Origin of the sequence: Shewanella sp. HN-41, from assembly GCF_000217915.1 — a bacterium.
Lineage (GTDB): Bacteria > Pseudomonadota > Gammaproteobacteria > Enterobacterales > Shewanellaceae > Shewanella.
Genome location: NZ_AFOZ01000040.1, coordinates 114,552 through 172,222, shown reverse-complemented (window position 1 = coordinate 172,222; position 57,671 = coordinate 114,552). Strand labels below are relative to the sequence as shown.

Annotated in this window: 46 protein-coding genes and 3 pseudogenes (2 of these 49 cut by a window edge); 27 read left to right on the top strand and 22 right to left on the bottom strand. The window is 47.8% G+C overall.

Annotated elements, in window-relative coordinates; translation table 11 throughout:
* Window positions 1–420 carry the 3' end of a M13-type metalloendopeptidase gene (locus SOHN41_RS20650; RefSeq protein ID WP_420705326.1) on the top strand. 420 nt of this gene lie to the left of the window's left edge, so only the last 420 of its 840 coding nucleotides appear in the window; its start codon lies off the left edge, out of view; its stop codon occupies window positions 418–420.
* Between the two features lie 142 nt (window positions 421–562).
* Here SOHN41_RS20650 and hxpB read toward each other — a convergent pair whose 3' ends face one another.
* On the bottom strand, window positions 563–1,222 hold the full coding sequence (gene hxpB / locus SOHN41_RS15375; RefSeq protein WP_007650732.1) for a hexitol phosphatase HxpB: 660 nt from the start codon (window positions 1,220–1,222) through the stop codon (window positions 563–565).
* A gap of 434 nt (window positions 1,223–1,656) precedes the next feature.
* Here hxpB and acnB point away from each other — a divergent pair, with 434 nt between their 5' ends.
* Window positions 1,657–4,254: a bifunctional aconitate hydratase 2/2-methylisocitrate dehydratase gene (gene acnB / locus SOHN41_RS15370; protein ID WP_007650731.1), complete on the top strand. Its 2,598-nt coding sequence runs from the start codon at window positions 1,657–1,659 to the stop codon at window positions 4,252–4,254.
* A gap of 165 nt (window positions 4,255–4,419) precedes the next feature.
* Here the strand turns inward: acnB and SOHN41_RS15365 are convergent, their stop codons facing one another.
* Window positions 4,420–4,905 (bottom strand): Rsd/AlgQ family anti-sigma factor, encoded by a 486-nt coding sequence (locus SOHN41_RS15365; RefSeq protein WP_007650730.1) that lies wholly within the window; start codon window positions 4,903–4,905, stop codon window positions 4,420–4,422.
* Between the two features lie 459 nt (window positions 4,906–5,364).
* On the opposite strand from SOHN41_RS15365, the gene hemE reads away from it, so the two are divergent.
* The 3 genes and pseudogenes from hemE to SOHN41_RS15350 all read left to right on the top strand — a co-directional run bounded on the left by hemE (window position 5,365) and on the right by SOHN41_RS15350 (window position 10,123).
* Window positions 5,365–6,429 carry a uroporphyrinogen decarboxylase gene (hemE, locus tag SOHN41_RS15360; RefSeq protein WP_007650729.1) on the top strand — a complete coding sequence of 355 codons (1,065 nt, stop codon included), beginning with the start codon at window positions 5,365–5,367 and terminating at the stop codon, window positions 6,427–6,429.
* A 236-nt stretch (window positions 6,430–6,665) separates the two neighbouring features.
* Window positions 6,666–9,244, top strand: a pseudogene (locus SOHN41_RS15355) (putative bifunctional diguanylate cyclase/phosphodiesterase).
* Window positions 9,245–9,319: 75 nt separating this feature from the next.
* Entirely contained in the window at window positions 9,320–10,123 is an 804-nt protein-coding gene (locus tag SOHN41_RS15350; RefSeq protein WP_007650722.1) for an SDR family oxidoreductase, read from the top strand.
* A gap of 45 nt (window positions 10,124–10,168) precedes the next feature.
* On the opposite strand, the gene SOHN41_RS15345 is transcribed toward SOHN41_RS15350, so the two are convergent.
* From SOHN41_RS15345 to purH, 3 genes are all read right to left on the bottom strand, one after another.
* Window positions 10,169–13,387: an ImpA family metalloprotease gene (locus tag SOHN41_RS15345; RefSeq protein ID WP_007650720.1), complete on the bottom strand. Its 3,219-nt coding sequence runs from the start codon at window positions 13,385–13,387 to the stop codon at window positions 10,169–10,171.
* A 178-nt stretch (window positions 13,388–13,565) separates the two neighbouring features.
* On the bottom strand, window positions 13,566–14,864 hold the full coding sequence (gene purD, locus SOHN41_RS15340) for a phosphoribosylamine--glycine ligase (protein ID WP_007650719.1): 1,299 nt from the start codon (window positions 14,862–14,864) through the stop codon (window positions 13,566–13,568).
* Window positions 14,865–14,928: 64 nt separating this feature from the next.
* Window positions 14,929–16,527 carry a bifunctional phosphoribosylaminoimidazolecarboxamide formyltransferase/IMP cyclohydrolase gene (purH, locus tag SOHN41_RS15335; RefSeq protein WP_007650718.1) on the bottom strand — a complete coding sequence of 533 codons (1,599 nt, stop codon included), beginning with the start codon at window positions 16,525–16,527 and terminating at the stop codon, window positions 14,929–14,931.
* Between the two features lie 352 nt (window positions 16,528–16,879).
* On the opposite strand from purH, the gene zntR reads away from it, so the two are divergent.
* Window positions 16,880–17,410 carry a Zn(2+)-responsive transcriptional regulator gene (zntR, locus tag SOHN41_RS15330; RefSeq protein WP_007650716.1) on the top strand — a complete coding sequence of 177 codons (531 nt, stop codon included), beginning with the start codon at window positions 16,880–16,882 and terminating at the stop codon, window positions 17,408–17,410.
* A gap of 2 nt (window positions 17,411–17,412) precedes the next feature.
* Window positions 17,413–18,894, top strand: coding sequence for an SO_0444 family Cu/Zn efflux transporter (locus SOHN41_RS15325; RefSeq protein ID WP_007650713.1), 1,482 nt, complete (start codon window positions 17,413–17,415; stop codon window positions 18,892–18,894).
* 90 nt (window positions 18,895–18,984) lie between these two features.
* Here SOHN41_RS15325 and SOHN41_RS15320 read toward each other — a convergent pair whose 3' ends face one another.
* On the bottom strand, window positions 18,985–19,872 hold the full coding sequence (locus SOHN41_RS15320) for a prohibitin family protein (protein WP_007650708.1): 888 nt from the start codon (window positions 19,870–19,872) through the stop codon (window positions 18,985–18,987).
* Window positions 19,873–20,212: 340 nt separating this feature from the next.
* Between SOHN41_RS15320 and SOHN41_RS15315 the strand changes: the two genes are divergently transcribed.
* The 4 genes and pseudogenes from SOHN41_RS15315 to SOHN41_RS20425 all read left to right on the top strand — a co-directional run.
* A complete protein-coding gene (locus tag SOHN41_RS15315) occupies window positions 20,213–20,467 on the top strand; it encodes a hypothetical protein (RefSeq protein ID WP_007650707.1) in 255 nt (84 codons plus the stop codon).
* 3 nt (window positions 20,468–20,470) lie between these two features.
* The gene (locus tag SOHN41_RS15310; protein ID WP_007650706.1) at window positions 20,471–20,761 is read left to right on the top strand and encodes a hypothetical protein; all 291 of its coding nucleotides are present in this window, start codon (window positions 20,471–20,473) and stop codon (window positions 20,759–20,761) included.
* Window positions 20,762–20,767: 6 nt separating this feature from the next.
* A complete protein-coding gene (locus tag SOHN41_RS15305) occupies window positions 20,768–22,384 on the top strand; it encodes a PepSY-associated TM helix domain-containing protein (RefSeq protein WP_007650704.1) in 1,617 nt (538 codons plus the stop codon).
* Window positions 22,385–22,442: 58 nt separating this feature from the next.
* A pseudogene (locus SOHN41_RS20425) lies at window positions 22,443–22,629 on the top strand (Anion transporter); the annotation flags it as partial.
* A 19-nt stretch (window positions 22,630–22,648) separates the two neighbouring features.
* Here SOHN41_RS20425 and trxC read toward each other — a convergent pair.
* Window positions 22,649–23,071: a thioredoxin TrxC gene (trxC, locus tag SOHN41_RS15300; protein ID WP_007650702.1), complete on the bottom strand. Its 423-nt coding sequence runs from the start codon at window positions 23,069–23,071 to the stop codon at window positions 22,649–22,651.
* A 192-nt stretch (window positions 23,072–23,263) separates the two neighbouring features.
* On the opposite strand from trxC, the gene SOHN41_RS15295 reads away from it, so the two are divergent.
* Window positions 23,264–23,599 carry an FKBP-type peptidyl-prolyl cis-trans isomerase gene (locus SOHN41_RS15295; RefSeq protein WP_007650698.1) on the top strand — a complete coding sequence of 112 codons (336 nt, stop codon included), beginning with the start codon at window positions 23,264–23,266 and terminating at the stop codon, window positions 23,597–23,599.
* Between the two features lie 110 nt (window positions 23,600–23,709).
* Window positions 23,710–24,687 carry a sensor domain-containing diguanylate cyclase gene (locus SOHN41_RS15290; protein WP_007650696.1) on the top strand — a complete coding sequence of 326 codons (978 nt, stop codon included), beginning with the start codon at window positions 23,710–23,712 and terminating at the stop codon, window positions 24,685–24,687.
* A gap of 221 nt (window positions 24,688–24,908) precedes the next feature.
* Here SOHN41_RS15290 and SOHN41_RS15285 read toward each other — a convergent pair whose 3' ends face one another.
* The 4 genes from SOHN41_RS15285 to SOHN41_RS15270 form a co-directional block, all read right to left on the bottom strand.
* Complete coding sequence (locus SOHN41_RS15285; RefSeq protein ID WP_037459337.1) at window positions 24,909–25,253, bottom strand: cytochrome c3 family protein; 345 nt, start codon at window positions 25,251–25,253, stop codon at window positions 24,909–24,911.
* A gap of 69 nt (window positions 25,254–25,322) precedes the next feature.
* Complete coding sequence (locus tag SOHN41_RS15280) at window positions 25,323–26,990, bottom strand: FAD-dependent oxidoreductase (RefSeq protein WP_007650692.1); 1,668 nt, start codon at window positions 26,988–26,990, stop codon at window positions 25,323–25,325.
* 437 nt (window positions 26,991–27,427) lie between these two features.
* On the bottom strand, window positions 27,428–29,164 hold the full coding sequence (locus SOHN41_RS15275) for a tannase/feruloyl esterase family alpha/beta hydrolase (protein WP_007650691.1): 1,737 nt from the start codon (window positions 29,162–29,164) through the stop codon (window positions 27,428–27,430).
* A 140-nt stretch (window positions 29,165–29,304) separates the two neighbouring features.
* Window positions 29,305–30,543 carry an OprD family outer membrane porin gene (locus SOHN41_RS15270; RefSeq protein ID WP_037459335.1) on the bottom strand — a complete coding sequence of 413 codons (1,239 nt, stop codon included), beginning with the start codon at window positions 30,541–30,543 and terminating at the stop codon, window positions 29,305–29,307.
* A gap of 275 nt (window positions 30,544–30,818) precedes the next feature.
* On the opposite strand from SOHN41_RS15270, the gene SOHN41_RS15265 reads away from it, so the two are divergent.
* The gene (locus SOHN41_RS15265) at window positions 30,819–31,538 is read left to right on the top strand and encodes a FadR/GntR family transcriptional regulator (RefSeq protein ID WP_007650688.1); all 720 of its coding nucleotides are present in this window, start codon (window positions 30,819–30,821) and stop codon (window positions 31,536–31,538) included.
* 94 nt (window positions 31,539–31,632) lie between these two features.
* Here the strand turns inward: SOHN41_RS15265 and SOHN41_RS15260 are convergent, their stop codons facing one another.
* The 5 genes from SOHN41_RS15260 to SOHN41_RS15240 form a co-directional block, all read right to left on the bottom strand.
* Window positions 31,633–32,037 (bottom strand): DUF1850 domain-containing protein, encoded by a 405-nt coding sequence (locus SOHN41_RS15260; protein WP_007650687.1) that lies wholly within the window; start codon window positions 32,035–32,037, stop codon window positions 31,633–31,635.
* A 44-nt stretch (window positions 32,038–32,081) separates the two neighbouring features.
* Entirely contained in the window at window positions 32,082–34,115 is a 2,034-nt protein-coding gene (locus SOHN41_RS15255) for a TRAP transporter permease (protein WP_007650685.1), read from the bottom strand.
* Window positions 34,116–34,218: 103 nt separating this feature from the next.
* Entirely contained in the window at window positions 34,219–35,175 is a 957-nt protein-coding gene (locus SOHN41_RS15250; RefSeq protein WP_007650682.1) for a TAXI family TRAP transporter solute-binding subunit, read from the bottom strand.
* Window positions 35,176–35,603: 428 nt separating this feature from the next.
* The gene (locus tag SOHN41_RS20535; RefSeq protein ID WP_007650677.1) at window positions 35,604–35,726 is read right to left on the bottom strand and encodes a hypothetical protein; all 123 of its coding nucleotides are present in this window, start codon (window positions 35,724–35,726) and stop codon (window positions 35,604–35,606) included.
* A gap of 332 nt (window positions 35,727–36,058) precedes the next feature.
* On the bottom strand, window positions 36,059–37,555 hold the full coding sequence (locus tag SOHN41_RS15240; protein ID WP_007650676.1) for a helicase HerA-like domain-containing protein: 1,497 nt from the start codon (window positions 37,553–37,555) through the stop codon (window positions 36,059–36,061).
* Window positions 37,556–37,745: 190 nt separating this feature from the next.
* Between SOHN41_RS15240 and SOHN41_RS15235 the strand changes: the two genes are divergently transcribed.
* Genes SOHN41_RS15235 through SOHN41_RS15220 form a run of 4 tightly spaced genes read left to right on the top strand, consistent with a single transcriptional unit; the run spans window position 37,746 to window position 39,781 of the window.
* Window positions 37,746–37,979: a hypothetical protein gene (locus SOHN41_RS15235; protein ID WP_007650674.1), complete on the top strand. Its 234-nt coding sequence runs from the start codon at window positions 37,746–37,748 to the stop codon at window positions 37,977–37,979.
* A gap of 11 nt (window positions 37,980–37,990) precedes the next feature.
* The gene (locus SOHN41_RS15230) at window positions 37,991–38,416 is read left to right on the top strand and encodes a hypothetical protein (protein ID WP_007650672.1); all 426 of its coding nucleotides are present in this window, start codon (window positions 37,991–37,993) and stop codon (window positions 38,414–38,416) included.
* A gap of 47 nt (window positions 38,417–38,463) precedes the next feature.
* Window positions 38,464–39,342, top strand: a complete 879-nt coding sequence (locus SOHN41_RS15225; RefSeq protein ID WP_007650670.1) for a neutral zinc metallopeptidase — start codon at window positions 38,464–38,466, stop codon at window positions 39,340–39,342.
* A 31-nt stretch (window positions 39,343–39,373) separates the two neighbouring features.
* Window positions 39,374–39,781: an NUDIX hydrolase gene (locus tag SOHN41_RS15220; RefSeq protein WP_007650663.1), complete on the top strand. Its 408-nt coding sequence runs from the start codon at window positions 39,374–39,376 to the stop codon at window positions 39,779–39,781.
* Between the two features lie 343 nt (window positions 39,782–40,124).
* Here the strand turns inward: SOHN41_RS15220 and SOHN41_RS15215 are convergent, their stop codons facing one another.
* The 3 genes from SOHN41_RS15215 to SOHN41_RS15200 all read right to left on the bottom strand — a co-directional run bounded on the left by SOHN41_RS15215 (window position 40,125) and on the right by SOHN41_RS15200 (window position 45,035).
* On the bottom strand, window positions 40,125–41,273 hold the full coding sequence (locus tag SOHN41_RS15215) for a DUF6161 domain-containing protein (protein ID WP_139058389.1): 1,149 nt from the start codon (window positions 41,271–41,273) through the stop codon (window positions 40,125–40,127).
* A 615-nt stretch (window positions 41,274–41,888) separates the two neighbouring features.
* Entirely contained in the window at window positions 41,889–43,859 is a 1,971-nt protein-coding gene (locus SOHN41_RS15205; protein WP_007650651.1) for a hypothetical protein, read from the bottom strand.
* A 258-nt stretch (window positions 43,860–44,117) separates the two neighbouring features.
* Window positions 44,118–45,035, bottom strand: a complete 918-nt coding sequence (locus SOHN41_RS15200; protein ID WP_007650649.1) for a response regulator — start codon at window positions 45,033–45,035, stop codon at window positions 44,118–44,120.
* A 180-nt stretch (window positions 45,036–45,215) separates the two neighbouring features.
* Between SOHN41_RS15200 and uvrD the strand changes: the two are divergent.
* From uvrD to SOHN41_RS15175, 5 genes and pseudogenes are all read left to right on the top strand, one after another.
* Window positions 45,216–47,383 (top strand): annotated as a pseudogene (uvrD, locus tag SOHN41_RS15195) (DNA helicase II).
* Between the two features lie 136 nt (window positions 47,384–47,519).
* On the top strand, window positions 47,520–48,380 hold the full coding sequence (gene ubiA, locus SOHN41_RS15190; protein WP_007650645.1) for a 4-hydroxybenzoate octaprenyltransferase: 861 nt from the start codon (window positions 47,520–47,522) through the stop codon (window positions 48,378–48,380).
* A 219-nt stretch (window positions 48,381–48,599) separates the two neighbouring features.
* Window positions 48,600–48,995, top strand: coding sequence for a VOC family protein (locus tag SOHN41_RS15185; protein WP_007650644.1), 396 nt, complete (start codon window positions 48,600–48,602; stop codon window positions 48,993–48,995).
* 18 nt (window positions 48,996–49,013) lie between these two features.
* Complete coding sequence (locus SOHN41_RS15180) at window positions 49,014–50,084, top strand: NAD(P)H-dependent flavin oxidoreductase (protein WP_007650643.1); 1,071 nt, start codon at window positions 49,014–49,016, stop codon at window positions 50,082–50,084.
* Between the two features lie 138 nt (window positions 50,085–50,222).
* Window positions 50,223–51,353 carry an AI-2E family transporter gene (locus tag SOHN41_RS15175; RefSeq protein WP_007650642.1) on the top strand — a complete coding sequence of 377 codons (1,131 nt, stop codon included), beginning with the start codon at window positions 50,223–50,225 and terminating at the stop codon, window positions 51,351–51,353.
* Here the strand turns inward: SOHN41_RS15175 and SOHN41_RS15170 are convergent.
* Both SOHN41_RS15170 and SOHN41_RS15165 read right to left on the bottom strand, forming a co-directional pair.
* On the bottom strand, window positions 51,350–51,640 hold the full coding sequence (locus tag SOHN41_RS15170; RefSeq protein WP_007650641.1) for a helix-hairpin-helix domain-containing protein: 291 nt from the start codon (window positions 51,638–51,640) through the stop codon (window positions 51,350–51,352). The two genes, SOHN41_RS15175 and SOHN41_RS15170, sit on opposite strands and share 4 nt — an antisense overlap.
* 65 nt (window positions 51,641–51,705) lie before the next feature.
* Entirely contained in the window at window positions 51,706–52,284 is a 579-nt protein-coding gene (locus tag SOHN41_RS15165) for a nucleoside triphosphate pyrophosphohydrolase family protein (protein WP_007650640.1), read from the bottom strand.
* 275 nt (window positions 52,285–52,559) lie between these two features.
* Between SOHN41_RS15165 and SOHN41_RS15160 the strand changes: the two genes are divergently transcribed.
* Window positions 52,560–54,692 (top strand): M13 family metallopeptidase, encoded by a 2,133-nt coding sequence (locus SOHN41_RS15160; protein ID WP_007650639.1) that lies wholly within the window; start codon window positions 52,560–52,562, stop codon window positions 54,690–54,692.
* Between the two features lie 137 nt (window positions 54,693–54,829).
* Entirely contained in the window at window positions 54,830–55,459 is a 630-nt protein-coding gene (locus tag SOHN41_RS15155) for a flavin reductase family protein (RefSeq protein ID WP_007650638.1), read from the top strand.
* A 365-nt stretch (window positions 55,460–55,824) separates the two neighbouring features.
* On the opposite strand, the gene SOHN41_RS20175 is transcribed toward SOHN41_RS15155, so the two are convergent.
* Entirely contained in the window at window positions 55,825–55,971 is a 147-nt protein-coding gene (locus tag SOHN41_RS20175) for a hypothetical protein (protein ID WP_007650637.1), read from the bottom strand.
* Between the two features lie 104 nt (window positions 55,972–56,075).
* Between SOHN41_RS20175 and SOHN41_RS15145 the strand changes: the two genes are divergently transcribed.
* Together SOHN41_RS15145 and SOHN41_RS15140 are read left to right on the top strand one after the other, a co-directional pair.
* Window positions 56,076–56,333 carry a hypothetical protein gene (locus SOHN41_RS15145; protein WP_007650636.1) on the top strand — a complete coding sequence of 86 codons (258 nt, stop codon included), beginning with the start codon at window positions 56,076–56,078 and terminating at the stop codon, window positions 56,331–56,333.
* Window positions 56,334–56,603: 270 nt separating this feature from the next.
* Window positions 56,604–57,671, top strand: partial view of a hypothetical protein gene (locus tag SOHN41_RS15140; protein WP_007650634.1) — the 5' portion only. Its footprint extends 303 nt past the window's final position; the window shows 1,068 of its 1,371 coding nt (coding positions 1–1,068); it begins with the start codon at window positions 56,604–56,606; its stop codon lies beyond the right edge, outside the window.

Sequence of the window (57,671 nt, the reverse complement as noted above, 5' to 3'; positions counted from 1 at the left end):
GATAAAGACAGGGAAGAATTCCAAAAACGTGGCAAACAGCTTTCGGCTCAGTATTCTGGCTATGAAGCATTGCCGGGCAAATTCGTTAATGGTGATTTGACCTTAGGGGAAAACATCGGGGACTTAGGTGGATTAACCGTCGCAGCACGTTCCTATCTGATGAGCTTAGACGGCAAGCCTGCACCCGTGATCGACGGCTTAACCGGCGAGCAGCGTTTCTTTGTGGGTTGGTCACAAGTGTGGCGCCGTAACTACCGCGATGAAGAACTGGGACGTCGTTTGTTGACCGATCCCCATTCACCTAGCCATTACCGCGCAATGGGTACGCCACGTAATCTCGAAGCTTTCTACAAAGCCTTTGATATGAAAGAAGGTGACAAGATGTATTTAGCGCCTGAGGAAAGAGTTAAAATCTGGTAACAGATTGAGTTAATAGTAAAAAGCCAGACAATGTCTGGCTTTTTACTGCGGGGATGCAAAAGGTTGCCATTAGAAATATTCAGGACAAATATGTTATCAAATTATCCTGCCGCAAAAAGAAATCTAAAACCTAGCTCGGCTATTACGCCGTTAATATCTTTGGTAAATCGAGCAAAGTGTCTGCTTGATGGTGTGCTATTACCCATTTAGCTTCACCCCTTTGTTCAGCGGCGGGAATGGCGACAGTTTGCATATTGGCGGCGCGGGCGGCGATCAAGCCATTAAAGGAATCTTCGATGGCGAGGCAATGGCGGGGATCGACGCCTAGGGTCTTAGCGCAGTTTAAATAGACCTCAGGGTGGGGTTTGCCGTAGATAAGGTGTTCGGCCGATTCAATTGCCATAAATTTTTCACTAAGATCTAACCTAGTTAATACCGCTTGGATAATGGTATTTGGGGATGATGTGGCTAAGCCGATTTTGAGCCCCAGAGCTTGGCAATGGGCAATCGCCCCATGGACACCTAACATGGCCTTGCCGCTGATCAGGATTTCACTGGCGACTTTATCCACTATCATCTGGCTGACTTTCATATTGTCGTATTCGGGCCAAGGGGCTTTGTGATACCAATAATCGACACATTGATCGATACGTAGCCCAGTGGTTTGTTGAATCGTTTCTATGGTGACGGGCACGCCGAGGGCGGATAGCACTTCATATTCGACGCGTTGCCATAGGGGTTCTGAATCAATTAAAACGCCATCCATATCAAAAATGACGGCTTGAACGTTAAGGGTTGTCATTGGTACTCCGATGGATAGGGATAATCACTTAGACATGTGATAAATTGCGCTTGAGTGTAAGTTTTTGCCTTGCATCTTAAAAGCTCAAATCCACAAAGTTGAGAAATATTTACGCTTATTTAAGCCACAGTGCTGAAAAATCCTTGTTTGATTTCAAATTTGTGAAAACATGTTAACTATCTGTTCAGTATGGTTTTTTATCTGTTTTCAAACTATTGTCTAATTTCCCTTGTTTTATTCTTCCCGTAAGTTGGGTATCGCCGCCGGATTTGACCCTTATTTCATCTTTCGTCGAGTGTGACCTGATTCATACTTTTGCAAAGCTGTAGTATACTGCAGGCCGGAAATACGGGTCGATCATGTCGGACTGTCAGCTTCAATAAAGAAGACGTGCAGTTTCGTTGTTAGAGCGCCAAACAAAGAGGAATGTTGCCGTGCTAGAAGCATATCGTAAACACGTCGCAGAACGTGCTGCAGAGGGCGTAGTCCCTAAGCCATTAGATGCACATCAAGTGGCTGAACTGGTTAAATTGGTTCAAAATCCACCCGCAGGTGAAGAGGCTTTCGTTCTCGACCTGCTCGAAAATCGAATTCCCCCCGGTGTTGATGAAGCCGCTTATGTTAAAGCTGCTTTCTTAGATGCAGTGGCTAAAGGCACTGTTGCCTCACCTATCCTATCTGCTGAGCGTGCTACCGAGTTATTAGGCACTATGCAAGGCGGCTATAACATTGAACCTCTGATTGCGCAGCTCGACAATCCCGCGCTCGCACCATTGGCCGTTAAAGCCTTGTCTCATACCCTACTGATGTTTGATTCTTTCCACGATGTGGTTGAGAAGATGGAAGCAGGTAATGAGTTTGCTAAGCAAGTCGTTGAAGCTTGGGCGAATGCTGATTGGTACTTAAGCCGTCCAAAACTGGCCGATAAAGTGTCACTCACTGTATTTAAAGTCTCAGGTGAAACCAACACCGACGATTTATCTCCCGCTCCGGATGCTTGGTCGCGTCCCGATATCCCGTTGCACGCATTAGCAATGCTGAAAAATGCCCGCGATGGTATCGAGCCAGATGTTGCTGGTTCAGTCGGCCCAATCAAGAAATTGGCAGAGTTGAAAACCCAAGGCTTCCCATTAGTGTATGTGGGCGACGTTGTGGGTACGGGTTCATCACGTAAATCGGCCACTAACTCAGTGCTGTGGTTTATGGGTGACGATATCCCATTCGTACCTAACAAACGTGCTGGTGGTTTCTGCTTAGGCGGCAAAATTGCGCCGATTTTCTTCAACACTATGGAAGATGCGGGCGCTCTGCCTATCGAGCTTGATGTGAGCAAGATGGAAATGGGCGATGTGATCGACATCTATCCCTACGCAGGCGTTGTTAAACGTCACGGCAGCGATGAAGTGATTTCAGAATTCAGCCTCAAAACTGAAGTACTGTTAGACGAAGTTCGCGCGGGTGGTCGTATTCCTTTGATTATTGGCCGTGGTCTAACCGACAAAGCCCGTGATGTATTGGGTTTGCCCGCATCGGATGTCTTCGTGCGTCCACAGGATGTGGCTGATTCAGGCAAAGGTTATACCCTTGCACAGAAAATGGTGGGTAAAGCATGCGGCGTAGCTGGCGTGCGTCCTGGCCAATACTGCGAACCTAAGATGACGTCTGTTGGTTCACAGGATACTACTGGTCCTATGACCCGTGACGAGTTGAAAGACTTAGCCTGTTTAGGTTTCAGTGCCGATTTGACTATGCAGTCATTCTGCCACACTGCGGCCTATCCAAAACCAGTTGACGTGAACACCCATCACACGCTGCCAGACTTCATTATGAACCGTGGCGGTGTGTCTCTGCGTCCTGGCGACGGTGTTATCCACTCATGGTTAAACCGTATGTTATTACCAGATACCGTTGGTACTGGTGGTGACTCGCATACCCGTTTCCCAATTGGTATTTCATTCCCTGCAGGTTCTGGCTTAGTGGCGTTTGCTGCGGCGACCGGTGTTATGCCACTGGACATGCCTGAGTCAGTATTAGTGCGCTTCAAGGGCAAGATGCAACCCGGTATCACGCTGCGTGATCTGGTGCATGCTATCCCATTAAAGGCCATTGAACTGGGTATGTTGACCGTTGAGAAGAAAGGTAAAGTCAACATCTTCTCTGGTCGCGTACTGGAAATCGAAGGCCTTGAATCACTGAAAGTTGAGCAAGCATTCGAACTGTCTGACGCCTCTGCCGAGCGCTCTGCTGCCGGTTGTACCATCAAGTTAGACAAAGAACCTATCATCGAATACTTGAACTCAAACATCACTATGCTGAAGTGGATGATCGCCGAAGGTTACGGTGATCGTCGTACCATCGAACGTCGTATCAAAGGCATGGAAGAGTGGTTAGCGAATCCTGAACTGATGAGCGCCGATAAAGATGCCGAGTATGCTGCGGTAATCGAAATCGACTTAAACGAAATCAAAGAGCCAATCCTGTGTGCGCCGAACGATCCAGATGATGCGGTACTGCTGTCTTCTGTTGCGCAAACTAAGATTGACGAAGTGTTCGTGGGTTCTTGTATGACTAACATTGGTCACTTCCGTGCGACCGGTAAGATGTTAGACAAGTTTGCTAAGACACTGCCAACCCGTCTGTGGATCGCACCACCGACTAAGATGGACAGAGATCAGCTGACTGAAGAAGGCTACTATGCGATTTTCGGTCGCGTAGGTGCCCGTATCGAGATCCCAGGTTGTTCACTGTGTATGGGTAACCAAGCACGTGTGGCCGAAGGTTCGACTGTGGTATCGACTTCTACCCGTAACTTCCCGAACCGTTTAGGTACAGGTGCTAACGTTTACTTAGCTTCTGCGGAATTAGCGGCAGTTGCAGCGCTATTGGGTCGTCTACCAACGGTTGAAGAATATCAAGAATACGCGAAAGAGTTAGACGCAACTGCGGCTGACACTTACCGTTACTTGAACTTCGACCAAATCGATTCTTACACTAAAAAAGCATCGGAAGTGATCTTCCAATCTGCCGTGTAATCGATTGCCGTAAGGTCACTTGATGTAAAAAAGCCAGCGCAAGCTGGCTTTTTTGTTAGGGCAAGACAATGAATAAACATCGAGTGATTGGAACACAAAAGACGAACGAAAACGATGTTATGCAGCGCACTCACTCTGATGTATGCGCCTTAGCATGGATGGGCGTTATGCCTGTTGGGCTTGCTCTGAATATTTGTTATGCAATACTTCGAGGAGTTCGTCCTCAAGCTCAAAACGAGTTTCCATCGCTTGGGCCAGCTCTGACAGATCTTTATCGAGTTGATACAGCACTTGGTCGTCCTGTGCTTCGGCGTATTTATCGTTGAAATCCAGTGCGATATTGGTTGTTGGGGTAATTTGGGGTAGCACTTGCTGCGCTAAGGTTTTGCTCGATTCACCAAATTTTTCGCAGGCGGTAACGACTCGATCGTACACTTCAAAATGACCTTCCGAGACATAATCGACTAACAGATCGCAGAAGGATTTTACATTTTCAAAGGAGGGAAGGGACTTCTCTGATTTGGTGTAGGGAGGTAAGCCAGCAATTTGACAGTAATGCACTAACAGCTTGCGACGATTTTCTAGCCATTGATCTATAAGCTTATTTGAACCGCCCCACTTCTGTTCTGCTTTTTCGAGTTCTCTCAGCATGATGCATTCCATTTAAGTGCCCGGACATGCTTCTAATGTAGGGGAGAAACCGCTATTTGATCAACACTTTTTATCGGCTTTTGTGAGAATAACCCGATGGACAAACCAGCTGTTTTGTATAAAAAAATACCGAAATAAAAAGCCCAACGATAGAAACCTATCGTTGGGCGAGTAACATATATAGCAGGCTCGATGCGACGAGCTTCTTGATTGTTCTTGCTAGCGCAGACTTTTTATACCAAAGGCGGGGAACCGGTGCAACTTTTTTCTGTCTGAGTGTGACTTCTGGTCTGATAGCTAAACGGTGTGTTATCTGGTTAACATTTTAGCGCTAAGTGGTTAATTGGACACCAATGATGGGGATTAGCTCACATAAATTAGCTCATATTGGTTACATTATTCGCGTAAATGCTAAACTACCGACCCAGCGGATCTCAATAAGTCTAGGAATCAAGCCAAATGGCAGAATTAAAGAATGATCGTTATTTACGCGCCCTACTGAAACAACCTGTCGATATGACCCCCGTTTGGATGATGCGTCAAGCTGGCCGTTATCTCCCTGAATATAAAGCGACTCGTGCACAAGCGGGCGATTTCATGTCTTTATGTAAAAACCATGAGCTAGCCTGTGAAGTGACTCTGCAACCCCTGCGTCGTTATGAGCTGGATGCGGCTATTCTGTTTTCCGATATTTTAACCGTGCCCGATGCTATGGGTTTAGGTCTGTATTTTGAGGCGGGCGAAGGCCCACGTTTTGAGCGCCCAACAGACACTATCGATGCGATTAAAAAGCTATCTATCCCAGATCCAGAAGATGATCTGGGTTATGTGATGAAGGCCGTGAGCACTATTCGTCGTGAGCTAAACGGCCAAGTGCCATTAATCGGTTTTTCGGGTTCGCCTTGGACGCTTGCGACTTATATGGTAGAAGGTGGTTCGAGCAAAACTTTCGAAAAAATCAAGAAGATGGCCTATGCTGAGCCTGCCGCGCTGCATATGCTACTCGATAAGCTAGCCGATTCAGTTACTCTGTATCTGAATGCTCAAGTGGCTAATGGCGCTCAATCGCTGATGATTTTTGACTCTTGGGGCGGCGCGTTATCGCACACGGCTTACCGCGAGTTTTCATTGCGTTATATGCAGAAAATTGTCGACGGTCTGACTCGTTTTGCCGATGGTCGCCAAGTGCCTGTGACCCTATTCACTAAGGGCGGTGGTTTATGGTTAGAAGCCATGGCCGAAACTGGCTGTGATGCCTTAGGTTTAGACTGGACCGTGGATATTGCCGACGCCCGTCGCCGTGTGGGCCACAAAGTAGCGCTACAAGGCAACATGGATCCTTCTATGCTGTACGCACCAATTCCACGTATCGAGGAAGAAGTGGGTCAAATTCTCGCGGGATACGGTGAAGGGTCGGGCCATGTATTTAACTTAGGCCATGGCATTCATCAGCACGTTGACCCTGATCATGCGGGTGCTTTTATTAAGGCGGTTCACGCTCAATCTAAGCAATATCATAAATAAGATAGTGCTAGATAAAATATTAACGGACCTGAGGGTCCGTTTTTTATGTTATTTACAGAATTACTGCGTTAAATCAAAGGGGTGAAAGGCAATTAAATGCATGCTATTGCTTACTTTAGCGACGGATAAAGCTAAGTGATGTTTAATACTATTCGTAAATGAGCTATGTTGCATGGCGCAGCGAAGGATTATGCGAAGCCATTAGTCAATTTAGTCATTAAAAGCCGTGGTAAGAGATGCACATTGGCAAGAAAATATTGGTATTTATTGCGGGTTTTTGTCTTCCTGCGGTTGTGATCGTTTCCTGTAGTCTTGGTTATTGGTATGATCATCGTGTCGAATTATTGCGCCAGGATAGTGCTAACCGTGAGCTGGCAAATATCCAGCAGCAATTCCAAATTGATGTCGACCGTTTAGCCTTTCTAGCTAATATCTACGCTTTGCCTCTATCTCAGCTCGATGAGTCGCAACTTAACACCTTAGAATCCTCATGGCATTCCAGCTCAATGTCGGCCAATCTTAGTTGGTATATTCTTGCTGACGGTGAGTTACGCGCTTTTTTCCCCAATGAACAGTCTTTTACTAGGGATAAGCTGCAAGAAATTGCTAATGCCGTGATGGCCATAGGCAAACCGAGAGTTGCAGGGGCCTATTTAATTGGCAATCAAGCCTTTGTGGTCACGGCCGTCGCCTCTGCACCCAAGGAATATGTGTTGCTAACACGCGAGCTTACACAGAGTGATCTATTAGAATATGCACAGGCTTCCTTAGTGACTAAGGTGACTATGAGCCACTCGGCCATTGCCACATCAAACACTGAATCTACTCACAGTGATATCATTGAAATTCAAAGTCTTTTAAAGCAGGAGCCTATCTATCTACAGGTCTTTTTCTCCGACGGCCTTTTCCAAGCGGTAAAATTTAGGCTCGACTGGGTATCCCTAAGCTTTATTCTGCTGGGCGTGTTTATTGTTGCCCTCGGCTATATTTGGCTTCGCAGGGGCCTACTTAAACCCTTTAAGCACCTTATGCAGCAATTGAGCTTGGTCGATCCTATGGCCAGTGTTTACCGACCCGTAATGGCGGAGGGAAACCAAGAGTTAGAAGTGCTCGCTAGTCGTGTTAATAGCCTGCTAGCAAGAATTTTTCAGCAAAAAGAACGGGCCAAAATTACCTTAGAATCCATTGCCGAAGCCGTCATTTTGACCGATGTCGATGCTAAGGTGCTTTATATGAATCCAAAGGCTGAGTTGCTGCTGAGTGTGGTGAGTGCTGACGCCCTCAATCTGAGTATTGGGAGTCTCTTAAAGGCCAGTGAGCCGCTCAATCAAGCGGTATTCAATTGTATTCGCCTCGGTGATTTGGCTCCCCAGACTGAAAAATTAAGTTATTAACGGCCTCTCCTCGGATTATGGAACGCAGCATCAGCAATGTGCGCAACCATAATCAAGATATAGTCGGTACTGTGGTGGTGCTGCGGGATATTACTCAAGAAGAGTTGCTTCAACGTCAACTGCAGAGAAGGGCAAATATCGATAGCATAACTCAGTTGCTCAATCGGCAAGCCTTTGAGGAGCGTCTCCCCCGTTTTACTCTCAATGCTAAGAGTATTGCCGTCTGTTACCTCGATTTAGAGCAATTTAAGTTGATCAACGATAGTTGTGGTCATGCAGCAGGTGACCGTATGTTGGCTATGGTGGCAAAGGCAATGCAAGCTTGTCTTGGGCCTGAGGAACTGCTGGCGCGTCTTGGTGGCGATGAGTTTGGGCTAGTCATGTGTAACCGTACGGCCTTATCTGCGGCGCAGCTTCTAAAGCAGGTGAGTGCTCAGGTGGCCCAGCAAGTGTTAGATGACAAAAATTGCCACTATAAAGTGGGCTTAAGCATAGGTGTCGCCTTTGGGCGCGCCCCTTTTATTGATGCCCAAGAACTCTTGAAAGACGCCGATATTGCCTGCATTGCCGCTAAGGCCAAGGGATCGAATCAAATCCATTTTTACGATGATAGGGATAAAGAACTCACTTATCAAAGAAATGCGCCCAAGTGGGCGGTGAGGATTGCACAGGCGATTGAGGACAATGAACTGATCCTCTACTACCAGCCGATCCGAGGTCTAGGTGCTGGGTCTAAGCGTCAGCGGATGGAGATTTTGCTGCGTATACAGGAACCCTGTGGCCGAATTCTCGCTCCCGCACAGTTTATTGCCGCCGCAGAGCGCTTCAAGTTGATGCCTGAGATCGATAAAGAAGTGATCCGCAAAGCTTTCTTATGGTTGTCCCTGCATCCCGACCTTTGGCCTGATCATTGTATTTCTATTAACCTTTCGGGCAATAGTTTGGGTGCCGAAGGTATGGTGGAATACATCGCCCAGCAACAAGGTATCTTTGATATTCCAAGCCAATGTATTTGCTTCGAAATTACCGAAACCACGGCGATTCAAAATCGTCATCGTGGAATGGAAATGCTCAAACAGTTACGTAAATTAGGTTTTTCATTTGCATTGGATGATTTTGGCAGTGGCTTTGCTTCCTATGGCTATTTGCGAGAATTGCCCGTGGACTATGTAAAAATTGACGGTTGCTTCGTTAAAAATCTCGCCGTGAATGCGAAAGACTATGCCATAGTCAAATCGATTCAGGATGTTTGTCGGGTAATGGGAATTGAAACTGTTGCTGAATTTGTTGAAAATCAAGATATTATAGATTGCTTGCAAAGTATAGGTATCAACTATGCGCAGGGCTACGCCATCGGCAGGCCGCAACCACTCGCTAACTATCGTGAACAATATGGGATAGAAATCGCGCAAAGCGCATAAAGGATTGCGCTTTTAGTATGATTATGACAGTTTACCTCAAGGCATAATTAACACACAAATAACAAGGGAATAGTTATGGATGGACTCACTGGCAAAGTCGTGGTTATCACGGGTGCCTCAGAAGGTATTGGTCGAGCGCTTGCGACGGCAATGGCACGTATAGGGTGTCAACTTGTACTCAGTGCGCGCAATGAAACCCGCCTTGCTTCACTCGCCCTCGAAATTGCCAATTATGGCCCCACTCCTTTTATATTTGCCGCCGATGTGACGAGTCCTGAACAGTGTGAGGCACTGATCCAAGCGACGATTGCCCACTATGGTCGTCTCGATATCTTAATTAATAATGCAGGCATGACCATGTGGTCGCGCTTCGATGAACTGACCCAGCTCTCGGTGCTAGACGAGATTATGCGCGTCAATTATCTCGGACCAGCCTATTTGACCCATGCCGCTTTACCCCATTTAAAGGCAAGCCAAGGCCAAGTGGTCGCAGTGGCGTCGGTCGCTGGGTTAACGGGGGTGCCGACCCGCAGCGGTTATGCCGCTTCTAAACATGCTGTGATTGGTTTTTTCGACTCTTTGCGGATTGAGTTAGCGGACAATAATGTCGCCGTGACAGTCATTTGCCCCGATTTTGTGGTATCGCAAATCCACAAACGCGCCCTCGATGGGAGTGGTAAACCCTTAGGCAAGTCCCCCATGCAGGAGTCGAAAATCCTGACCGCAGAGGAATGCGCCAATATGATGTTACCTGTGATTGCGACCCGTGGGCGGCAGTTGATTACTTCGTTCCGTGGTCGCCTTGGGCGTTGGCTTAAACTGATCGCCCCAGGCTTAATTGATAAAATTGCCCGCAGGGCGATTGCCTCCGGGCATTAGCCGTTATTGCACACTCCTATTGGCGTGCACAAACGGGTGTACTCACTAAGGTTTAGCGCATTGGGTTGGTGAACCCACACCTTTCCATAGAGTTGTACCATCGGTGAGTGATAGTGGCACAAAGGCTAGCCCTTGGCTCATATTGGCTGGTGGTAAATCGGTTTCTAACTCATACATGCCCATGGGCATAGCCCCCGACGTCGCATTGATGGCTGTTTGCGCGGCCGCAAGGCTTGAGTAGCGCAGCCCCAACATATCAAAGTGGCTGCGCCAATCTTTGCCTGTAAGCTGACTCAAAGACACCAAGATAAAATCATTTCCGGGGATATCCTTCACGGTTTTTCCGCCGTAGACACTATTGCCGTCAAATGGGAACTGGCTAAAGCCCAGTTTGCTGCGGTTCGCTTCCCAATCACTGGGGTTATTGGCATACTTTCCGAACATACGACTGTGTTGATACAGCAAGGTAAAGAGATTAAAGCCATTGTTCAGCATGGTGCCATCGCTTAGCGTCAGGCCGTGAGCCTTTAGTGCCATTTGAATGTAAAACGCCATACGATAGCCGTTATGCACCGCATAAGCATTGCTGGCCCAAGGTGCTGTGTATCTGTCTTCGCCCGCATCGATCACTTTACAGTTAGCGCCAAACACCACGCGTTTACCGCTGGTATCTTTTGTGCCCGCGGCATCGGACATAAACACATAGAAGAGATCTTTGTGGTTCATGTGGCCATCAGTAACCGTACCTGTATTGCCATCGCGCAGATAATGGGTTTTCCACTTCACCACATAGGGGAAGATATTGTTGGAGTTTTCCCCTGCACGACTGCCATAGCCCGCCCAGTCGTCAGTATCACTGGCCGCGGCATATTGCACGTTGAGGCGGTTGGTTTGCAGATTGTGGCCTAACTCATGGTTATCACCCCAACCCGTTGGGTCGATATTCCATGCCGCATCCCAAGGATTACCGCTACAACCGGCGCCACAGTGGGCATTTTGGTCATAGTTAGCATGTTGGATGATACTGCGGGTATGCAAACTATTGTCGATACAGTCATCGCCAAACAGCCCTTTGCAGGCCGACAGCACATCGGCGGGTAAGGATTCACTTAAACTCTTACCTTGAATTTTAAGGCCAGCTAAGGTGTAAACGCTGTTGATATGATCATCGACAATACTGCTGAGTAGCGCGTTTACATCGGGCATATCGGTGCCAATCGCGTTTAAGAAGCGGTCACGACGCAGATGCTGCTCTGCACCATCGGTGCGCAAGTCCACATGGGGTAATTCGGTATTTTGAATGCGATCGTTAAAGGCCGCGATTTCAGCTGGATTGGTAAAATCCATAATGCTTGGATGTTTAGCCACATTTTGTGCATTCACATCGACATTGAGTGCGCCTTCACCGCCACTGATGTAGAGGTAAATGGGGCCACCATAGGGGGAGGAAAACTCAATACTTCTTCCTTGTGCTAAGCGCAGGCGTTGCTGTGCCAGCTCCAATGGGCCACGGTAGATTTTCTGTTCAAAGGCACGGTTGGTGTTGCGTCTGTGGTAGTTAAGTTTGATCTCCACATTCGCAGTGCTGCTGTCGAGGCGAGTGAGTTTGATGGTTTGACCCGGCAGCGCATACCAGCCCGTGGTCGTCCATTGACCTGCATAGGGTACACCAATGGTTTTACGTTCTGTGACGGTCGCAGGGTAAGCGTAGTGCGCATTGCTGCCCTTGCTGAGGTTGGCTCTGTCAGTAACATATTCGCCCAAATCTGGCTGGGCTAAGTTATGGGCGCGGGCGTAGCTTACGGTCCAATCGGCAAACAGTGCCTGCTGCCATTGTGCGTGCTCGCTGTAGGCTATGGGATAGTCAATCTCGCTGCGATACTTATCGGCGAGGAGCAGTCCGGCCTTCATCAAGGGGAAGTCTGCCTTGGTAAACACATCAATTGTATTGTTATCTAAGGTTTCGGCATTGCTGCGATACCAATCGGCACCCGCCTTGAACGAGTCAACAAAGACGGCAGCATTGCAGCTGAGATAATTGCCTGTGCAGTCGTTAAGTACTGAGGTGTCGAAGCTTGCTTCATTGAGTTTGCCGAGCAGATTATGCACCTTGGTCAGGGCTGTATCTTCGGCCAAAATGTCGATCACACTGAGATTGTTGGCATTAAGTTCTGACCAGTAATTGCCCGAGGTAGAAAGTCCCATTTCGAGGTAAAGCGGTGAGAGCATCGGGCTTTGATTGCGCCAGTAGTTAGAGACCAGCAAGGGAATACCCGCCGCTTTAGCCTTAGCGATAGCGGCTTTAATGCCTGCAAAACCCAAAGATTGACGGTCTATGTCACTGATAACGATTAAATCCGGCTTTAGGGTATCGATACAATTAGCCAGTTCACTGTAGTCACAGCTATTTGCGGCATTAATGCTATGGGCTGCGGGGTAGTTGTTTGTAAGCCAAGTGCGAATACCTTCGTTATGGGGAAAGTACCAACTGTCGGCTTTGCTCGGCATTTGGGCTGTCACTATGCTGAGACCATCGGTTTTATCGGCGCCTTTGGTCAGCCAGCCTAAAAGATTTTTCAGCAAAGTATCGGTTTGAGCCGAGGTGTTGATGGAAAAGAGATTCCCCGCCATGGCCGCATATCTTTGCCCCTGTTGCTCGCCTGCCATCACTAAGCCGCGAACCGCGCTTGCACCACTGCCATCGACATTCGATGGCAAGACAGTAAAAGTGTTCTCCGGCATAAAGCTCGAAAAAGTAATAGAGTCATGGGTCGGGTGCCAAGAGATGCTGCTACCGACACCTTGATATAACTGATTTATCTCGGTTTTGCGTTTAACATCGATATTGGCGAGTTCGGTGATACTGAAATCAATTAACTCACTCGCACTCGCAAGCCTGTGATCTTGATGTTTGATGGCATTTTCGGCATTACTGATAAATGTCGGCGTGATAGTGCAGTCCGCCGTCATGGCCGCAGTGGTGTAAGTTAGCGCATTGAGCGAGCCACCACAGCCAGTAATGCCTTCGAGTGCAAAGCCGGTATCGGCAGTAATGCTAAAGATGGCGCTTTTACCCGACTCTACTTTTTGACTGCTTGGCTCTAAGGCTCCGCCACTTGCCGATACACTACTGGCGGTGTATTGCACCGACGCGGGAGGTTGGACTGGAGGCTGAGTGGGTGGTGTTATCGTGTCAGCATCTTCTGAGCCACCGCATCCGCTAAGCAGTATGGCGATGGAGGCACACAGCAGTCTAATCCTCATGGGCGATCCTTAGTGTTTAGGCATTTAACATTCGGTCGACATTGTATCTTGCCGCCTTCATTTTCAATAGGTTTAATTATATTATTTTATTTAAAATCATTATCTTATAATTGACGATCGTCAAAATTCAGGCATAAAAAAACCGGCGTTAAGCCGGTTTAATGAATTCAAAGAGTCGTTAATCTTGCTGTTCACGGGCGATTGCACGGTAACCAATATCGGTACGGAAATACACATCGTCCCAGTGGATTTCATCAACCAATTTATAGGCAGCTTTCTGCGCTTCGGTCACTGTGTTACCCAGTGCGGTAGCGCAGAGGACGCGTCCACCGTTGGTGACCACGTGGCCGTCTTTCATCTCAGTACCCGCATGGAAGACTTTGCCGTTGTTATCGCCAAGGCTTAGACCGTCGATAACATCACCCTTGCGATACTCATCAGGATAACCGCCTGCGGCTAATACCACACCAACAGCTGCGCGCTCGTCGTATTCAGCGGTGACTTTATCTAACTCGCCACGGGTAGCGGCTAAACAGAGTTCCACTAAATCAGATTTTAACCGCATCATAATTGGCTGAGTTTCTGGATCGCCGAAGCGGCAATTGTACTCAAGCACTTTGGCGCTGCCATCGGGCGCTATCATCAAACCTGCATACAAAAAGCCGGTGTAGACATTGCCTTCTGCCGCCATTCCATCCACCGTTGGGCGGATCACGTTGGCCACTGTCCAGTCGTGCACGGCTTGAGTCACCACAGGTGCAGGTGAGTAAGCGCCCATACCGCCAGTGTTTGGACCATAGTCACCATTATCACGGGCCTTATGATCTTGGCTGGTTGCCATTGGCAGAATGTTTTTGCCATCGACCATAACGATAAAGCTAGCTTCTTCGCCTTTAAGAAATTCTTCAATGACGACGCGCGAACCGGCATCGCCAAACTTATTACCGGCGAGCATATCATCAATTGCTGCATCCGCTTCGGCCTGGTCTTGGGCGATGATCACACCTTTACCCGCCGCTAAACCATCGGCTTTGATGACGACGGGATAACCCGTTGTGGCCGTTAACTCACGCACAAAGGCTTTGGCGTCGCTGATCTCAGTGCAGTTTTTGTAACCTGCCGTAGGGATATTGTGGCGGGCTAGAAAGTCCTTAGTGAACGCTTTTGAACCTTCGAGCTGCGCTGCCGCCTTCGTTGGGCCAAAAATCGGCAAACCTGCCGCATTGAACGCATCGACGACACCAATCACTAATGGCGCTTCTGGGCCGACTATGGTCAGTTCGATGTGATTGGTTTTGGCGAAATCGAGCAGAGCAGGAATGTCGGTAGCGCTGATCGCCAAATTTTCAACCTTAGGTTCTAGGGCTGTACCCGCATTGCCTGGCGCAACATAGACAGTTTCAACTTGAGCCGATTGGGCAGCTTTCCATGCGAGGGCATGTTCACGACCGCCGCCACCAATAACTAATACTTTCATTGTAAAACTCCCATGAATCGAAATTGATAAGGGCCTAGAATCTCGCTCCTAGGCCCTAGTGGCATTAGTGACGGAAGTGGCGCATGCCCGTCATCACCATGGCCATGCCGTGCTCATCTGCTGCGGCGATAATTTCAGCATCGCGCATTGATCCACCCGGTTGGATGATGCAGCTAATGCCCGCCGCCGCTGCGGCATCGATACCGTCACGGAAGGGGAAGAAGGCATCGGAGGCCATCACAGAATTCACTACTTCTAAACCTTCATCGGCGGCCTTGATACCGGCGATCTTGGCACTGTAAACGCGGCTCATTTGGCCTGCGCCAACACCGATAGTCATACCGTCTTTGGCGTAGACAATCGCATTAGATTTAACGAACTTAGCCACTTTCCAGCAGAACATTAAGTCTTTCAGTTCACTTGCAGTCGGTTGACGTTTAGTGACCACTTTAATGTCACTTAAGCCAACCATGCCTTGGTCACGGTCTTGAACCAGTAAGCCGCCGTTAACGCGTTTGTAGTCTAAGGTTTGGGTCTTAGTGTTCCACTGACCACATTCCAATAAACGCACGTTGGTCTTCTTCGCCACCACATCGCGCGCCGCTTGGCTGACGCTTGGGGCGATAATCACTTCAACGAATTGACGTTCAACGATAGCACTCGCCGTCGCAGCATCTAACTCGCCGTTGAAGGCGATAATGCCACCGAAGGCTGACGTTGGGTCAGTTTGATAGGCGCGGTTATAGGCATCGAGCAGGTCTTTACCCAGTGCAACACCACATGGGTTAGCGTGTTTTACGATAACGCAGGCAGGCTCACTGAATTCTTTTACACACTCAAGGGCAGCGTCGGTATCGGCAATGTTGTTATAAGACAAGGCTTTGCCTTGTAATTGAATTGCAGTCGCCACAGAGGCTTCATCAATTTTCGTGTCGACATAGAAAGCCGCCGCTTGATGGCTGTTTTCGCCATAGCGTAAGTCTTGCTTCTTCACTAATTGAGTGTTGAAGGTGCGTGGGAACTTAGAGTCTTCGAAACATTCGTCCGTGCTGTGTGCAGGAACCATAGTGCCGAAGTAGTTGGCGATCATGCCATCGTAACCCGCGGTGTGCTCAAAGGCTGCAATCGCTAAGTCAAAACGCGTCGCATGGGTGGTGCTGCCATTGTTTGCCGTCATTTCCGCCAGTACGCGTGAATAATCGGCCGCATTAACGACAATGGTGACGTCTTTGTGGTTTTTTGCCGCTGCACGCACCATAGTTGGGCCACCAATATCGATATTTTCGATAGCGTCTTCTAAGGTACAACCGGCTTTAGCCACAGTTTCAGCGAAGGGGTAAAGGTTAACCGCAACCAGATCGATGGCATTGATGTTGTTGGCAGCCATAACGCTTTCATCAAGACCGCGACGCGCCAAGATGCCGCCGTGCACTTTAGGGTGCAGCGTCTTAACACGACCGTCCATGATCTCAGGGTGTCCTGTGTAATCAGATACTTCGATAACAGGCACGCCGTTATCCGCTAACAGGCGAGCGGTGCCGCCAGTTGATAACAGCTCCACACCTTGGGCGTGAAGTGCTTTGGCGAACTCGAGAATTCCGGTTTTATCTGAAACGCTTAACAGCGCGCGACGAATGGGTCTGGCATTATTTGCAGCAGTCATTTGGGTACAGGGTCCAGTTATTTTAGTTTCAAGGATCTTTCGGAAAACAGGACAGCCTTAGCGCTGCCCCGCTTTCCAAAAGTCCCTTGGTCCTATTTTTACTTTATTAGCTAACTTTTTATCCCTTCATCACGGCGCGCGTATTCTACCGTAAAACTGCATTTACGGGTGTTTTTTCTGCGTGATTTCACAATATTCATATCAGAACAAAGTGACGTGACTCGGCTGACTTTATGTAAAGTATAAATTACCCCTTGACCTTGGAGTAGGCTCTAAGGTTTATACTCGCACTATTGAGTTGTATGCTGGAAATGATCCCTGAGTCGTGGATTATTTCGCAAAGGATGAAGACATGTATCGTATTGGTGAGCTGGCGGATGTGTGTGAGGTAAAAGCCGACACGTTGAGATTCTATGAGAAGCACGGCCTGCTCGCGCCTTCGAGCCGTACCGAGTCTGGCTATCGGGTGTATACCGAGGCCGATGCCGCGCGACTGCGTTTTATCTTACGGGCGAAGGCCGTGGGTTTTACTCTCAATGAAATCAGTGAATTGCTTTCAATCGAACTCGATAAATCTAACCGCGTTTGCGCCGATGTAAAGGGCATGGTCGATATTAAATTGGCCCAAGTGCAGGCCAAAATCGCCGAGCTGAACCATTTTCAAACCAGTTTGCAGAGTCTGTCCGATGCCTGTTGCGGCGGGCCGCGTAGCGCCGAACATTGCTCTATCTTAGAGGCGTTGGAATCCAGTACTGAGCGGGTACGTGTTGAGCATCACTCTCACGATGGAAATCAGCATGAAACACATCAGCACAAAGCACATCAAAATGAGTCGCACCAGCATACTCACGGCAAAACAATCCATGATGAGTCAGGGAATTAATTATGTTATTGAAAAATTTTATTGATCTGTTTTTAGACTCGGCACCTTGGTTGTTATTGGGCTTGATTCTGGCTGGACTACTAAAGGTATTCGTGCCAATGGCGTGGATGCAAAAGCAGCTCGGCGGTCACGGTTTTAAAACTGTGGTGAAGGCGGCGCTGCTGGGGGCGCCGCTGCCTTTATGTTCCTGTGGCGTGATCCCTGCCGCGGTAGGGCTGCGCCGCTCAGGTGCCTCTAAAGCGGCAACGACTTCCTTTTTAGTCTCTACGCCAGAAACGGGCGTCGATTCTGTGACAGTTTCCTATGTGTTACTCGGCCCCTTTATGGCGATCGTTAGGCCTATTGCGGCCGTTACCAGTGCGATTGTCGCTGGCTTACTCGTTGGCCGCGATGACGACGATGGTAAGCCTGCTGCGAAGACAGCAGCACAGGAGGAACTGGTCCCTGCGGCGTCTTGCTGCGGATCAAAATCAGTGGCTCAGCCTGCAATGGTAAAAACGGAAGCGGTCAAGAGCTGCTGTTCATCGACTAAGGATCAAGTCGTCGCGCCCGTTAAACCTCAGTCGTCCTGTTGCAGCAGTGATGGGGCTAATGCTCAAAAATCCGAGCAACAGGCGAAGATTAAAATGACGCCTATGGCGGCGCCGAGCTTAATGGCTGGTTCTCCCAGTTTAATGACTGTGGGTGGCCAAACGATGGGATCTGTGGCTAAGGTCAATGCAGTTAAAGCCGAAAGCACGGGTTCATGTTGTGGTAGCCAAGCCGCTGAGCCTGAAAAAATTGTTGTGGTGAAAAAAGGCGCCTGCTGTGGCACTTCAAACAAGGCTGTATCTGATACTCATGCTTCAGCTCAAGCGGATAGTTGCTGCGCTTCGACTCAAGATATGGCGACCGAGTTTAAGTCGCAATCCATATTAAGCCGTGTCGGTATTGGCCTTAAATATGCTGCCACGGATTTAGTGCGTGATACAACTCTGTGGCTGTTGGTGGGATTATTCTTTGCTGCACTGGTACAAACCTATGTTCCCGCAGACTTTTTAGCTAAGTGGGGCGACGGTATCTTAGCCATGTTAGTTATGGTTCTGGTGTCAGTTCCTATGTATATCTGCGCAACGGCATCGACTCCGATTGCTGCAGGGCTATTACTCGCGGGTGTGTCCCCCGGCGCAGTGCTGGTGTTTATGATGGCGGGACCCGCGACCAATATCGCCACCTTAGGTGTGGTGACTAAGGAGTTAGGTAAGCGCGCACTCTATGGTTATCTTGGTGGTGTACTTGGTGTGGCCTTAGTCGCGGGGGTTTTAGTCAATTATCTGGTGGATACCTTTGGCTTTGTGGTGATGCCACAGATTGGTGAGCAGCACCAAATATTACCGCAGTGGTTAGTGGCAACCTCGGGCATATTGCTGGCGTTATTAATGGCAAAAGTGGTATTTGAAAAGATCCCTAGAAGTTGGGTCCGCCGCAGTGATTGCTGTTCTTAATCGGCTCATTGAGCACTATCGGGTGAGTTAATAAAAAATCCCAGTGTTAGTCTAACACTGGGATTTTTTATTGTCGGTTAACACCCAAAGCTAATTGGCTTTTTTCACATCGATAAAGGGCAGAGTGCCCGTTGGCAGCATGGTCGTCGGTAGTTTACCGTCCCATTTTTCTGCCTTAGTTAATTCAACTAAGTTTTGATTTTGTGCCAATGCCTCGGCGCGACTCTTAATTGCAGAGGCTTCTGCATCACCTTTAATGCGAATACTTTCGGCTTCGGCCTTGGCGCGGGCTAATTGGGAGTCAGCCTGTGCCTGTGCTTGAGTGACAGCAATTTGCGCGCTGACTCTTTCTTTCTCAAGGTTTTGCAATTGAGTTTGCACTTCAACTTCGGCGCGCATTCTATCTTCGACGGACTTTTCATAGGCATTTGAAAAATCAATGTTTTCAATTTGTACTGAGGTGATTTCCACCGGTCCTTTAACGGATTGGGTAATAGCGTTAGTAACATCGATACCAAATTTTATCCGCTCCTGCACCACTGAGATCGCCGTGTATTTACCAAAAATATTTTCCACTTGAGTGGGGACTTGTCTGTCGAGTAGGCGAGCCACCATGGCATCGATACTTTTAAAGTTTGCATAAACTTCTTCGACGCGATCAGGTGGGATGTTAAAGGTGACCGAAGCCTTGAGTGTGGCGGGTTGTTGATCGCGGCTATAGGCCTGCAGTGAGCCGTAACTGGTGGTATGGGTTTGGGTGGAGATTTTAACCACAGTATCAAAGATGGGAAGTTTAAAGCCAAGCCCAGGCTCGGCAGTGCCGATGATCTTACCGTTACGCAGAATCACCCCGCGCTCACCTTGGTCAACCGTGTACCAACTGCCAAAGAGTGAAATAAACAGGATCAGTAAAATCACCAGGGGGATGATTTTAGAGAGGCCAATAGAGCTTGGCAGGTTAAGTTCAGTTTTTATCATGTCGCTTCCTTTGCTGATATGTTGCGATGGCGAGTTTATTGGGGCTAAATACGGTTTAGTTTTAATCACTTGGCGTTACATTTTGCAGTGAAATGTATCTTAATGGTTAACATGAGGCAACAAGACTGCATTGGACTTGTCGATGTGTGACTCAGATGCCATTGCTTATCCTTACAGTGTAAATGTTATTGCGAACTATTCTCACCAAAGTTAGAGTCCCGAAATTAACTCAATTTTCTATCATTTCGCCCAGTTATTGCTTTGTGGGAATGAGGCGCAAAGGGGTAGAGCTCAGTGGGTTTAGTTGTGCTAACACTTTGTCGTAAGAGGATAAATCACCGTGTTGCAACTCATCTTTTTGTTGTCGACGATGACGGCTTGCCTGTTGTGTTATCTGACCAATAAGCAGCAAAAACTATTAGTCCGCCCTTTGCCTAAGCGGCCTTGGCGGTTACTCGCCTACGGGCTTGCCCTCGTCAGCTTGATTGGTTTGCTGAGTCTGTTCACCTTCAGTGCCGCAATGTTTATCTGGATAGCCCTACTGATGTTGCTCTCGGGCTTAGTGCCTTTTATCTCTCTTATCGGTCGGAAATAAGCCATGGCGCGTTTAGCTGAAAAGGACAAGTTACAACCCGACTGGTGGACTAAGTCACTGGCGGGGTTAGTGTTAGGTTTTACCTTAGCTTTGGGTCTAGTGGGATTATTTGCCTGGTTTGGCCCGGGTGGAATCGATGCCGATACTAAGGTGCAGGTCAATATGTGGTTGATCGCGCCCATCTGGCTGTTGATCTTAAGTTTTAGTTTTCTCTTTAAAACCGGGTTACGGGCCTTTGGTTATTTAGGTTCGCTTAATATTTTGACTTATATAGTTTTATATACCTTCAGGTGATAAGGGATGAAAGTTCGCAGTGATGTGTTAAGGGTGTATCAGTCTATCCATATTTGGACAGGGATCATCGCCGGAATCGTATTGTTTATCGGTTTTTATGCCGGATCGCTCACTATGTTTAAGGGGGCGATTGACGCTTGGTCAATGCCGCCCTCTGTGACTTTGCCGCAAGTCTCAACCGATAGGCTCGATGAGTTAGTGTCGCAGGTGTTAGCACTGGACGATAAGGCGAAAAACGGCTTTAGTTTGCACTTGAATGATCAGCATCAGTCGCCCATGACCTGGTATCAACAGGGCTCGGAGCGTGAACTCAGCATGAGCAACCAACTTTGGCATGCCAGCCTCGACGAGCAGGGGCAATTAGTGACTCAACTGAGTACGCCAAGCGAGCTGGCCGAGCTGATTGACCAATTGCACCGCACTGCGGGTATTGCGGGTGAAGTGGGCCACGATCAGGCGGGTGTCTATGTGCTTGGTGCTGCAGCTTTTTTATACTTCTTGGCACTGATTTCTGGGGTGATTTTTTTACTGCCGACCCTAACCAAAAGCTTTTTCGCCCTGCGTAAAGATAAAGGCGAGAGTCGTTTCTGGCTCGACGCCCATAACTTAGTCGGTATTACCAGCCTGCCATTTCATCTGGTGATCAGTCTGACTGTGGTAGTGTTTGCCTTCCATGATCAGCTATACGATGGGCTTAAGCATGCGGTTTACGGTGAAAAACCGCTCTTTGCCCAGCCCGCACCCGACAGAACGCCCTACACTCTCGCCGATCTACCTAAGATCAGCACCATTCTGGCTAAGGTGCAGGATCTTGCCCCCGAGTATCAAGTGCATGAAATGACCTTTATGAACTTGAATAATCCCCGTGCGACCCTACGTTTGGGCTTATATAACCCCAATGGCTTTATGCGTGGGCCTGTAACCGACTACTTATATATGCATCCTTACAGCCTCAAAGTCTCTAATAGCACTTTTGACCCCAGTGAAAAAGGGATGTGGGCGAGAACCGTTGCGGTATTCTTTGGGCTCCACTTTGGCAGTTATGGCGGCTCCCTCGGGCGCTGGGTGTATTTTTTCTTAGGCTTGAGCGGCGCCTTTTTATTTTACAGCGGTAACTTGCTGTGGCTGGAGAAGCGCCGTAAAAAACAGGCGAGTGAACAGACCCGTGCCTGCCGTTTAATGGCGAGTGCGACCGTGGGGATTTGCCTAGGATCGGTTGCCGCTCTGGCGGTGAGCATGCTGTTGGGGAAGTGGTTATATGTACACGTGAGCAATATCAATCACATATACCTGTGGCTGTATTATCTCGTGTTCGCAGTCTTAGTGATTTATGCCTTTTGGCGCGGCGCCGCGAAGGCGGCACTGCTGATTTTACCTTTGTGCGCCTTGGCTACTTTGGCAATGCCAATCACTTCTTTCGTTGCAGTATGGATGCCAAGTTTAGGCTTATGGGCGCCTTATTCTACGGCGACATGGGGTGTAGATCTGGTAGCGTTAGTCTTTAGTGGCGCGTTCTTTTATGGCTATAGGCTTACTCGGCATAGGGTGCTTAATGGCCCGCAGGACAGCGTCTGGGCCATTCCTGTTACAGGAGCAAAAAGCCCAGATTTTTTAGTGGGTTGAGCTAATATCATATTGTTCACCAGCGGCACCCAAACAGATAAAAATAAACAGGAGGCGAGGTTTTATGCTCGCCGCAGCCTTGCATCATCAAAAGATTAATACCTTGATCGCCCCCAAATTGTTGCTGATCTCTAAAGGTTGACTCAGTATTGCCTGCTTGATGTTGTTTGGGGTCACGGCTGCTGTCCATGTGGATCAGCAATACCGCGACCACGGCGATGATGTTGCCCTTAGCGCTGGGTATTTTTATGGGTGAAGCACAAATTAGCTATAGCTCTTTAGCCATTGATCGAACGCCGATCTGGGTAAGGCTCCGGCTTGCTGTGCGAGGAGTTGCCCTTGCTTGAAAATCATTAAAGTCGGAATGGAGCGGATATTAAATTGGGCCGCCAGCGCTTGTTGTTCCTCGGTATTAATCTTGCCGAAGCGGAATTTGGGTTCCCATACTTTTGCCGCCTCAGTAAAAACAGGCGCAAAACTTTTACAGGGGCCGCACCAGCTTGCCCAAAAATCGACGACTAGAGGCAACTCTGACTTATGGGCGTGATTGCTGAAATTGGCGCTTGTAAGCTCGATAGGCGCAGCGGCAAACACACTGCGTTTACATTTACCACAGGTCGGCTGCTCAGTTAACCGCTCGTTGGGCACGCGGTTTAAGGTGTCACAGTGGGGGCAAGCGATAATCATAATCTAGCTCCTAAGCTTGAGGGATAATCTCAATATGGGGATGAATAGGTGGAATTTAAAGGAGGATAGGACCAAGTGATATAGTCCTAAGCCACAAAATCCCCTACGCACGCCGACAAGCAGACCTACCGATGTTAGAATAGGCACTTTGATGAGTCACTTGTATTAAGTGAAGGGTAAGAGATTAATTAAATGACTGAATTAGAAGTAATAGATCTGGTTGTCGGCGAAGGGAAAGAAGCCGTAAAGGGCGCGTTGATCACCACCCAATACCGCGGCTCTTTGCAGGATGGTACCCAATTTGATTCCTCCTATGATCGTGGTCAGCCATTTCAATGTGTGATTGGTACTGGCCGAGTGATTAAAGGCTGGGATCAAGGCATTATGGGCATGAGAGTGGGCGGTAAACGCAGGTTATTAGTCCCTGCTCATTTAGCCTATGGTGAGCGTCAAGTGGGCGCACATATTAAACCCAATTCGGATCTGACCTTCGAAATTGAGCTATTAGAAGTGCTGACCCGAGACTAATCAATGGTGTGAGTATGAGTTTGGCTCATCTTGCACAGGCGAGGATGTTACTTCGTCATTGGCTGATTTAGACTGGGTAAATCAGCCAGCCTTAAGGAAAAATATTTTTCGTGGCTTCGGATACCGCAGCGGAACAGATTAAACAGCTTCAGGCTGAAATCGCTCAACTAAAACGGGAAAACGCGAATTTAACGGCGTTGAATCGTCGTGCCGAAGAAAAACTTTTTGCCGCCCTCGATGGTAATGGCCTGTGCCTTTGGGAGCAGCATATTCCCAGTGGAAATTTAACCATATTTAATATGCGCTGGGGCGAATTATTAGGTTTCAGTCGTGAAGAACTTGCAGCCCATATCGATAGCTGGAAAAGTAAATTACACCCAGAAGATAAAGCATGGGTAATCAAAGCCTTTGAAGATCATGTCAGTGGTAAGGCCGATTACTATCAGGTAGTGCACCGAATGCTGCACAAAGATGGCAGCATCACTTGGGTGTCCGACCGGGGGCGTATCGTTGAGCGTCTTGCCGACGGCACGCCGCTGCGGATCATGGGCAGCCATATCGATATCACCCAAGAAAAACGCTATGAAATGGATTTAGCACGCTTAGCCCATAGCGATCCTTTAACAAAATTGATGAATCGCCAAGCCATCGCCAAGGCTTTCGATGACTCCTTGCGTTCGGGTATCCACGGGGCATTATTTTTTATCGATCTAGATGGTTTTAAAGCACTTAATGACCGCCATGGACATAAGTTTGGCGACAGTTTGCTGATGCATGTGGCGCATACTCTGGTGTGCCACGCGGGTGAATTAGCGCAGATTGCAAGGTTAGGTGGTGATGAATTTGTGATCTTACTGCCATCTTCCGATAGTGGATCTTTAGCTATACTCGCCCAGTCCCTGCTCGATGTGTATCGACAAAAATTTCTACTAGAAGGCTGTGAAGTGGAGATAGGCTTGAGCATCGGAATCGATATTTTTGGCGATGGTGATAGTTTTGCCGAAAGTTGCGATCGCGCCGATGCCGCCATGTACCGCGTGAAACACCAAGGAAAGCATGGATATTGTTTCTATCAGTCGCTCAAATAATGTTTCAGGCGGCCTGGTTAAGCGAGTGACAAGGTGCGCATGTAAAACTCGTGACATCTGTTATATTGCCTTGCTATTCAATTGATTAAATTAGAAATTAGATCTGATTAACATGTTATTTATTCAAAATAAAAAACCACCTTGCGGTGGTTTTTTTGCTCTTAATAGCCGTTCCAAATTATAGGAGCAGCTATTTAGCGTGTTACCTGTGATGCAGCGATTTATGGTGTCACTAGTTCAAATCGTGGATGACAGCTTACACATAAGTTTTCAGATTTCTTATGCACGTGGTGGCATTTAGCGCAATCCGTCTCGGTAGCGAAGTGACGGTTGTTATGGGGATTCGTTGGTTTCACGTCTGCTGTTTTTGCCGCGAGCTTTTCTGTGTTGTGGCATTGCACACATTTAAGCATGGGCACAGCTTGACGTTCTTCAGAGCCATGGCAACTGGCGCATTTTACCCCTTTTGCTGCGTGGGTTTGGTCGAGTAGAACACTGTCTTTTGCTAACGCGCTGCCAGCGAAAATACTCAAGACAAGAGAAAGCATAATTGTTAAGTTCTTCATTGTGTTATTCCATTGTTCATTTAACTGGATGCCCAAATATGAAGCCTCCATTTTTGATGACTTTGCGCGCTATAGTTTGGCGACGTATTTGCCGGCTAAGTAACCGAAGGTGTAACAACGGCCTAGGGACAAGCCGAATACGGTCAATGGATAGTCAACGCCACCATAGAAACCGGCTCCAAGGTTGCCGACAATGAATAAACCAGGAATTTCTTTACCATCGGCATCAAGTACTTGATGGTTTTCGTTAACGAGAATACCTGAGCATAAAGTCGAGATTCTCATACGACGGTGAATTCCGTAGAAGGGGGGCTTGAGTACTGGCACCATCTTGCTCGCAGGTTTTCCGAAGTCCTCATCCTTACCTTTCTTGCACAATTCGTTGTAACGGTTAACGTTAGCAACAAAGGTTTTTGGATCGCATTCCAGTTTCACTGCCAATTCTTCTAGCGTGTTAGCTGAATAGGTATTGATCAAAGAGGGATATACGCCTTTTTTCTCACCAGGTACCTCAGGCATGTAGGCTTTTAGCTCCTCGGGGGAATAGAGGTGGCCAGGCCAATCCTTCGCTTGCGTCATATAGTCTGAGTCAAATACTTGGGAATAATGACCAGCATTCTGCTCATCTTTCAAGTAGTTATTCATCAGAGACATCTCAACCTTCTCATTGACGAAGCGCTCACCTTTACGGTTTACTGCTAAGAATGGCATGTCGCACATTGAGGCTGGACCTGCATCGAAGTCGTGGAGCATTTTTGTGTGGCCAACGGGTTCGATTACGCCACCCGCCCAATAGGCCATAGCAAAACCGTCACCGGTACGGTCCATTTGCTTACGTTCAAAGTTTTTCAGTTCGGGGATGAAGAAGTCACACATGGCTTTGTTATTTTGATAGTCACCGGAAGACAGAATGACCCCTTTTTTAGCCAGATATTTGTGATACTTACCGTCACGAGTCTGGGCAATGACCCCGATGACCTTGCCTGATTCATCTTGGATTAGCTGCTGCGCTGGCGTATTAAAGAAGAATTTCACCCCGGCTTTTTCGGCCGTTTTAGCTAATGCGCGAATAGCATCGCCAGTGGTGTAGGGTTTAGGGCCACAGAATGATGTGACAAAATTTAAACGGTCACCTTCATCTGCAATACCACGAATACCGTGCTGTACTTTGGTTCCTTGATCGATAATTTGACCGCCACCTTGCTTAACGCGGTCAATAACCCAAGACACAGCATCACCCGAGTTGTAGGCCCATTGTCTTAGTAAACCTGGATGTGAGCGGTGGGCGTTGTCCGCCATCAAACGACTCACTAAGGCTTCGACCGCCGATTTATCACTGTTTTTTAGATCAATCCCTGAGCCAGTGTTTCCTTGGGATACGGGGATGGCTTGTTTTTGCAAACAAGCAACGCTCGCACCACTTTCTCTGGCAGAGAGAGCCGCAGGCACGCCCGAAGCACCTGCACCGACGACAACCACATCAAAGGTTTGGGTGGTAGCAATATCTTTATCAGCAATAGGTTTTGGCTTAGGCAGAAAACTTAAGGTTGCCCCACCAATCTCACCATATTCAGTGCCAACTTGAATTGGTGCGGCACTAGCAGACCCCATACCAAGACTCGCGAAGGCTAAGCCACTGCTACCTATCGCGGCTCGCGTCAGAAAACTTCTTCGAGATATACCATTTTGCAGGACGCTAGCAGTGTATTGATCAATTTCTTTCGATTCTTTACTCATGTAATGCTCCTTTGGCCCTCATTGCTAAAGAGATTCCCCTATAACAACGACACTGGATCTATGTATAACCACATATGTTTGCTTGTTTGAAAAACGTAAAATGCAGTTGTGCGAAAGTGATTAAATTTCACCCCATTAACAACATACCTTTAAATGTATGACATATGACAATAAACCAAAAGGGTTATTAATAACATCTTTGCAGTGCTTCACAAAATGCTGGAGTTTTGAGCGATGAATGTGACTATTCTTTTTAAAAACAATCTAATATAGGAATTTATTGAATGAGATAAGTTTGGATAAACTGGAAACATTAGAGTTTGATTTTAATCATGTTTAACTTTCTAACAAACAGCGGTTCATTTATTAATAAACACTATTTGAGGTATGCCACCTCAACAATATTGAGGTGGCATTGGGGCTTCATATCTTAGGTATTACTCAGGTGTTACACAGGTAAAATTGGCGGCATCTTCAATATTACCTATGCCATTATATTTTGCGAATTGGGGGTATGGGCATAGGACCCGAGTTCTGCTTTTTGACCAATCACTGGGTAATTCTGTATTTTCAGGTCGTACGGCGGCGGTGATATTTTTAGGCTCCACTCCTTTTTCAACCCAGTCAACTAATGCGCGGACCATGTTAAATTTATCTGTGGTTGGGCCCTTCCCGCAATGATTCATACCTGGTACTAAGAATAAGCGGGCGAAGTTTTCTGCATGCCCGGCATTGGCATTGCCTAATTCGTCATACCAGTTCACCGTATCGTTCACTGAAAATACGGGATCGGACGTTCCGTGAAACACCATCATCTTAGCGCCCCGATTTTTTAGGGCAGAAAGATCCGTTGGATGGGGAGGGGTCATAAAATCAATACCCGATTCGGAGTAAATTGAATCCGTGGCATAGATTCTCTGAACATCCTCATCCATGCTAAATGATTGTATAAATTCCAAACTGGATTGCTCTGTTGCACCATTAAAAGGGGTTGGTGGTGAACTAAAAATAAAACCTACTGCGCCGGGATCTCGATTTAGCGCCATAAAATATTCCCATTCAGACCAATTTGACCCACCCATACCCGCATCGTATGGAAAGTCAGTATAAATGGCTTCACCAGTTTTACTGTTATGGGGCCCCGCCATGACATTGCCTAAGACCTGTTTCTGTTCTGCAGTCAGGCAGGTATTGTCTCTGCCGTTGGCGCAGGTAGGGACATCACGTTCAAGATCAAAGGTCTTTTGACAGGAATAGGTATCGGCAATCATGCCATCGCTCACGCCGTCAAGGGCGTCACACTGCTCGAGGACTTTTTGGGAGACGAGGGAAAATTCTTCAGGGGTAATGGCGGTTTGTAGTGTGGCTAAGATGTCTGCGCCATCAAATTCAACCAGCTTTGAATATTCTTGAACACCATACATCTGTGCGACTGCAGCTTTGGGTAAGTTAAATCCTGGGTTGCCTACCAGAAAGCCATCGTACATATCGGCAAAACGACTCGCGGCGACCATAGTGTGTCTACCACCGTTAGAACAACCGGCAAAATATGATCTATCAGGTTGTTTACCATATGCTTTTTCTATTAGACTTTTCGCCATAGGCGTTAACTCGGCCACCGCATTGTAACCATAGTCAAGCCTTGCTTGAGGATCTAAACCAAAGAGAGGGGTTGGCGCTGGATGTCCCATATCAGAACTTATCACAGCGAACCCTTCATTGAGGGCGGCAGAATCTGGACCAGCGGAAAATACTAATCGGCCTACAGCCTTAGCTACCGAACCATCGAGGCCACCGTTGGCTTGATAATAGAATCGCCCATTCCAGTGGGTGGGCAAACGCATTTCAAAGCCGATGGCATAGCGAGTCTCTCCCGCAATGCCAGTTCCCATTCTTTCATTCATATAGCCTGTTACTAAACAATGCTCAGGTGCTCGGTAATTTTCTGTGGCGTTATATTCAACATTTCCTGCCGCAATGATTTGTGAGTTCGTTATGACAGTATTTTTGAAACTATATTGTGCAGCTATTTCGCTGCATAGGTTCAAAGTGGCGGGTGTTGCCGGGGCTAATTGTGGTAATGTGGTTTCGGCGTTATCGTTATTTCCACATCCGCTAAATAAAAAACATGACATAGCAACGGCTGGAATAAGTAAGAAATTCTTTGTTTCCATTATAATCTCAATCCTTAAGTCAAAGTGTTTACCGCAATTTTTAATTGGGTATAAGCGATTTTGCGGTACAAAAATTGGGTGTATCGAACAAGGCTGATACACCCGTATAAGGTTTGGTGCAGGGGAGTTAAAACTGGGGACTATTTACCTAAAACAAATTTATAAGTGACATATAAACGTATATCGTCAATATCTTCACCTTGATCAACATCGACCATGGCATAACGCGCTCTAAGACCTAGACCTGATAATGCACCGGAAAACTTATAGGTGATTGAAAAGTCAGTTTCGTTAAAATCTTTTGCTGTACCAGTTGGAACTTCGTACTGTCCATAAAAGGCATAGGCTTCTAACCCGTTCAGGCCCAGTTTCTCAAAGTCATAGGCAAGTCTTAATGCATTGACTTCTTCCTCGCCCCGCGCCGATTGATATACCTGTTGAATGACCACTTTATCATCGCCCCATGGGGTGAGAAGTGTGTCATCGCCAGTTTTGGCATACATATAGGTGATATCAGCACCGGCAAGTTTGGCACCTAAATGGAAACCATATTGATAGGTATCCAGTGGGCCGCCAGTTTCATCACCCGTTGCTTGTTGGGTTAAATAGGAAGGTGTTAGGTACAGGTTAGTCGTACCCACATCGGTGGATAATTTCACCTTGGCATAGGTTTGGTTGAAAACATCTTCCATACGATAGTGCCAAAGATTGATTTCAGTTTTGACTGTTTCAAGGGGCAATTGATATTTTGCACCTAGGGCATAAACAGGGTTATCTGCGACATCAGCAATAACCCCCCCTCTTGCTAACTCGTTTTGTACCGCCTCTTTAACAGAGATGAAATTGCTATCCGACCAGCCCATCGAATCCGTGATGTACAAGGCTGAAAGTGTGAGGTTATCGATACTCTTGTTTTCTGCTGAAAACCCGCGATAAGTCCGTGGGATCGCACGAATATCATGGGGATTCATCATAGGAGTGCGCAGTTCCTGTGCGCCGAATTTGAATTTAGTATTCCACCAATCACCTTGGACAAAATATTCTTGTAAGCGGTTAACGTCGTCATGGTCACCGTTGGCATCACGGGCGACTAAACCATAAACATCATCAGAGTCGTTGATCCAAATCGGGTTTGCCGACGCGAAGCTAGTACCAAAACTGATCCCATTTACCTTTGCAGTATTGTAGTAAAACAGCCCGCCGAATGAGGAGTCATGTTTGGTGTTAGTGGTTGCGTCAAAGTCACGGGTAAAGTCGAATAGGCGTAGTTCACCCTTCACAGTTCCTTGGCTAAACATTTGATCAATGCTGGTATCTGCAATGGCTGGAATGCTTAATACCGATAGCACAAGTAAAGATAAATAAGATCTGTTCATCATCATTTCCTTATTTTTGTGTGCTCGCTTGGAATGGTCCGAGCGAGTTAAAAGGTTATTGTTAACCTCTTTAGGTGAAATGTATGACGTATAACCATTATCTACAACGGAGTAAGAATGAATATGAGAAATTAGTTACGAAATTCGTACAGATGTTACATAGATCAACAAATATGAATAATTTTTAATCACTAATATAGGAAATACCGGAGTACTTTTTCTGAATTAGCTAGGTTTTATGGTAGGATGGCGCCACTGAGTTTATCCGAGATAATAAATTGCATATCTTCAAGCCTATTAAGCAGATAAAAGCTTCGAGTGAAGTTGGTCTGCAACTGAAAAATGCTATTTTAGGTGGCGATTATAAGGCTGGCGATAAGTTGCCCTCCGAGCGTGAATTAATCGAGCTATTTCAGGTCAGCCGCACTGTGGTTAGAGAAGCGATTAAGAGTCTCGAAGCGGGTGGATTGATTGAAATTCGTCAAGGGGCAACGGGTGGTGCATTTGTTAAGCACTTGACCTTTGAGCGTTTGAGCGATGCCTGCCACGACTTATTTATGATGGGGAAACTCTCTCTGCCTGAGCTATGTCAGGCACGAATATTGATTGAGCCCCAAGTTGCTAGAATGGCCGCTAAAAATTGCACTCCAGAGCAAGCTAAAGCTTTGCAGGAGGCCAATAGCCATGAAGGTGATAACTATAATTATCCTGATACAGTAATATTACGATCCCAAGTACATTATTTGCTGGCGGAAATGTCGGGTAATCGCTTTCTAGAAGCGATTGTAAAATCCTTGTTGGTTTTATTAAGTAATCAAACGACTAAATTCCAGCCTCCGACCGATGAGATTCATCCTTTAGGCTTGCATGATGTCATTATCGCAGCGGTTATTGCAAAAGATGAGGCGAAAGCCGAAGCTGAAATGTTGGCACATCTACAAGACTTTAATCTACGCCTAGCAGAAATTGAGCGTAAGTATATGCTTAAACAGGCTTAAGTGAGTGCTGACAAACCCATTTATCCCTCTGTAAGCACGAGCGTATACTGTGAAATACCCGTCTAAATTGGCGGGTATTTTTGCATCGTGGGGACTAAGGCAAAGTGTCACAGCCCCAAAGCTCAACCGCCGCATCTTGCTTGTTTGGTGCGCCAATCCAATGACCCATGGCTTGACATTGCATCTCACCAGAGACGTGCGCGAAACAAACATCAAAATCCCCCGCTTCGGGTGTGCGGCCTAAGCGCAATACAGGCAAACTGGGTAGTTTGGGGTGATAATGCCAGCTGCCATTCTTAAGATAAGCATCATCTGGGATTTCCATTCCCGCACCTGTCCCCTTAACCCTCGCCTCGACTAACACTAAGCCTTGGGGCGTGACGTGATAGTCTTCCTCCCAGCGGATTTTTTCTATGCTGTGGTTCCACGCAAGGGTGAAATTATCTGTAGGCACTTGTGCCCACAGTGTGCCAGCTAGGCCTAAACATAGGCCTAGCATCTGCCAACCCTCAGCCACATTTTAATGACAGGTAATTCCAAGGTTTATCCTTGTTCTGCAAGGCGTTTAAGTTTGCGCGCTCGCCAGCTGTGCTGCACGATAAAGAGCAAAGCCAGTCCAAAACCAATTTCATCACTTAGTGGGGTAGCAAGGATCAAACTCGCCCCCGCAAGGAATCCCATCAGTCTTTCCCACCAATAGAGTTTTTGCAGCAAATAACCCGTGAATATCACGCCCCAAATCCCGATACCGACCGTTGCTTTTAGCACCACAAAACCGATAGCCAACCAGCTATCGCTTTGTAGCATTAATGCGGGATCGTAAACCGCCATAAAGGGGATCACAAAGCCTGCAATCGCGATGCGAATCGCCCAAAGACTAATTTTAAGCCCAGATTCTTTGGCAATAGGGGCGGCGGCAAAGCAGGCTAAGGCAACTGGCGGAGTTAAATCGGCCATGATGCCAAAATAGAACACAAACATATGGGACACAATCAAGGGCACGCCTAAATCCAGCAGAGCCGGGGCGGCAATTGAACTGGTGATAATGTAGTTTGGGATAGTCGGAATCCCCATACCCAATACCAGACAAGTGAGCATAGTTAACACTAAGGATAGGAACAGATTATCTTGCCCTACCGCCAAAATGTAGCTGGCAAAGGTTGAGGCGATACCAGTAAGTGACACTATGCCGATAATCACTCCCACTAAGGCACAAGCTATCCCCACGGGGACGGCGTGACGCGCACCTTCCACCAAAGCATGCAAGCAGATTGTCAGGGTATCTTTGCCCCCCTTAATAAACCAACATACAGCCACCAATAGGGCAATCACAGCAAATACCACCGCAATCCCTAATTGGAAGAAACCCGCACATAGCACACCTAAGGCTATCCAAAATGCAAAACGCATCGCGTTCGATGGCAGCCTCAAGACGATCGCCGAGCCTAAGATAACAATCGAGGTAAGAGCTAAGCCGACCATGCCAGAAAAGAGTGGCGTTCTGCCGGAAAAAAGCAGATAGATCAAAATAAACAAGGGGATAAGTAGATACCAACGTTCCTTAATCGCGGCCCAAGGATCGGGGCATTGCTCCTTAGGTAGGCCGCACAGATTGGCGCGTTTGGCCTCTAAATGTACCATCCAGAATACGGAGCAGAAATACAGCAAGGCAGGGATCAGTGCCGCTTTGGCGATTTCGATAAAAGGCACGTTAATGGTTTCGGCCATAATAAAAGCCACTGCGCCCATAATGGGAGGCATGATTTGGCTACCCATACTTGAGGTTGCCTCCACTCCACCGGCAAAGGCGGGACGATAGCCGAAGCGTTTCATCAGTGGAATGGTAAATTGTCCAGTCGTGACTACGTTAGCGACACCCGAACCCGTAATCGTCCCCATCATAGCGGAAGAGACCACGGCGACTTTTGCTGGGCCCCCAAGTTTATGGCCGAATAACCCCATCGCAAAATCGGTAAACAGGCGGATCATCCCCGCCTGCTCTAAAAAGGCGCCAAAGAGGATAAAAAGGAAGATATAGGTCGCCGATACATAGGTCGGAGTACCATAGAGTCCTTCGGTGCCAAAGGATAACTGATTGATAATCTGATCAATCCCATAGCCCCTATGCATTAGCTCACCCGGCAGATATTGGCCGAACAAACCGTAGGCTAAGAAGAGGCTACAGATAATGGGCAGCGCCCACCCCATGACTCGACGGGCAGCTTCAAACACTAATATAATCAAAACAATACCAATCACCATATCGGCATCGGTCAATTCACCCGAGCGTTGGATAAGATCGGCTTCAAAAATCCATTGGTAGGCGGCCGTTGCCATACCTGCAAGCCCCAGTAACCAAGCTAAGGGTTGCCAAGGGCGTGACTTGCCCACCGCGGGATAACTTAAAAACACGACTAAGAGTAAAAAGCCTACGTGGGTCGCCCGCAACACTTGGGTCGATACGGGGTGAAAAGCGGCGGTAATGATTTGAAAAATAGAGAAAACTAAGGCGGTATAAAATAGTGCCTTAGGCCAGTCGCCAGGCTTGGCGCTAAGGCCTTGTTCGGAATCGCTCATATTATGCCTCACAGCATTAGGCTACAGAGGGCGACATAGCACTTGAGCCTTATAGCTCAAGTGCTTAAGTGGATAATCGGTCGCACAGGTTTAGATGAAAGGCTTAGAGTGCGTTTACTTCTTTGAAATAACGCTCCGCACCAGGGTGAAGCGGTGCAGGTAGCTTCTTAGTCGCGTTATCCAAGCTAATAGCCTTGGCGGCCGAATGGGCATTGCCCAGACGCTCTAGGTTTTCAAACATGATTTTTGCCATTTGATAGGCTAAATCATCGGAGACACCGCTTTGGGTGACGAATAGGTTTTGAATGGCGACCGTGGATACATCGGCGGTTTGGCCTTCATAGGTGCCAGCAGGAATGACTCCGTACTGATAGGCAGGGTTATTGATTTTAAGCACGACATTCTCAGGAACTTCGACAAAGTTAATTGGCATAGTCGCCGCTAGATCGCGAATCGCCGCCATACCTAAACCCGATGACTGCAAGGTTGCATCTAACTGGCGATTTTTAATTAACTCAACGGATTCGGCATAGGGTAAAAACTCCACTTTACCCATGTCTTCATAGCTTAATCCCGCCGCTTTGAAAATGGCTCTGGCGTTGAGTTCAGTACCCGATTTAGGTGCTCCCACAGAGATACGTTTACCTTTTAAATCGGCCAAGGTTTTGATACCTGACTCTTTATTGGCGACGATTTGAATATAATTAGGGTAAGCGGCGGCAATAACACGGATTTTATCCAATGGCTTTTTAAAGCCTGCATCGACATCCCCTTGATAGGCCGCGGCAACGGAATCACCTAGGGCTAAGGCTAGCTCACCACGACCCGCTTGGAGTAAGTTGAGGTTTTCAACCGAGGCTTTAGTGGCTTGAACTGAGGTTTTGGCTCCCTCAATACCCGTACCGTAGAGTTGGGATAGGGCAACACCAATAGGGTAATAAACACCACTGGTGCCACCGGTGAGAATATTAATAAATGCGGGTGCGGCCGCCATAGTGGCTGCGCTGAGTGAAAGTGTCAGTGCTGCACCGACGGCGATAAAACGTTTGTTGATTTTCATACTGAAATATCCTTATTTTTTATTGTGTTATCTAGGGCTATTAAAATCGATTCTGTTGACTGCTGACTTTATTATCACTACTTATATACCCAAAACTGCTCAAAATACAGGCTTTGGATACTGTTTAACAACCAACGCCAAATGAAGCGAGTTAACTGTTTGCCTCGCTAAGTTTGTTTGTGCTCTTTAATGTGGCGGTTTTATACCTTAGCAAAAGACCCAGAGAATGTAGATTTTGCTTTAGTCTAGGTGACATTTTAAAATGCAGGAAACTTTAGGTTTTAAGTGTTAAAAAACAAATTCTTAGTATTATTTTACGCAAACATTAAACGGGGATTTTTTGAGTGGACTTCGGTGGATAATAAAAAGGGTTAACATAAGTTAACCCTCTATTGGTGTCGAGTGTGCGACTTAACAGTGGCACAACACTATTTAGTGTTTTCTAAGAAACCCTTAGAAGCATTTTTAGCGTGTTTTGCTGCTCTTTTTTCTTTTGCAGACATTAACGGCTTCTTTTTAGCTTCTTTGCGGTTTTTTTGCTCTTTACTCATAGCTAACTCCATGTACTTTGTGGTTGTTCATCAGGCTAATCATGTAAGCCATACGCGTGAAACCTGTTCCATGATGTCCTGATTGAAGCGAAACGTTAAATCTCGAATTACAACATTTTTAAATCACAATCATTTAAAATCATTGATAATTTAGTTGAATTTGTTTGCCTCTCTGAGCTGTACTCGCAAAATAATCTTATCACCGAAATCCGTGGCGAGATCTATCCTCTACTTAGAATAATTCATACTATTGGTAGTGCTAAACTGTCTATAAAATATGCGAACCAGAGCACAGTTCTTACCCTTATGCCTACATAGGAATATCACAATGCCTATCTGCGGGTTGATTTACCTAATATTCCCCCTAGGAGCCCCCGAAGAATTTGTTTTCCCAATTGATTACCCACAGTGCGCGCAGCTTGTTTAGAAAGCGTTTCGGCTAAACCTTGGCGGCGTTTATTGCCGAAGATGAGCTCGCTAAACCAGCCCTGCTCTTCTGTTTTAGGGCTCGCTTGATTGGCACTCCCTGAGGACGTTGATGGTCCGGGTACACTATCAGATCGCCTGTTGTGGAGTAATTCATAGGCCGATTCGCGGTTGATTAAACGGTCATATTTGCCACCAATCGGACTTTGTGCTCGGATCTGTTGCAGCTCATTGAGCAATGCGGGCCCCATACGGCAGCGGGGTGGGGCGATGATCGCTCGTTCTACCATAGTGGGTACGCCCTTGTCGGCCAACATGGAGACTAAGGCTTCGCCCACCGCCAGTTGGGAGATCACATCTGTGACGACGAGCTTAGGGTTGGGTACAAAGGTTTCGGCCGCGGTTTTAACGGCTTTTTGATCCCTTGGCGTGTAAGCCCTAAGGGCATGTTGAATACGGTTGCCGAGCTGGCCGAGAATTTCATTGGGAACATCATCTGGAAATTGTGAGCAAAAATAAACGCCAACACCCTTGGAGCGGATCAGGCGCATAATTTGTTCAACCCGCTTCAATAGGCTTGGCGGACACCCCTCAAACAACAGATGTGCCTCATCGATAAAAAAGATCAGTTTAGGTTTGTCGAGATCACCAACTTCTGGCAGATTTTCAAATAATTCTGATAACAACCAGAGTAGAAAACTTGAATATAATCTTGGTGTTAAAATCAGTTTATTGGCGGCGAGCAAATTGATGATGCCGCGCCCTTGCAAGTTAGTTCGCATCAAGTCTTCGAGTTGTAATGCGGGTTCTCCGAAAAAGTCTTTACCGCCATCGCGCTCTAAACCGAGGACTGAACGTTGAATGGCTGCAAGGGATTGGGCGCTGATAAGCCCATATTTTACGGAGATTTCCTTACGCTCATCGGCGACTAAGGTCAGCATGGCGCGGAGATCGTCGAGGTCGAGTAATAGTAAACCTTGGTCGTCAGCCAGTTGAAAGACGATATCTAAAATACCGCTTTGGATGTCATTAAGCTCGAGGATGTGACCCAGCAAGGTAGGGCCCATTTCACTGACGGTTGTGCGTAGAGGGTGCCCTTGAGTCCCCGCCAAATCCCAGAAAACGACGGGATTGGCCTCGGTTTGATAGTCCTCGATCCCGATTTGAGACGCCCTTTGTAACAACTTGTCGTTTGGAGTGCCCGCCACGGCAAGCCCAGAAATGTCCCCTTTGATATCTGTGATAAATACTGGAACACCTTGGCGTGAGAAGCCCTCGGCCAGACTCATTAGCGAGACGGTTTTTCCTGTACCTGTGGCACCTGCGATAAGCCCATGACGATTGGCATATTTAAGATTTAAGTGAACCTGTTGCTCACCTTTACCTAAGAGTAGAGTATTCAAGCGCAGTCCTTTTCTTAATTAACGTACTGGGAAACTGTTGTCTGTGGATAAAAAATCATCATCCAGTGTTGGCCTTTAAAAAATCGCTGTCAATATCGCTGAGCGTATCGTCGATACAGCTTAGGTAAAGCTTATCGGTGCTAGCTTGGTAAAGTGTAGCCATTCTGTTGCATTTATTGAGGCACTGAAGATGAAAACTCCATTGATTATGTTAGTCTTATCCACATCACTGCTTATCTCTGCCTGCGCAGAGATGGCGTGCTCTGCGAGGACGGATGTTGACCCCTATGAGCCCATGTTGGATAAACAGCGCTGTGTGGCCGAGGCTGAAAAACAGCTGGCAGCACATGAAAAAGCCAAGAAGGCTGCAGAGGACCAACAGCTGAAACAAGCTGTCGACAGAGCGATTCAACAACGTCAATAGAAAGGATTGGTATGAAGGGAGCGGGTGGAACACAGGGCGGTATTGGCCAGTTTTTTATCGGACTTGCCATGATGTGTGCAGGATTTTATCTGTTATTCAATGCTATACAGGTGAGTTCCAGTTTTGGACTCAGCTATGGGCTCTATCGAATGAATGCCTTTGGACAGGGATTTTCTATCACCACCGGCATGGTAATGTTGCCGTTTATCCTAGGGATAGTGATGGTGTTTTTTGATGCCAAGACTAAGCTTGGCTGGTTGCTCACCTTGGGCTCATTAGTCGCCTTAATTGTCGGCGTGATAAGCTCGATTCAGTTTCACTTTAGAGCCATGTCGGCCTTCGAGTTGATCGTGATTTTAGTGTTAGCCTTTGGTGGGCTCGGGCTGTTCTTACGCTCATTAAAAGAGGCGCCCGCCGAGCAGAATGATCCCAAATAACGGTTAAACTGAAACCGAGACTCCATACCCATAGCCTAGGAAATCCAATGCGTTGGCGTGACAGTAACCGCAGCTCCAATATCGAAGACAGACGAGACCAACAGATGGCCTCGGCGGGTGTGCCCAGCGCGCTCCTGCTGCGTTTGCTGCCTTTTCTGCTTCGCACCAAAATCGGCCGAGTGATATTACTGCTAGGCGGACTGTATTTTGCTTTCCAATATTTTACGGGGGGATTATCCCTCGAGCCGAGCAATCAAGCGGGTTTTAGCCAGTCACAATCGGCGGGCAAAACGGCGGCTCAGGATGAAAATGCTCAGTTTGTAGCGGCGATCCTCGGTACGACAGAAACCGTTTGGGATCAGTTGCTGCAAGGGCAATATATCGAGCCTAAGTTGGTGCTGTATCGCAATATGACCTCAACGGGATGCGGCATGGGGCAGGCGCAATCCGGGCCTTTCTATTGCCCCGCCGACAGTAAAGTGTACATCGACTTAAGTTTTCTCGGGGAGCTGAAAAAGCTTGGAGCACCGGGGGATTTTGCCTTTGCCTATGTGATTGCCCACGAAGTTGGCCACCATGTACAAAACTTACTCGGTACTAGCACTAAAGTGCGTCAGGCCCAGCAAGCCGCTGGCAAAGCGCAGGCCAATCAATTGAGTGTCGCCCTCGAATTGCAAGCCGATTGTTATGCCGGTGTGTGGGGGCATTATGTCGACAGGCAGTTCAATCTGCTCGAAGCCGGAGATGTGGAGGAGGGGATTGCCGCGGCGAGTGCCGTGGGGGATGATCGCCTGCAAAAATTAGCTGGGCGCGCAGTACAACCCGAAGCCTTTACCCATGGCAGTTCGGCGGACAGGGTAAAATGGTTTAGGACGGGTTTTGCCTCTGGCAAGCTCGCTAGCTGTAATACCTTTAACCACAACTAGTTACAACATAGCCTCAGAGTGGGATTGAGACATGGCATTTGAAGATAGGTTTCGGCTCAGTAGCCATGCAGTAATCATTAACGATGTCGGCCAAGTGTTACTCCTTAAGGCGAATTACGGCAATGGCGCCTGGGGCTTACCCGGCGGCGCCTTAGAGCCCGGTGAGACCATTCACGAAGCGCTGCTGCGCGAATGCCGAGAAGAGTTGGGGCAGGAAGTGAAAGTCCACTACCTGAGCGGCGTTTATTATCACAGTGCCTATCAATCCCAAGCCTTTATTTTTCGTTGTGAGTTTGCGGCTGCCGATGCGGTGATTCGCTTAAGCCATGAACATTCAGAATTTGCCTTCCATGATATCGACACCCTTAGCGCGGTTCAGCAGCAAAGAGTCAAAGATTGCCTTAATTTCCAAGATGTTGTGATAAGTGGGAAGTTTTAAGGCTTGCCAGTAAGCAAAGTCGTGGGGCTTCACCCCCTGATTTTTTAATCAAGAGTCGACCAAGGAGGACTGCTCATCCTATCCTCCTTGCCTATTGTTTTCACATCAGTCACGACACCCAAAATGGAGTTGAAAGCCCCTTGGGCATTTAGCGTTTTTATGCTATCGCGTCAGACGCTCGTCCCTGATTCGACTGACGCTATCTCGGCATCCATGCCTCGCTCACGCAACGAACGCAAATGCCCTGCGGCAACTCCGAGGGGATGGCGTATTCTTTTGATTGTTGAGTTGTCTTTTGGCCACTTAATGTATTGAATAGTTTGGATGTGCTGTTTTCCCCTCATTACTTAACCTTTGTCATTTCTTTGATGGCATCACCGAAACCGGGCATTGTTGGGCCACTATCCTGGGATAGCAATCCCGTTTCAGTGCGGCAGAAAAGTGCTTGTAGGATAATATCGCGAGATTCTTTATCTATAGCTGATTCGTTACTGAGTGATAAATATAGATATGTTAATTGCTCGCGTTCTTCAGCATCACGCATTAAATGGAAGGTACTAAAAGCTAATCGATTCAATGCTCGTAGAGCAAAACCAAACACTGCTACAAGTGAACCGAACAGAACCATACCAGGTACAGTTTTCACTGAAAGCGCAGTTTCTCCACCTAATAACCAGGCTTGGAATAGATCAAGGCCTGTCGTTACCGCAACCAGCACGAGTATGCCTATCGCAATGACAAAAGCGAAACCTTGCAATCGATATTTACTAGCCGATTGCTTCCAATACTCAGCAGGTTTAGCTAATCGAAGCTTATCTTGATACGTTTGTTCCAGCTCATTAATTCGATTTTGCCAACTACTGATATGGTCATCCATTTCTCTACGATATTTTTTGCTTTCTTTTGTAGATAATCTTCCAATAGCAGCTTGGCGGCCCAAAAATTTTAACCTTGCTCGTTCTAACAGTTCATCCACGTTATGAACCGATTGGTCAAACCATTCAGTAAATTGTTCTTGATTTTTATCATAACGCTGCTGATTTTCATCGATTTTTTGGGTTATTTCGGCACTTTTCGCGGCAAACTGCTCTTTCAATCGTGTTAATGTTGCTCTCTCTGTCCCTCGACGTTTAACCAAATCACTGTTTTGGTATTGATATTCGTAGGCTAGCAGCGCGCCATCGAAGGCATCTTTTGAATTAAACGGTTGTACTTTATTATTCAAATACTCTAAAAATGCTACCGCTACACTATATCCCCTCTCAAGCATTATAGTGACCACTTTGCCTGTGTATTCATGACCACTATATAGCCAATACGAGCTTAAATATTGGCTCTGACTTTGAAAGATATCTCGTAAACGCCCATTCAGTTCATTGTCTTCCCATGTATTTACTAGTGCATCAGCAACAACATTTTGAATATTTCTAAGATTACCTGTCCCAATGTTAATTTTTTTGTTTGTTCGGTTAATCCTTTGACTTCTTGCCAATAAGTCATTTCTCTATCAATAAACTCCTTTAGCTGCTTTAAATTATTAAACTCAAAATTAGTTCCCATCCGATCGGTAAATTGCAGCCGCATAATTGTTCTATTCAGACTCATATCGCCTCTATCTATTTCATTCAAAATGACATTTATACTGTGTTCTTTTATTCATCATAGTTCAATAAATTTCTAAAAATCATACAGATAACCATGATATCTCGGAACCTAAGTTAACCAGCCACCCATTGTTAAATTTTCAGAGTCGATGCTTGTAAGAAGGGGTCAGATTACTGTCGGGGTTGGCAAGATTAAGCGCTGTCATGGAAGTGACCGTCCGTGACATGGTCGCTCTTTCACATCCATGTGATCGCGACATTCGTAAATCCTTTTACATCAGATGCCGTCGTCGAGCCTATAGGGACATATTCACGGCGTGTCACTGGAATGAAAGTGCTTAATCATTATTGAAGGTAATAAATTGAAATAAATCAGGCCATATATGGCTCGATTTCAAGCGGTTCGATAGGCCATGGCTGTGTTCACTGGGCTTAATGGTTTTTAGCTAAAAAAATGCTGGGCTACGGAAGAACATAGCCCAGCAAAGGGAAGATAGCGATAGCTATAGGGCGGCAGGTGTTAGCTCAACTAACCAAATCGATTGGTTACTGCTGGTATCGGTTAAGCTCACCAAGGCCCTTTGATTACCTTGGCAAGATTTGCCTAACAAGGGGCTTATGGTCATCGTCTGACTGCCACTAAAGGCAAAGTGCAGTGTGCCAGCGGTCGTCATATAAAAATCACTATTCACTTGAGCATTGCTGGTGACTTCGTTCAGGCTGATTTCGCCAATAATATCCCCCATCTCATTCTCGGTGACATTTTGGATCAGCATGCTATAACGCGCACCGCAATGGCCGTTGGCGAATTCGGTTGCGCAGCGGTTTTGCATATCCGTGGCGAAGGTTAAGTCAAATTGCAGTGTTCGATTGACGGTAGCATCATAACTAAAGCCTTCGATATCCCGTACCGAGGTGATGCGTCCAAGGCTGGTACCCGCTGCGGCAGAAGGCTTATCGACCAACTCAGTCACAAAGCTGCCGACCTTATCTAAGGTGAAAGATCCGCCGTCGGGGCCATTTTCAGTCGCCATCATCTCGCCCCATTGGCTGGTGCTGATTGACGAAAACTGATGGGCGTCGGCTGACTGTGCATCATAGAAGCCATTAGGGCCGTCGGATTCGACACTGGCGGTAAACTTATAGCCACTGCCATCTTTGATATAGCGGCCAAATTCTCCCGATTGCGCCTGTGGCGATTTACCCTCATAGCTGTCGGAATTCGCCGTATGCACTATGGCATAGGCTTGGTTAGGTAAGAAGGTAACAAAGCTGTCGTTATCTGTTTCAGGGTCGTACACATGCCAAGTGCCAATCAAGCCATCATTAGCATCTTCTATACGGGTGAGTGTGATGTCGGTCGAGCCGTTGTCGGCTAGGGTTAGCTTGAGCGTGTTTAAACTGATCACCGCCTTGTTGGCGACACTACCTTCATCGTACAGACCGCCGGAGCCATCGGATTGAGCAATTAGGCTCACACTGAAGCTGCCTGTTACGCTATCCCAAGTGTAATTGCCATATTCGACGGAGGCGGCGCCTTGATCGCCATCACCCGCATGCTCATGGATCATGATGTAACGGCTATGGTCGATAAAGGTCAGTATGTTACTTTGACCTTCTCCCTCGGAGAATAGCCAGCTACCCAGTAACAGATGGCGATTCGAGTTATCGAAATGGCTGATAGCTTGGGCTTCACCGATCAGACTAAAGCCCGAACCAAGACTCGCAAAGGCGGTATTGATTTGGGTATCAAAATCGACGCTGCTGATGTCCAGTATTGTATTGGCGAGCAGCTCATGGTGTGTATTCTTGATCTGAATACCATTCTCGACATCGCAATCTTGATCTAAGGTTTGCAGCAACTGCAGGATATTTACCTTTGTGACCTCATTGCCCGCCGCAACTTCAGTAGGGGTGACGAGTGGTGCGGCAGTTGTGCTGGGAAATTGAATCGCACCCAAGGAGAAGGTGACATGTTCGCCCTGTAAATACTGAAATTCGCCAATATCGCTGGTGGTGCCAGCGGTTTGGCTCTCAGTTTGATAATGGATACCGGCGACAGGACTATCCCTAAATATCCCCGTTAATTCGGCATTGGCATTGGTTTCGCAGGTCACTAGGGCGGTTTCGGCATTGCTTTGGCTTAAGGTGCCGCTGCCATTGGCGACGGTACAGGTTTGCGCCGTCGGCTGCGAATTGACGGTAATGGCAAAGTTAACGCCTTCATTTTGCATATTGGAAAATGCAAAGGCCTTATCTGTGCCATCACTTTGAACTGAAAGGGTTTCAACAGTCTGTCCATTAGTTTGTAAGTCAAGTTTTAGGGTATTGGTTAGCCCTTTTACCGTCCCTTTAATGGCAAACTGCTGGGGATCAATGGGTGTAGGATCCTCATCGTCATCATCACTACCGCCGCAGGCGGTAAGCGTAATACCTAAGATGATGGGAACAAAAAGTCGATAGATTGGCTTCATTATGTAAATTCCTTTTTGGCTACTGAACAGATATCAGCAACAACACGTTATCCCATGACGGGGGATGATCGTCAGTCATCGTTTGGGGCATGAGTGCAAGCAATATGCAGAAGGGATCAGCTGCTGAACCCTGAACAAGATATAAATCTTAGGGATGGATTTTGTCTTTGAAATTTATTGAATCTTTTTGAAAGCTATTAATATCAGTATATTGAGATAAAGTTGTCCTAACCGTAGGCGTTGCAACGGGGGCAGATTTTACTCGTGCTCTTGGTCTACATAGTGGATGAGTGGCAGCAAATGTTGATATAAATCCTCTGCTTCTACCGCAATGTCCTGTGCGCCATGTTCAATGGCTTTTTGTCTTAGCGCCTCCGAGGGCATGATAGTGTAGAGATAAATGGGGGTGTTGATGCCTTGTTGGCGGATGGCTTGCATCAGTTTCAAGCCTGCGAGTGGATCTGCGCCCCGGCCCATATCGGTAATAATGGCGTCGTAATTGTAGAGGGTGAGTAGTGTGAGCGCATCACTGCTCGTTTTTGTGGTGTAAACGCCAATCTTCTTTTGCTCTAAAAACTGTCGTTCGGCCTGATTATTCTCTGGGTGATCATCTATCCAAAGTATGCGTGCTTTTACATTGTGCGGTTCGGCTAATGCTAATTTGCCGTTGTGCTCCCCATGCTTGTAATAGAGTAGTGCCAGCGTTGCTATCGACAATATGCTAATCAAAAATAGGCTTCGTATAGGGAAATATTGAGACTTTTTAGTGGATTGTGTTGATGATGTGGCTTCTGGTGTGGCGGTATTATCTAGGTTTGGTTCTTCATCCTGGGGAGGGGAACCGATTTCGATCGTATTTGAGCTAATAATGGCAGCGATATCGGGGGAGAGTCGATAACCGCGTCCGTGCAAGGTTTGAATGATGGGGATATTAAGGCCAGCGGACTCAAATAGTTTACGAGTATCTGAGATGAGTCTTGCAATGGACCAACTGCTGACGACAGTATTTGGCCAAATTTTTTCGAGTAAGCAGGCTTGATCGCAATGGGCTGGATAGGCGTCGATCAATAGTGAGAGTAGGAGGATAACGCGCTCATCACAATGAATTCTTTCGTTATTACAGAACAAGGTCCGATTCTGCGTATCCAGTACAAAAGCGCTAAAACAATAATGCATTGATTTCCCTTGGCGTCAAATCGTCAAGCCATAGTTTAGTTGTTAATAAATTGTATCATTGCAATTCAAATCAAAATTGGCGCGAGAGTCAAATGAATTGTCTGTGATTGAGTTCAAACTCGTGGCGCGCCTTGGTGGGTTCTTCTGTTATACTGCCTGCTCGATTTTTTGGAGGCGAGAATGGACGTATCTTCTTTACTAGACGGCCTAAATGATAAACAGCGTGAGGCTGTCGCGGCACCGCAATCTAGCATGCTAGTGTTGGCGGGCGCAGGCAGTGGTAAAACGCGGGTGTTAACCCACCGCATCGCGTGGTTAATGCAGGTTGAACAGCAGAGTCCTTACTCGATTCTCGCGGTGACTTTTACCAATAAAGCTGCGGCGGAGATGCGCGAGCGGGTCGAAAAAGTCGCTGGCACTAGTATGGGCCGCATGTGGATTGGCACCTTCCACGGTTTGGCACACCGTCTGTTACGCACTCACTTCCAAGATGCAGGTTTACCGCAAAGCTTTCAAATCCTCGACTCTGATGATCAGCTGCGTTTGATTAAGCGCATTCTTAAAAGCCTCAATTTAGATGAAAAACAATATCCTCCCCGTCAGGCGCAGGGTTATATCAATGGTAAAAAGACCAAGGATTAAGGCCAAAGCATATCGATGCGGGGGGCTTCCCCATCGAGCAAAACCTGCTGAAGATTTATCAGGTTTACCAAGAGTCCTGCGATCGCGCAGGCTTAGTCGACTTTGCCGAAATTCTACTGCGTGCCCATGAGTTATGGCTCAATAAGCCACACTTGCTCGCCCATTACCAAGAGCGTTTTAAGCATATTTTGGTGGATGAGTTCCAAGATACCAACGCCATTCAATACGCGTGGATTAGAGTGCTGGCAGGGCAAACTGCCAATGTGATGATAGTGGGTGATGATGACCAATCGATCTACGGTTGGCGTGGCGCTCAGGTCGAAAACCTGCATCGCTTCCTGCGGGATTTCCCGACCGCGACCACGATTCGCCTCGAGCAAAACTACCGCTCCAAGGGCAATATTTTGAAGGCGTCGAATGCCCTTATCGCCAATAATCCCGAGCGTTTAGGTAAAGAGCTGTGGACCGACGAAGCCGATGGTGAGCCTATTTCCCTCTACTGTGCCTTTAATGAGATGGATGAGGCGCGCTTTATTGTCGGTCGTATCAATGACTGGTACGAAAAAGGCGGCAATTTAAGTGACTGCGCGATTTTATATCGCTCCAACGCCCAGTCGCGGGTACTCGAAGAAGCCTTACTACACAAAGGCTTAGCCTATCGAATTTATGGTGGCTTGCGCTTCTTCGAACGCCAAGAGATCAAAGATGCTATGGGCTATATGCGGCTTATCAGCAATAAAAATGACGATGCCGCGTTTGAGCGGGTGGTTAATACGCCGCCCCGTGGCATTGGCGATCGCACCTTAGATATTTTACGTACCACGGCGCGCCAGCAGGAACTCACCCTGTGGCAGGCGTGTTTGCGCTTGCTGGATGAGAAAGTGCTCGCCGGTCGCGCCGCCTCAGCGGTACGTGGTTTTATGGATCTTATTGTCACCCTGCAGGACGACACTCGGGATATGGCCTTGTATCGCATGACCGACACAGTGATCCAAGCCTCGGGTCTTAAGGCCATGTACGAGACAGAAAAGGGCGAAAAGGCCCATGCTCGTATCGAAAACTTAGAGGAATTAGTCACCGCGGCACGCACCTTCGAAATGCCCGAAGAACTTGAGGATATGGGCGAGCTAAACGCCTTTTTATCCCACGCGGCATTAGAGGCGGGCGAAGGTCAGGCCGATGCCTTTACCGATGCTGTACAATTGATGACACTGCACTCGGCCAAGGGGCTCGAGTTTACTATGGTGTTTATGGCCGGGGTGGAGGAAGGGATTTTCCCGAGTAAGATGGCGCTCGAAGAGGGTGACAGACTCGATGAGGAACGTCGCCTCTGTTACGTGGGCATGACCCGCGCGATGGAAAAACTCTATATCACCTATGCCGAATCACGGCGTATTTATGGCCGTGAAGATTATGCCCGCCCATCGCGCTTTATTAAGGAAATTCCGCCACAGTATGTGGACGAAATTCGCCTTAAGGCGCAGGTATCGACCCCTATGGCCAATAATCGCTTCAGTGCCCAAAAGTCGGCTGCGGCCAATGATACGGGCTTTAATGTCGGCCAAAGAGTCAATCATCCTAAGTTTGGCGAAGGTAAAGTGACCAACTTTGAGGGCAGTGGCGCGCAGGCAAGGGTGCAGGTTAATTTTAACGATTTTGGCAGCAAGTGGCTGGTGGTTGCCTATGCTCGCCTAGAGGCGAGTTAAGACAAAGGCAGTTATTTTTATATGGCCGTTTTTTACCGCCCTGAAACTCGCTTCAGGGGGAGCATGGGTATATGATGCTCACCCTGAAAGTTGAGATAAAATGTGAGCTGAAATTAGGAGTGGGAGTACCTAGTTAATGAATTTAAAGCAGAAGTGGGACGTTTATTCCCGCCTGACTCGACTCGACCGCCCCATTGGTACGCTATTATTGCTGTGGCCATGTCTGATGGCGCTGATGTTAGCCGCTGGTGGTATGCCCGATCTTAAGGTATTGATTATCTTTATTATCGGTGTGGTGATTATGCGTGCCTGTGGCTGCATTATTAACGACTATGCCGATCGTGACCTCGACTCCCATGTTGAACGCACTAAATCCCGTCCCCTCGCAAGCGGTGAGATCAGCACTAAAGAAGCCCTGCTATTATTTGTGATTTTAGGTTTAGCGGCCTTTGGATTAGTCTTATTACTCAATGGATTAGTCGTTAAATTATCCGTCGTTGGCATCATCCTCACCATTATCTATCCCTTTACGAAGCGCGTGACTAACATGCCGCAAATGTTTTTGGGTGTGGTGTGGAGTTGGTCTATCCCTATGGCCTATGCGGCTCAAACGGGTGAAGTGCCCATGGAAGCCTGGTGGTTATTTGCGGCCAATTGGTTCTGGACCGTCGCCTACGACACCATGTATGCCATGGTCGATAGGGACGATGACCTTAAGGTAGGCATTAAATCAACCGCCATACTCTTTGGTAAATATGACCGTCAAATCATAGGGCTATTTCAACTTGCTGCGCTGATTTGTTTTATCGCCGCGGGGTGGAGCGCCGACAGAGGTTTGCTCTATGGCCTAGGATTGCTCACCTTTGTGGGCTTTAGCACTTACCAGCAAATGTTGATTTTTGGTCGTGAAAGAGCACCTTGCTTTAAGGCCTTCCTTAACAATAACTGGGCGGGACTGGCGTTATTTGTTGGCTTGGGCGCCGACTATCTGGTTTAAGCGACTCTTATCCGTTCTGAGTCGGTAATCTCACTCTTATCGACTCAGGATGTTTGTAACTTGTTGTAATTTAAGTTTTTAATTATCGACCTCTTAGCTTTGACGTCAACGTTTACATCTAAACGTCTGTGCTTCAGCCCCTGCGACTGGTTTTTACACTATGGCATCGTTTATAGTGAGGCTCTGCTTTTACCTTAGGTAGCGTCACAGGGAGTTGCTATGTTTATACCGCCAGGATTTGCGCTCATCAACCCATATATGATTGTCGACAATGCGCAACTGTTAGTCGATTTTTTAAGCCAAGCCTTTGATGCCGAAGTGATCCACCTTTCCCATAGGCCCGATGGCAAGATAGCCAATGCACTGATACAGATTAGTGGCTACCAATTTATGGTGAGCGAGGCGACAGCGGTATTTCCTGCCATGCCTGCCTCCTATTATTTGTATGTGGAAGATGCAGACGAGTCAGTACAGCAGGCCGTAACAGCGGGTGCTGCACTCATTATGGCCGTTACAGATAAACCCTATGGCGATCGTCAAGGCGGAGTGCGGGATCCCGTCGGCAATTTATGGTGGATCTCCCAGCGTTTAGCCGCTGGCCCCTATCAGGATTGAGCCTAAAGGAGGTGGAGTATGCCGTGTCAGTTAACTCGATTATTTGGGATCGAAGTACCTATTATTCAAGCACCGATGGCGGGCGTGCAGGGCAGTGCGCTGGCCATTGCCGTTTCCCAGGCGGGTGGTTTGGGGTCATTGCCCTGTGCCATGTTGTCCCTCGAGGCGCTCGAGGCTGAGTTAACCGAAATCCGAGCCAACACGACCAAACCTTTCAATGTGAACTTCTTTTGCCATAGCGAGCCGATACCACAGGTGGCCAAACAAGCGGCTTGGCTCGAACAGTTGGCGCCTTATTTTACGGAATTTAATCTCGACCCGAATGCGCAGCCTGCTGGCGCGCAGCGCACACCCTACAGCAAGGCGCAGGCCGAAGTGTTAGCCAAATTTAAGCCCGAGGTGGTGAGTTTCCATTTTGGTCTGCCCGATGAAGAGTTGCTGCTGGAAATCAAATCTTGGGGCTCAAAAGTCATCTCCACGGCGACCACAGTCGAGGAGGCGCTTTGGCTTGAGGCCCGTGGCGCCGATGCGATTATTGCCCAAGGCTTAGAAGCGGGTGGGCATAGAGGACACTTTTTATCAGAGGATTTAACCGAGCAGTCGGGGACCTTTAGTCTATTACCACAGGTAATTGCGGCGGTGGATATTCCGGTGATTGCCGCCGGTGGCATCGTCGATGCAGCCACAGTACGCGCAGCCATGACAATGGGCGCCTCGGCGGTGCAGGTGGGGACGGCGTACTTACTCTGCCCCGAGTGCAATACCAGCAGTATTCATCGTGATGAGCTGCAAAGCGACGCCGCGCAGCATACGGCGCTGACTAATTTATTTTCCGGACGACCCGCTCGCGGCATAGTGAACCGTTTTATGGCTGAAATGGGACCAATAAATGATGCTGTGCCGGATTTTCCCTTGGCATCCTCTGCGGTTGCGGGCCTAAGAACGGCGGCGGAGCGGCAAGGATTTGGGGATTTTAGTCCGCTCTGGTGCGGGCAAAATGCCAGCGGTTGCCGAGCCATACCCGCAGCCGAACTGACGCGGCAGTTGGCTTTAGGAGTGATGGGAAGTAGCCCAAATATTGGAGGATAAAAAGGAGGGGAATATTTACCCTAATTAGATGATTTATTGGCTTATCTAAGTTAGTCTGCTGGGCGTTTGTTGGATATCTTTATATAGTTAGGGCATTCGCCATTACTTACTATCGTTAAGTCGAGGAGCAGTTTGACTATGGCACCCATTTTCAGTAATGCCGCGGTTGGCCGTACCCTATTGATCCTATTGTTATGCGCCGGCGTGTTCTTTTTTATCGACTTTTTAGTGCCTGCCTTAGCCGCCTTGATAGTGTGTTTTTCGAGTTGGCCTCTCTATCAAAAACTGTTGGCAAAATGCGGTGGCCGTTCGGCATTGTCTGCCACTATCGCGTTAGTCTTGATTATTGTTGGGCTCATCACGCCGCTGGTATTTGTATTTTCCTATGCTTTACAAGAGATTAGAACTTGGGTTGAGTGGTTGGTACATGCTAACCAACATGGCGCTGCTGTGCCTATATGGATCAAAGATTTTCCTGGGATAGGAGAATGGTTAACCCTAAAGTGGCAACAGTTTATTGGTGAGCCCCATGAGTTGGGTAAAATTGTCAGTGCCATCAGCGGTCAGAATCTGAGTGGGATTTCCCGTTGGGTGTTGCAATTAGGGTGGAATACCTTGGGGTTATTATTGACCTTACTCTTTATGCTGATCACGCTGTTTTTCTTATATAAAGATGGCGAATCGGTGGCTAAGCAATTGGATATTGTCGGCGAGCGAATTCTCCCCGCCCGTTGGCATCGCTTTTCCCGCGTGGTGCCTGCGACTGTGAGTTCGACCGTCATCGGCATGACACTTATTGCCATCGGCGAGGGTATAGTGCTGGGGATTGCCTACTGGATTGCCGGCGTGCCTTCGGCCGTGGCCTTTGGTGTGCTGACAGCCTTTATGGCATTGGTTCCCGGCGGCGCGCCAACCATGTTCACCTTGATTTCATTCTATCTTGTTGGCACTGGCGATATGACAGCGGGTGTCGGTTTGTTCCTCTGGGGCAGTATTGAGTTATTTATTGTCGATAAAACCCTGCGGCCCAATTTGGTGGGCGGGCCTATCAAACTACCTTTTCTACCGACCTTCTTTGGCTTGATCGGTGGAGTAAAAACCATGGGATTTGTTGGCCTATTTGTCGGCCCTGTGCTGATGGCTCTGCTGGTAGCCATTTGGCGAGAGTGGTTAAGGGATGATCCCACGACGGAGCCTGACTCGCCGAAGCCTGAAGCTCTTACACCAAAATCCCTAGAGAGGCTGTCGCAGCAAAATCGCTCAGATTAAATGCGGCCGTATGTTTGTTTGCGCTCATCGGTGTAAAACCACCAGGGTTTAGGGTCGTCACCCGCCATAAAGCGGGTGATAGACATAAAGACATCGAGCACACAGGGGTCGTGTCTTAGCCCCGTTTTATCGCACAGTGTGATATACATTTCGTAGGGATTACACCCGAGTAATTGCGCTGGCGTCTCTATGCCAAGCAGACGTAGATCCGCTGCGCTGGCTTTACCAATATTGGGTAAATCCGTTAATTGCTTTACCTCGGCACGCACCACTTTTGCTGGATTCATACAAATTTCTCTGCGATAAAAATCATTGAAAAACCTATGCCACCGAAGAGCAGGCTCGAGAGCATCTAGGCTTTCACTAGCTGAGTTAAATCAGCTGGGCGATAGTACACCGACTTTAATACCTTGCCTTGGCGCACCACTTTACCCGCCATTTCTACATCCTTAGCGCATTTGGCGATGATAAACTCGCCCTTTTTGCTACCAACGATTTCAACGCCTTGCTCTGCATAGAAGGCGATAGTTTCGATCAATTCTTGCTCATTGCGGCAGACCTTGCTCATATTGCTCGAATGCACTTCGTTCCAGCAGGTGATAAAGTCAATTTCACGGTTTTTGGCAACAGATAACAAGAGATCGATAAGGTAGCTGATCTCTAGGCGGTCGCTCATTTGCGTTGCGCCTAAGTGCACTAAGCGCCCCATCAATACATATACTGAATCGACAATCGCATCGGCCTGCTCGATACGGCTATCGGCTTCAGCAAGTTCAGTTAATTCTTCAATAATCAGTGAAGTATGGAGAGTGTCGGCCTTTTCATCCAAGGAGCTAGCCTCGTTAACAGCGAGGTCGAAGGTGCTGCGAAACTCACTGATATCATGGTACAAGTGGTCATAAATAGGTTGAGTTAAACAAGTGAGTTTCATTGGGAAGCCTTAGATTTTATCAATGGGTTTTACGAATGGATTTGCAAAATCGATTCATGGATAACAGCGGCAATTCTAAAGAAAGGTGGCGCAGAATACAAAGCCGTACAGCCATAAACCGAATGGCTCAAAATGTTTGCATTAACTTTCTATCATAAAGTGTGAGTTTCTTTTACATCCCACCATATCGCCAGTTACACTGCCAAGCCATGCTGGATAGCATTCAAATAGCCAAAATACCAAAAATACAAGAATAACAACGGAAGGAGTCTTTTATGTCGGACCGCCTGATCCCCGCCTTATTACTGTCGACGACAGTACTGACAGGGTTAACTGCCTGTGGTGATAACACCAAGGAAACCGCCGCTGCCGCCAGCGACAATGCTGCAAAAGTGCAAACCAGCGTAGCGCCTGCTGCTAGCCAACCTGCCATACCCATCGGCATTAACCTCGCGGCCATGTCGCCCACGGTGAAGCCCGGTGATGATTTTTATACCTACGCCAATGGCGAGTGGATGAAAACGACGATGATCCCTGCCGATCGCTCGAGCACGGGTGCCTTCTTAGTGGCTTTCCAAGAGACGGAAAAGCATAAGACCAGCCTGATCGCCGACTTAGTCAAGGCCGAACATACCGCTGGCAGCGATGATGCGCGCATTGCCGATTACTACAAAGCTTACACTAACACTGCAGCGATCGATGCGGCGGGAATGAAGCCAATGGAAGCCGACTTGGCCCGTTATCAAGCCATTGCGGACAAACACGCCCTGTCGGCGGCGCTCGGGGCTAACCTGCGTGCCGATGTCGACCCACTCAATGCCACCGACTTTTTCACCGAAAACCTCTTCGGGGTGTTCGTGACTCAAGGTCTGGCGACGCCGGGTGAAGTGCTGCCTTACCTGCTGCAAGGCGGTTTAGGCTTACCCGAGCGCGAATATTATCTGTCGGACGATCCTAAAATGGTCGAGATCCGCACCGCTTACCGTGCCTATATCGAGACCCTGCTGACGGATGCGGGCATCAGCGATGCCGCCGCCCGTGCCGAGCGCATTTTTGCCCTCGAACATAAGATTGCCGTCGCCCACGCCAGCCGTGAAGACAGTGAAGATTTCACTAAGGCATCGGGTGTGTGGAGCCGCGCCGACTTCGACGCTAAAGCCCCTGGTATCGACTGGACTGCCTTCTTAGATGCCGCGCAGCTTGGCAAGCAAGACAGATTTGCCGCCTACCACGCCAGTGCTATTACTGGTCTGTCGGCGCTGGTGGCCTCTGAGCCGCTGGATGCGTGGAAAGACTGGCTGGTGTTCCACCATATCAACAGCCATGCCGATGTACTGCCATCGGCTATCGATAACGCTTCTTTTGCCTTTAACGGCACTAAGCTGTCGGGCACGCCAGAGCAGCGCAGCCGTGATAAACGCGCCTTGAGTGCCTTGGATGAATACCTTGGTGATGCCGTGGGCCGCGCCTACGCCGAGCATTATTTCCCGGCTTCGGCCAAGGCCGAAGTCAGCACTATGGTGGACAATATTGTCACTGCCTTTGGCAAGCGTGTCGAAAAACTCGAGTGGATGGACCCTTCAACCAAGAAGGAAGCCTTGGCTAAGGTTGCGACCATCGCCGTGGGCGTGGGTTATCCCGATAAGTGGCGCAATTACGATGCCTATGCCGTATCGCCAACCAATGCCTATGCCAATGCTATCAATGGTGAAAAGGTCGAATACACCCATCAACTCGCCAAAATTGGTAAGCCAATGGACAAGGGCGAGTGGTGGATGACGCCGCAGGTGGTTAACGCGGTTAACCTGCCGGTGCAAAACGCGCTTAACTTCCCCGCGGGGATTTTGCAGCCGCCATTCTTCGATGCTAAGGCCGATGCCGCCTATAACTATGGTGCGATTGGCGCCGTGATTGGCCATGAGATCAGCCATAGCTTCGATAACAATGGCGCAGCGTTCGACTCGACGGGTGCTATGCGTAACTGGTGGACGCCGGCGGACTTTGCTCAATTTGCTAAGCAAGGCGAGACGTTAGCTAAGCAGTTTGATGCCTATGCGCCATTCCCAGATTTGCATGTAAACGGCAAGCTGACCTTAGGCGAGAACATTGCCGATGTGGCGGGTTTAGCGGCCGCGCTCGATGCATACCATGCCTCACTTAATGGCAAGCCAGCGCCAGTGATCGATGGCTTTACTGGCGATCAACGCTTCTTTATCGGCTTTGCGCAAACCTGGGCGACTAAGATGCGTGACGAAGCCCTGCGTGCCCGCGTGGCGACCGATGGCCATGCCCCTGGCATGTACCGCGCGCTGACCGTGCGTAATTTAGATGCTTGGTATACTGCGTTCGATGTGAAGCCCGGTGATAAGTTGTACCTAGCGCCAGAGGATCGCGTGAAGATCTGGTAACTCTATCTTAATCAGGGGAACACTAAGTTCCCCTGATTATTTTACGACACCTTTAAATGAGCAGCCGAGTTTGGCATTGGTATCAACTCCAGTAAGATTATTTCTTCAGTATCGCCATAGCCATTAAGGGATGAAGTATGACCACAGATAACCGCTATTTTTACGAGCCGAGCAAAGGACATGGGCTATCACACGATCCCTTGAATGCCATTGTCGCCCCCAGACCCATAGGTTGGATATCCTCCCGTAATGCCCAGGGACAACGCAATCTTGCGCCTTACAGTTTTTTCAATTGTTTCAACTACAAACCACCCATTATTGGCTTTGCCAGCACGGGTTGGAAGGACAGTGTCGCCAATATCGTCGACACAGGCGAATTCGTCTGGAACCTCACCACCCGCAGCCTTGCCGAGAAAATGAACCAAACCTCCGCCATTTTGCCCCGCGGTGAGGATGAGTTTGCCTTTGCCGGACTCACCCCTAAGGCGGGCACCATCGTCCAAGCCGAGCTGGTGGCCGAAAGCCCAGTGAACTTTGAATGTAAGCTTTCTCAATGTATTCAACTGACGGCCGCCAACGGTGACAAGATTGACACTTGGTTAGTGTTAGGTGAAGTCGTTGCCGTGCATATCGCCAAGCATTTACTCAATAGTGAAGGGGTGTATCAAACCGCCCTCGCCGAACCCGTTTTACGTGCCGGCGGTCCATCGGCCTACTATGGGATCTCCGAAGATCTGCGGTTTGATTTGCATAGACCACAGGTGTAGGGCGCTTAAACGCCGCTAGGCTTGAGAGGCAAACTTCGTTTGAGTTTTTAAGGCAAAATCAAAACCAAAGTCGTGGGGCTTCCCCCCTGATTTTTTAATAAAGAGTCGACCAAGGAGGACTGCTCGTCCTATCAAAAACGTCCATGTTAAATAGCCAGCTCGATATCCTTATCTCGCGCTCAAAGCGGCCGCTGGCCTTCGCCCTTGGATGCTCCAAGACGCCCCTAACGGAGTTGAAAGCCCCTTGGGCATTAAGCGTTCTTATGCTATTGCGTCAGACGCTCGTCCCTGATTCGACTGACGCTATCTCGGCATCTGATAGGCAGGATGCCTGAATGTCATGAAGTGCATGGTCAATGATGTTCCTACATCATACTGACATTTTCCATTTCCCTATGGATCAGATACACGAGAACGACCATGCCTCGCTCACGCAACGAACGCAAATGCCCTGCGGCAACTCCGAGGGGATAATGCACTTCTGTTGCCATGGTTTTGGCTGTTAATCCCAAAAGAGTTATACCTGTCCTAACTTTTCTGGAACATAGAGACCTTTCTAAAATATCCCCATATCAATATCCTGTGGGAAAAGAGTGAAACCTGGGCCTTAGGCGATGTGCTTATTGAGCTTGGTCTGACTCGTAATATAGTGCTGACCTTGGCCAGTTTTGAGCAATCGCTCTTTATGGCCGCGAAACCCAATCACACTATGCTGGCAATCGCCCCACAATATTGTGGGCAGTATGCACAGCAGCTGCACCCTGAATTAGTGTGCAGGCCCATACCTATAGCTGCGGAATATCTCGATAAGCTTGCCATTCCCTTTACCTTAATTTGGCATAAAAGAAACAGCCGCAATCCTAAAATCACTTGACTCAAACACACCTTAAAAACCATTTATGGTACTGAACCGTTGCGATAGTGGGGCGAACTCAGTCCCTGCGCCGACCTAGCCTAGGCTATTTGTATCAAAATCAGGGCCAAAAAGTGTGATTTGTATCACTTTGGGCTGCGTTATTGAAATGTTTGTTAAGTGTTTGAGTTTGTGAAATATTTGTTTTTGTTTTTGAGGTAAACAGCCATTGTTGTGACTGCAAATCTGCGTAGACTGAAGTTGATTTTTCACTGGTCTATGAGGGACATAATGATAAAAAGTAAATTAAAGGGATTTGCAACCTTTGCAGTCGCATGCTTGGCCATGACGGCCTGTGGTTCAGATGATAAAGATGACGGTAGCACAGATCTAAGTGGTACCTATGTGCAATTTTATAACGCTTCGGCCGGAAGCACAGCCACAGCACTGAAAGTCGCCGACAAAACCTATGAAAGTGTTAGCTATGGGGACGCTATGCCGCGCTTTACCTCGACTGCAGGTGTGAGTGCGATCGAAGTGATAGGGAAGGATGCCTCAGACAAAGATATCTCCATCTATAAAGAAGATATTGAGCTAAAAGATAAAACAGATCATTTCTTTGTCTTACATGGTGATTTTGCCGAACCTAAATTACTCAATATCAACTATTCTCGTACTGAACTCGATAAGCTTAATGAAACCGCTGAAAACAGTAAGATGCAACTCTTGATAGCGAATACGGCTATGCATGCTCAAGCCTTTGATGCCTATATTTCTAAGTCGAGTGAGGCCTTTGCCGATGCCGTTCCACTGGGTAGCGTCGCCTATGGCGAAGCATCTGCACCGCAAATTATGGATACTGGGGAATACAAGTTGTACCTCGCACCTGTGGGAACGACCAATGTGACCTACACGACAGCGAGTATTAAATTCAGTTCTAAGGTGCCCTATAAGTTGATCATCCGTGAAGGTTTTGGCGCTTCGGATGCCAAAATTACCTTAGACAGTATCGATTCAACCACCAATGTACGTAATCATGTGGCCCTCGAAGCCAGCGTCGATTACCGTGTATTCAATGGCTTAGGTTCGCACACTGTGGATGTTAAAGTCGTTAGTAATAAGCAAGATACACAATTTAGCGCAGTGCCCTCATTTGGGGTGACTAACTATCAAAGTGCTGAGTTTAGTGACTTTAGTGTGAGTGTGTTCGAAAGCGGTACCCAGAATAAGTTGCTGGATAATGTGCTTATTACCCTTAATCAAGATGATATTAAAACCATCTTCATTTACGAGCAGGCGACTGAACAGGGTAGCCAAGTGAAGGCGATGGAGATGAAGCAAACTCAAACTCCAAGCCCC

Bases quoted from the DNA above. Each gene is read 5' to 3' on its own strand.
- SOHN41_RS15160 (WP_007650639.1), top strand. From the start codon at position 52,560: ATGTCGGACCGCCTGATCCCCGCCTTATTACTGTCGACGACAGTACTG.
- zntR (WP_007650716.1), top strand. From the start codon at position 16,880: ATGTATCGTATTGGTGAGCTGGCGGATGTGTGTGAGGTAAAAGCCGAC.
- SOHN41_RS15225 (WP_007650670.1), top strand. From the start codon at position 38,464: ATGCGTTGGCGTGACAGTAACCGCAGCTCCAATATCGAAGACAGACGA.
- SOHN41_RS15365 (WP_007650730.1), bottom strand. From the start codon at position 4,905: ATGCTGAGAGAACTCGAAAAAGCAGAACAGAAGTGGGGCGGTTCAAAT.
- SOHN41_RS20535 (WP_007650677.1), bottom strand. From the start codon at position 35,726: ATGAGTAAAGAGCAAAAAAACCGCAAAGAAGCTAAAAAGAAGCCGTTA.
- SOHN41_RS15200 (WP_007650649.1), bottom strand. From the start codon at position 45,035: ATGCATTATTGTTTTAGCGCTTTTGTACTGGATACGCAGAATCGGACC.
- SOHN41_RS15295 (WP_007650698.1), top strand. From the start codon at position 23,264: ATGACTGAATTAGAAGTAATAGATCTGGTTGTCGGCGAAGGGAAAGAA.
- SOHN41_RS15270 (WP_037459335.1), bottom strand. From the start codon at position 30,543: ATGATGAACAGATCTTATTTATCTTTACTTGTGCTATCGGTATTAAGC.
- SOHN41_RS15255 (WP_007650685.1), bottom strand. From the start codon at position 34,115: ATGAGCGATTCCGAACAAGGCCTTAGCGCCAAGCCTGGCGACTGGCCT.
- SOHN41_RS15230 (WP_007650672.1), top strand. From the start codon at position 37,991: ATGAAGGGAGCGGGTGGAACACAGGGCGGTATTGGCCAGTTTTTTATC.
- SOHN41_RS15185 (WP_007650644.1), top strand. From the start codon at position 48,600: ATGTTTATACCGCCAGGATTTGCGCTCATCAACCCATATATGATTGTC.
- SOHN41_RS15175 (WP_007650642.1), top strand. From the start codon at position 50,223: ATGGCACCCATTTTCAGTAATGCCGCGGTTGGCCGTACCCTATTGATC.
- SOHN41_RS15235 (WP_007650674.1), top strand. From the start codon at position 37,746: ATGAAAACTCCATTGATTATGTTAGTCTTATCCACATCACTGCTTATC.
- SOHN41_RS15325 (WP_007650713.1), top strand. From the start codon at position 17,413: ATGTTATTGAAAAATTTTATTGATCTGTTTTTAGACTCGGCACCTTGG.
- SOHN41_RS15155 (WP_007650638.1), top strand. From the start codon at position 54,830: ATGACCACAGATAACCGCTATTTTTACGAGCCGAGCAAAGGACATGGG.
- SOHN41_RS15260 (WP_007650687.1), bottom strand. From the start codon at position 32,037: ATGCTAGGCCTATGTTTAGGCCTAGCTGGCACACTGTGGGCACAAGTG.
- SOHN41_RS15170 (WP_007650641.1), bottom strand. From the start codon at position 51,640: ATGAATCCAGCAAAAGTGGTGCGTGCCGAGGTAAAGCAATTAACGGAT.
- SOHN41_RS15280 (WP_007650692.1), bottom strand. From the start codon at position 26,990: ATGAGTAAAGAATCGAAAGAAATTGATCAATACACTGCTAGCGTCCTG.
- ubiA (WP_007650645.1), top strand. From the start codon at position 47,520: ATGAATTTAAAGCAGAAGTGGGACGTTTATTCCCGCCTGACTCGACTC.
- SOHN41_RS15165 (WP_007650640.1), bottom strand. From the start codon at position 52,284: ATGAAACTCACTTGTTTAACTCAACCTATTTATGACCACTTGTACCAT.
- SOHN41_RS15285 (WP_037459337.1), bottom strand. From the start codon at position 25,253: ATGAAGAACTTAACAATTATGCTTTCTCTTGTCTTGAGTATTTTCGCT.
- SOHN41_RS15350 (WP_007650722.1), top strand. From the start codon at position 9,320: ATGGATGGACTCACTGGCAAAGTCGTGGTTATCACGGGTGCCTCAGAA.
- SOHN41_RS15180 (WP_007650643.1), top strand. From the start codon at position 49,014: ATGCCGTGTCAGTTAACTCGATTATTTGGGATCGAAGTACCTATTATT.
- SOHN41_RS15220 (WP_007650663.1), top strand. From the start codon at position 39,374: ATGGCATTTGAAGATAGGTTTCGGCTCAGTAGCCATGCAGTAATCATT.
- SOHN41_RS15205 (WP_007650651.1), bottom strand. From the start codon at position 43,859: ATGAAGCCAATCTATCGACTTTTTGTTCCCATCATCTTAGGTATTACG.
- purH (WP_007650718.1), bottom strand. From the start codon at position 16,527: ATGACTGCTGCAAATAATGCCAGACCCATTCGTCGCGCGCTGTTAAGC.
- SOHN41_RS15250 (WP_007650682.1), bottom strand. From the start codon at position 35,175: ATGAAAATCAACAAACGTTTTATCGCCGTCGGTGCAGCACTGACACTT.
- hxpB (WP_007650732.1), bottom strand. From the start codon at position 1,222: ATGACAACCCTTAACGTTCAAGCCGTCATTTTTGATATGGATGGCGTT.
- SOHN41_RS15320 (WP_007650708.1), bottom strand. From the start codon at position 19,872: ATGATAAAAACTGAACTTAACCTGCCAAGCTCTATTGGCCTCTCTAAA.
- SOHN41_RS15275 (WP_007650691.1), bottom strand. From the start codon at position 29,164: ATGGAAACAAAGAATTTCTTACTTATTCCAGCCGTTGCTATGTCATGT.
- hemE (WP_007650729.1), top strand. From the start codon at position 5,365: ATGGCAGAATTAAAGAATGATCGTTATTTACGCGCCCTACTGAAACAA.
- purD (WP_007650719.1), bottom strand. From the start codon at position 14,864: ATGAAAGTATTAGTTATTGGTGGCGGCGGTCGTGAACATGCCCTCGCA.
- trxC (WP_007650702.1), bottom strand. From the start codon at position 23,071: ATGATTATCGCTTGCCCCCACTGTGACACCTTAAACCGCGTGCCCAAC.
- SOHN41_RS15345 (WP_007650720.1), bottom strand. From the start codon at position 13,387: ATGAGGATTAGACTGCTGTGTGCCTCCATCGCCATACTGCTTAGCGGA.
- SOHN41_RS15305 (WP_007650704.1), top strand. From the start codon at position 20,768: ATGAAAGTTCGCAGTGATGTGTTAAGGGTGTATCAGTCTATCCATATT.
- SOHN41_RS15310 (WP_007650706.1), top strand. From the start codon at position 20,471: ATGGCGCGTTTAGCTGAAAAGGACAAGTTACAACCCGACTGGTGGACT.